Origin of the sequence: Pseudomonas sp. C8002, from assembly GCF_013385765.1 — a bacterium.
Classification (GTDB): domain Bacteria; phylum Pseudomonadota; class Gammaproteobacteria; order Pseudomonadales; family Pseudomonadaceae; genus Aquipseudomonas.
The window spans coordinates 323,892-381,562 of sequence record NZ_JACAPJ010000001.1; the positions used below are offsets into that span (position 1 = coordinate 323,892).

Genomic DNA, 57,671 nt, shown 5'->3' on the forward strand with positions numbered 1-57,671 from the left:
TCGCCGCCACCGTCGAAGCGGCGGTGCATTACCTTGCGGATGAGCTGCCGGTCACCGTCACCACCCTGAACCTGGACTGGCAAGACCCGCTGGCCACCTTCGAAACCCTGTGGGTCGGCGGGCGCGGGATCGCTTATGGCAAATCCCTGGCCGATCGCCTCGACCAACTGGACCCGGGTTTCGCTGCGCTGATCAAGCGCTCCGCCGATTACGATCTGGCGGCCTACCTCAAGGCCGTGCAGCAACGTGCACTGTTCGCCAATCAGGTACACGCGCTGTTTAATGACTACGACGTACTGCTGATGCCGACGATGCCGATCCTGCCGTTCGCCGCCGACCGGGTTGCCCCCGAGGGCTGGCCGGGCGAGGAGGGCGCGGTGCCCTGGGCCCGCTGGACCCCGTTTACCTATCCGTTCAATATCACCGGCAACCCCGCTGCCAGCCTGCCCTGCGGCTTCAGCCCGAGCGGTTTGCCGATTGGCCTGCAGGTGATCGGCCCACGTTTTGCCGACGCCCAGGTGCTGCAATTCTGCGCGGCCGTCGAAGCCATCGCCCCCTGGGATCAGCACCTCCCCCCGATGCTGATGCCTTGATTGATTGCACCCGGAGTGGGCTCAAAAGAAGCCCGCCCGTGATAAACGCTTTGTGTTGTCCTGCCCTTTCACACCCTGATGAGTGAGAGGTACCCGTGACCCTGTCCATGGCCGTATTACGTTCTATGCTCCCCGCTGGACCGGCTCGCGCCGCGTTTCGCCGTGGGGCGCGCAATACCGGCCGCCTGAACCTGCCCTGGAATACCTCTTTTATGCTCAACCAGCCACGTCTCGACGAAATCATGCTCCTGCTCACTCAACACCAGCGCGTCAAGGCGTCGGACCTGGCGCAGGCGCTGTTCGTCTCCGAAGAAACCATCCGCCGCGACTTCAAGTACCTGGAAGAAGCCGGCAAGCTGCGGCGCATCCACGGCGGCGCGATCCTGCCGCGGCTCAACGAAGAACAGCCGCTGCAAGTGCGCAGCCGCATCAAGCCCCAGGCCAAGACGCGTATCGCGGTGTGTGCAGCGAAGCTGGTGAGCGAAGGCATGGTGCTGTTCCTCGACACCGGCACCTCGACCCTGGCCCTGGCCCAGCAACTGACCGCGTTCAGCCAGTTGCGCATCATCACCAACTCCCTGGACATCGCCCGCCTGATCACCGAGCAAAGCGCCAACCAGGTGCTGGTGGTGCCCGGCGATGTGCGCCGCAACGACAACGCGCTGATTGGCGCCCACACCCTGGAATTCGTCCGACAGTTCCACTACGACATTGCCTTCATGGGCATCGGCGCTGTCGACCTTGAGCTGGGGTTCATGGACTACCAGGAGCCCGAGGCGCTGCTGCGCCGGGAACTGACCAAACACAGCCTGCGCAGCGTGATCCTGGCCGATGACGCCAAGTTCGGCCACCGCACCTTTATCAATACGCTGCCGTTCAGCGCCATCACGACCCTGGTCACCAATCGTGCGCCGTCCAACGACTTTGCGACCCGCCTGGAGCAAGCCCATGTCGATATCCTTTACCCCTGAGTTGCTGGTGCCCAGTGAACAGGACCTTGAAACCTTCGAGGCGCTGTTCCGCGACACCTCGGCCATCGGCGCGACCAAGGCCGGTGGGCTGCATCGCCTCGCCGCCTCGGCCGAAGACGGCGCCGTGCGCGACCTGTTCGCGGCCTGGCTGACTGAACGCGGTTTTGACGTGCGTGTGGATGCAGTGGGTAACATGTTCGGTTTGATCACCTTTAATCCAGAAGCGCCCTACGTGCTGTGTGGTTCGCATCTGGACAGCCAGCCGAGTGCCGGGCGTTTCGATGGGGTCTATGGCGTGCTGGCCGGCGCAGTCGCGGTGGCCAGCCTGGCTCGCCAACTGCGCGAGCGCGGCGAAGTACCGGCGTGCAACCTGGCGGTGGTGAACTGGACCAACGAGGAGGGCGCGCGTTTTCAGCCCAGCCTGATCGGCAGCAGCGTGTTCACCGGTGACCTGGCCCTGCAGGACGCCTGGGCCTGCCGCGATGGCGATGGCATCAGCCTCAAGCATGCGCTGCAGCAGATTGGTTATCTGGGGGAGGGCCGCGTCGAGCTGGACGTCGCCGGTTATGTGGAAATCCACGTCGAACAAGGTGATGGCCTTGAGCGCGACGGGCTGGCCATCGGTGTGGTGCGCGACACCTGGGCCGCCCTCAAGCAACGGATTCGGTTCATCGGTGAACAGAACCACACCGGTCCTACACCCATGGCTGCACGCAAGGATGCCTTGCTGGCCGCCGCCCACGCGATCACTGCGGTGCGGGCCGAGGCCGACCTGCACGGCGTGCAACTGCACAGCTCGGTGGGGCGCCTGGAGATCTATCCCAATTCCCCCAACGTGGTGCCTTCCAGCGTGACGTTGCATGTCGAGTACCGCTCGCCCGACACCGAATTGCTGGCCGCAGCCGGTGCGCGCCTGGACGCCAGCCTCAAGGCCACCGCCAGCGCCACGTCGACTGACTACAGCATCGAAAGCCGCGCCCTGCGTGAGCCGAGCCACCTGCATCACGGTTTTGCCGAGCTGGCCTACGGCGTCGGCCAGCAACTGGGCTTGCCCATCGGCAACAGCGTCACCGTGTCAGGCCACGACGCCATCAGCCTGAGCCGGCATTACCCGGTGTGCCTGCTGTTTATCCCGAGCAGCAATGGCGTGTCCCACAACGAAGCGGAATTCACCAGCGAACAGGACATGCGCAACGGCCTGCACATGCTGACCGCGTTGCTGCACCGCGCCTGTTCCACCCCCAACGCCTACCGCTGAGGTCTGCCATGTCGAGTCGTTTGCAAGCTAAGTCACGGCTGCTGGGCGCCCTGGAGGCCGCCGGCTTGTCCGCCCATGTGGTGGTCGAAGAGGGCACCGCCGGGATTGCCTCGCCGGTACGCCTGGCCACCGAGTGGGCCGGTTTTACCGTCAGCGCACCGTGGGGCCAGTGTTACGCCAAAGTCTTGCATGACGACATGCGCGCGCTGATCGACATTGAACGCACTGCCCGCGCCACCCAACTGGCAGCTGATTGCGACGTGACGCCGGGTGTGCGCCTGGTGGATGCCACGGCCGGCGTGTTGCTGCTGGATGCGTTACCCACCAGCGAGTGGCGTTGGGCCCGCCTCGACGAATTGATGCAGCCCCGGCGCCTGCAAGCGCTCTGGGCCCTGAAGAAACAATTGCACCAAGGCACCTCGCCGGGCTTCGCCCGCTCGCCGCTGCAAGACATCCAGCACCTGCGCGAATTATGCGTGCGCTACAGCGTGGCCTTGCCCATCGACCACGCCTGGATCAGCACCTGCATTGACCTGGCCTGGACCTCGCTGCAACTGAACGCCAGCGACTCGGTGCCGCTGCACGGCGACGGCGTGGCGAGCAACGTGATGATCGGCCCGGACGGCGCCTTGCAACTGATCGACTTCGATTACGCCGGCAGTGGTGATCCCTGGTACGACGTGGCCATCAGCCTTAACGAGTTGTACGTCTTCGAAAACGACTGGCGCGAAGGCATCCATGCCTGGGCCGGCGAGTGCCGTGAAAGCGACTATGCGCGCTGCCGCTTGTACGCCTTGATCAACGATTGGTACTGGACGCTCTGGGGCCTGTGGGTCGGCGCTACCTCGGTGCGGCCGCTGGAGTTTTCCAAGGTCGGGCAGTGGACGCTGTTGCGCTGCCGCCAAAGTCTGCAAGACCCGCGGTTTGAAGGTTGGCTACGTCAGGTACAGGAGGGGCAGGCATGAAAGCGTTAGGTGAGGCGTGTACGCCACAAGAGTGTCAGCTGGAAGCGGCGGTGCGCGGGGTTGCCAGTTGGGGCGGCACCGGCATTCGTTATGAACCGGTCAGCGGCGGGATTTCCAACACCAACTGGCGGGTGGAAGTGGCCGGGATCGACACTGCGTATTTCTTCAAGGTGCCGGGCGTGGGCACCGAGATGTTCATTGACCGCCGCACGGCCCACGACGCCAGCCTCAAGGCGGCGCAAACCGGCTATGGCGCGCCGGTGTTCGCATTCCTTGAAGAGTTCGGCGTGGAAGTCTTCGAGTTCATGGAGGGCTGGCGCGCCTCCTCCAACCACGACTTCCTCGACCGCGACGTGCGCCACAACGCGCTGCACGCCCTCAAGGCGTTCAACGACCAGCCGCCACTGGTGCAGACCAAGACCGTGTTCGACATGATTGCCGAGCACCAGCGGCAGGTGGAGCAACTCAACGGCTGCAAGCCCGCCGACGACGCCTGGCTGCGCCGCCAATGCGACCGCGCCCGGGGCGTGCTGCAAGCTTCCGGCATCGACCTGGCTCCCTGCATGAATGACACCCTGGCGGGTAATTTCATGCTCAACGACCGTCGGCAAATTCGTCTGGTGGACTTCGAATACGCCTCCAACAACGACCGGCATTACGAACTGGCGCTGTGGTTCGGCGAAATGTTTTTCACTGATGAAATGGAACTGGCCCTGATCGAGGATTACTTCGGCCAGGTCACCCCGCAGAACCTCGCGCGCATCAAGTTGCACAAGGCCCTGGCGGACATCAAATGGTCGACCTGGGCGATGGTGCAGCACGCGGTGTCGCAGCTGGATTTCGACTTCTACAAATACGGCACCTGGAAGCACATGCGTGCCCGCAGCATCATCAACGATTCGCAATGGGAAACCTGGCTAAGACAGGCTTGAGCCTGCGCCAGACAACAATAATGCATTGAATGAAGTCACTTGGGCGCTGATTGGTGCCTGCGTTTTCACTGCTTGATTTTTGTTTGATCACACAAAAAAACGATCCACAAATTCAAGGAGCACCCGACTCATGAAATCTGATAGCGCACCACCCGGACGCCTGAAAAGCCAACTCTTCGGCGTGTACTTTTTCCTGTTGCTGATGCTCGCCTTATTCCCGCCGTTCTATTTGAGCGTGAGCGGCAGTACCGCGTTGGTACTGGGCATACCGTTGCCGATCTTCTACTGGATCGCCATTGCAGTCCTCGCAGGCCTGGGCCTGTGGGCGTTGTACGTCGCCGAATTGAAGGCCGGCGAAATACCCGAAGAGGGAGATGCGCAATGATCAGCACCGCCAGCGATGCCAACCTCTTTATCACCTTCGGCGTCATCGGCCTGTTCCTGGCCGGGATGATCGCCGTGCTGTACGCCACCAACCGCGAGAGCACGAGTTTTTCCGATTACGCCGTAGGCGGGCGCTCCTATGGGCCGTGGTACATCGCCATGTGTTACACCAACTCGTGGTGGCCGGGCTCGACCTTTACCGCGTTTTTCGCCCTGACCATCGGCGGCGCCCTGGGCTTCTACGGCATGGTCTACGCCACCCTTGGCGTGACGGCAATGTACCTGATGGCCCGCCGCGCGTGGACCTGGGGCCAGCGTTTCAACCTGCGCACCCAGCCGGACTTGCTCGGCATGCGCTTCAACAGCCCGGTGGTCAAGCGCGTGGCCTCGATCATCGGCATCATCTCGGTATTCCCGTGGGTGGTGATGGGCATCCAGGCGTTGGCGATGTTGTTCCAGTTCGCCAGCTTCGGCCGCTGGGGCGTCACCACCTGCCTGGTCGCCGGCGTGGTGGTGGTTCTGGTGCGCCAGTACTGGACCGTGAGCATGGGCATGCGCGGGCTGATCATGACCGACATGTTCCAGGGCCTGATCGCCTATGTCGTGTGTGCGGCGCTGTGTGTGTTCCTGCTGTTCGGTGACCAGGCGTCGTTCTCCAACCTGTCGCACCTGCCGGCGAAAATGTTGCTGATTCCCGGCGCCAGCGGCACCGGTTACGGCCCGCTGTACATGTTCAGCCTGATCTTCACCGGCGTGATCGGCTCGATGTGCTGGCCCATGAGCTTCCAGCGCATCTACACCGCCAGCGGCGTCAAGGCGGTGAAGAAAGGCACGCTGTACACGATCCTGTTGGTGGGTGGTTTCTACGGGATTCTGATGCTGTTTGCCGCGGCCATCAGCCAGGACCCGAACGTCATCGCGCACCCGCAACAAGGTTGGTTCCTCTCGCTGTTCGACATCGGCGGGCCGTGGATGCTGGCGCTGGCGATCGTCATCGTGCTGGCGGCGAGCATCGGCCACGTCGACGGCTGCGTGCAGGTCTGCGGCACCCAGTTCGCCAACGACCTGGCTACCTGGAACACCCCGCGTACCGATCGGCAACTGACGCTGTTGGCTAAGTCCGGGATGGTGGTGTTTATCGTTGCCGCCTCGGTGCTGGCATACCTGACCTTTGATTACGCGCGACTGCAATTGCTGGCGCAGATTTCCTACCAGGGGATTATCCAGTTGGCGGTGCCGCTGTTCTTCGGCATTTTCAGCCGCCGCGGCAACAAGGAAGGCGCGATTGCCGGGATGCTGGCGGGGATCGTGATGGCGATTGTGCTGACGACGATGTATCCGGACGACATTCCCGGGCTGGGGTCGTTGACCAGCGGGATTGTGGGGCTGGTGGTCAATGCGGGGATTTTTGTGGCGTGTGCATGGGCGATCAAACCGAGTGCGCAGGAGAGTGCTCGGGTGGAGCAGTTGTTTGAAATGGCGGCGCCAGGGCGCAAAGTGCCAATGGGGGCAACGCCGGGCCTGAACTGAACCCACTTCTCTAACCCAATGTAGTTCCAATGTGGGAGCGGGCTTGCTCGCGAATGCAGACTGTCAGTTAAAGCATCAGCGACTGATATACCGCATTCGCGAGCAAGCCCGCTCCCACATTTTTGATTGTGTTTCTACACAGAATTCCCGTTTTGTCGCAGGCGTTTGTAGAGGGTATTGCGGCTGACGCCAAGTTCTCTGGCCAGGTGAGAGATATTCCCGCCCACCGCCTTCAGTCGCTCATTCAGGTCCAGACTGTCATCCACTGCATCACACACCGGCACCACCCCATTCAAATCCACAAAAAAATCATCCGGCAAATGTTCCGCCCGAATCGGCTGCTCTTCCGCCATGGCCAGCGCCACCTGCAACACGCTGCTCACCTGGCGCAGGTTCCCCGGCCACGGATGCTGTTCAAACAAGGCCAGCACCTCGTTAGTCAACCCGGCCCACTGCGTCGGCTCGCGATGCTGTTGCCACAGCTGCTTGAACAACGCCTGTTTATCCGTGCGCTCCCGTAGCGGCGGCAGCTCCAGGGTCAGGCCACCGATGCGGTAATACAGGTCTTCGCGAAAACGCCCGAGCTGTACCTGTTCGCGCAGCGAGCGGTTGGTGGCGGAGATGATCCGCAAATCCACCGGGTACAACTCGCTGCTGCCTACAGGCTGCACACAGCGTTCCTGCAATACCCGCAACAGCCGGGCCTGGGTCGGCAGGGGCATGTCGCCGATCTCGTCGAGGAACAGCGTGCCTTTGTCTGCCTTGCGGATCAGCCCGATGCTGCCTTTCTGGTTGGCGCCGGTGAATGCGCCTTTTTCATAGCCGAACAGTTCCGACTCCACCAGTTCGGCGGGGATCGCTGCGCAGTTGACCGCGATAAACGCTTGTTGGCTGCGAGAGCTGGCCTGGTGCAGGGCTTTGACGAACACTTCCTTGCCGACACCTGTTTCACCGTGGATCAGCAACGGAATATCCTTTTCCAGCAGGCGCTCGGCCTGACGCACGGCCTTTTCCACGCGGGCATCGCCGAAGTGCAGGGTCTTGAGACTGATGGCCGTGGGGCCGGGTTCGCGGGGCTTTTTCGTTTCCACGAACACGCGAGCCTGCACTGGCGCCTGTTTCGGCCGTTTCAGCAGGCACTGGAAACGGTTGCGCCCGGCGGCTTGCAGCGAGAAGGGCAGGCCTTCGGGCTGGTTGAGCAGTTCCAGCAGCGAGACCTTGAACAGGCTGTCGATCAATACCCGCGACAGGCTGATGCCCAGCAGGTTGTCCGCCCGGCGGTTGGCTGACAGTACCTGGCCGCTTTCATCAAAAATCAGCAGCCCGGCCCACTGGCTGTCGAGGTTGTTCAGCCCGGTGTTGAACGTCAGCTGGAAATGCTCACCGCGAAACAGGTTGAGGATCAGCCGGTTCTCGACGGTCTGGCTCATCATCTTGACCATGCCGAGGGTGTGGGAAGGCGGCAGGTAGCTGTCGCTGGACACATCCAGCACCGCGATGATTTCCCGCTGCGCATCGAAGATCGGCGCTGCCGAGCCGGTCATGAAACGGTTGGCCTTGAGGAAGTGTTCGTCATGTTCGATATGCACTGCCTGGGCACAGGCCAGGGCGGTGCCGATGGCGTTGGTGCCGCTGGAGCGCTCCATCCAGCTGGCGCCGGCGCTGAAACCACGGGCCAGCTTGGGGTCGATAAAGCGTTGGGTGCCCCACGAAGTCAGCACCTGGCCCTGGTTGTCGGCAAGCATGATCAGGCAGTTGGAATTGCTGAGGATGTTTTCGTAGTAGGGCAGCACTTCCTGGTGGGTGGTCTGCACAAGGGAATGCTGGCTTTCCAGCAACTGGCTGACGCCGTCTGCGGGCAGTTGGTCGAAGCTCGGTGTGCTCTGGTGATCCAGGCCATAGGCCCGGCAGCGGCGCCAGGAGTCCTGGATGATGGCATCGTGCGCCAGCGGTGTGCTCATGGCGGTGACCCTTGCTTTATTGTTGTTCTGGGGTGCGGAAGGCCCGTTCAGTGTTGTTCAGAACTGTTCATTGTCAACCCGCCGATTGTTCAGTTGTTCAGCCTGACCTGTTCATTTCTGTTCAGAGGCGAATCGCTGTTTTGCCTAACTCGTTGACCGGCCTGAGGTTTGGGTTGTTGGCACGGAACTCGCTCTGTGCTCCTGCCAGAACCATTCCAATAATAAAAAGGTCGTGTCATGTCATTGACCCTGGAGCACGTCACTCGCGTTGTCGAAGGCCAAACCTGGATCGACGACGCCAACCTGCGTTTCGAAGCCGGTTCCTTCAATGTATTGCTGGGCCGCACGCTCTCCGGCAAGACCAGCCTGATGCGCCTGATGGCCGGCCTGGACAAGCCTGACAGCGGGCGCATCCTGATGAATGGCGTGGACGTCACCCAGAAGCCGGTGCGCCTGCGCAATGTGTCGATGGTCTATCAGCAGTTCATCAACTACCCGACCATGACCGTGTTCGAGAACATCGCCTCGCCGCTGCGCCAGGCCGGAGTCTCTGCCGAGCAGATCCAGAGCAAAGTCCTCGAAACCGCGAAAATGCTGCGTATCGAGAAATTCCTCCAGCGTCACCCCCTGGAACTCTCCGGCGGCCAGCAGCAACGCACCGCCATGGCCCGGGCGCTGGTCAAGGATGCCGAGCTGATTCTGTTCGATGAACCCCTGGTGAACCTGGACTACAAACTGCGCGAAGAACTGCGCCAGGAAATGCGCGAGCTGTTCAAGGCGCGCCACACCATCGCCATCTACGCCACCACCGAACCCAACGAAGCCCTGGCCCTGGGCGGCACCACCACGATTCTGCATGAGGGCCGGGTGATCCAGAGCGGCAAGGCCGCCGAGGTCTATCACCAGCCACAGACCGTGCTGGCGGCCGAGCTGTTTTCCGAGCCGCCGATCAACCTGATGCCCGGGCGCATCAGTGGCAATGAAGTGAGCTTCGCCAACTTCGTGCACTTCCCGCTGAACGTCGACCTGCGGCCCATCGGTGAGGGCGAGTTTCGCTTTGGCGTGCGTCCCAGCCATATCAGCCTGGTGCCGAGCAACGACGATGACCTGGAATTGGCCGTGACCGTGGAGGTCGCCGAGATCAGTGGCTCGGAAACCTTCCTGCATGTGCGCAGCGAACACTTCCTGCTGGTGCTGCATTTGCCCGGCGTGCATGAGTACGACGTCGACGCGCCGATCCGCATCTATATCCCCACCCACAAACTGTTTGTGTTCGATGGCCAGGGACGGCTGGTCCAGGCCCCCGGCCGACGTGTCGCGAGGGTTGCCTGATGGCCGAGATCCATTTGCAGAACCTGGCCCACAGCTACAGCTCAAAGCCAAACGGCCCCGAGGACTACGCGATTCGCGAGATGAACCACGTCTGGGAGCAGGGCGGCGCCTACGCGTTGCTGGGGCCGTCGGGCTGCGGCAAGTCGACCTTGCTCAACATCATCTCCGGCCTGCTCAGCCCATCCGAAGGCCAGGTGCTGTTCGACGCCAAGGTGGTCAACGAACTGACCCCGGAAAAACGCAACATCGCCCAGGTGTTCCAGTTTCCGGTGGTGTACGACACCATGACCGTGTTCGATAACCTGGCTTTTCCCCTGCGAAACCAGGGCATGGCCGAGGCGAAAATTCACAGCAAGGTGCAGGAAATTGCCGAGGTGCTCGACCTGCAAAACCTGCTGGACAAAAAGGCCCGCAACCTCACTGCCGATGAAAAGCAGAAAGTCTCCATGGGCCGCGGCCTGGTGCGGGATGACGTGTCGGCGATCCTGTTCGACGAACCGCTGACGGTGATCGACCCGCACCTGAAATGGAAGCTGCGGCGCAAGCTCAAGCAGATCCACGAGCAGTTCAACATCACCATGGTCTACGTGACCCACGACCAACTGGAAGCCTCGACCTTCGCCGACAAGATCGCGGTGATGTATGGCGGGCAGATCGTGCAGTTCGGCACGCCCCGGGAGTTGTTCGAGCGGCCCAGCCACACCTTTGTCGGCTATTTCATCGGCAGCCCTGGGATGAATCTGATTGAGGTGCAGGCAGAGGCGGGCGGTGTGCGCTTTGCCGGGACACATCTGGCGTTGCCCGAGGCGTTGCAGCAGCGCATTGGCGAAACGCCTTACAAAAGGCTGCAGGTCGGCATCCGCCCGGAATTTATCCATGTGTGGGATGAGCACAATCCCGACGCGCTACAGGCGCAAGTCACCCATGTGGAAGACCTCGGCACCTACAAGATCATGACCCTCAACCTCGATGGTGCACCGTTGAAAGTGCGCCTGGCCGAAGACAAACCGGTGCCCGAGGGCCAGGCGTCCATCAGCTTTCCGGGGCAGTGGCTGATGGTGTATGCCGATGACTACTTGCTGGAGGTGCAGCCATGAACAAGGTGCAGAACAACAAGGCCTGGTGGCTGGTATTGCCGGTGTTCCTGCTGGTGGCCTTCAGCGCGGTGATCCCGATGATGACCGTGGTCAACTACTCGGTGCAGGACATCTTCGACCAATCCAGCCGCTACTTCGTCGGCGCCGACTGGTACAAACAGGTGCTGCTGGACCCGCGCCTGCATGACTCGCTGCTGCGTCAGTTCATCTACTCGGCGTGTGTGCTGTTGATCGAGATTCCGCTGGGCATCGCGATTGCCCTGACGATGCCCACCAAGGGCCGATGGTCGTCGCTGGTGTTGATCGTGATGGCGATTCCGCTGCTGATTCCGTGGAACGTGGTCGGCACCATCTGGCAGATCTTTGGCCGTGCCGACATTGGCCTGATGGGTTCCACGCTCAATGCGATGGGCATCAGCTACAACTACGCCGCCAACACCATGGACGCCTGGGTCACGGTGCTGGTGATGGACGTGTGGCACTGGACGTCCCTGGTGGCGCTGCTGTGTTTCTCGGGGCTGCGGGCGATCCCGGATGTGTACTACCAGGCGGCGCGGATTGATCGGGCGTCCAGCTGGGCGGTGTTCCGACATATCCAGCTGCCAAAACTGAAGAGCGTGCTGTTGATCGCGGTGATGCTGCGCTTCATGGACAGTTTCATGATCTACACCGAACCGTTTGTGCTGACGGGCGGCGGGCCAGGGAACGCCACCACCTTCCTCAGCCAGACGCTTACCCAAATGGCCGTAGGCCAATTCGACCTGGGCCCGGCGGCGGCGTTTTCGCTGGTGTACTTCCTGATCATCCTGTTGGTGTCCTGGCTGTTCTACACCGCCATGACCCACTCCGACGCCAACCGCTGAGGCCGCCAACATGAGCAAGCGCAAGCTGATCCCGCTGCTGGTCTACATCCTGTTCCTGCTGGTGCCGATCTACTGGCTGCTGAACATGTCCTTCAAGAGCAACACCGAAATCCTCGGCGGCCTGACCCTGTTTCCGCAGGACTTCACCTTCGCCAACTACAAGGTGATCTTCACCGACCCGAGCTGGTACACCGGCTACCTCAACTCGCTGTACTACGTCAGCCTCAACACCGTGATTTCCCTGAGCGTGGCGCTGCCGGCGGCCTACGCGTTCTCGCGCTACCGCTTCCTCGGCGACAAGCACTTGTTCTTCTGGTTGCTGACCAACCGCATGGCGCCGCCGGCGGTGTTTTTGCTGCCGTTCTTCCAGCTGTATTCGTCCATTGGCTTGTTCGATACGCATATCGCGGTGGCCTTGGCCCATTGCCTGTTCAACGTGCCGCTGGCGGTGTGGATTCTCGAAGGTTTCATGTCGGGCGTGCCCAAGGAAATCGACGAAACGGCCTACATCGACGGGTACAGCTTCCCCAAGTTTTTCGTGAAGATCTTCATCCCGCTGATTGGCTCGGGGATCGGCGTCACGGCGTTTTTCTGCTTCATGTTTTCCTGGGTCGAGCTCCTGCTGGCACGCACGCTGACGTCGGTGAACGCCAAACCCATCGCCGCAGTGATGACCCGTACGGTTTCAGCCTCCGGCATCGACTGGGGCGTGCTGGCGGCGGCGGGGGTGTTGACCATTTTGCCGGGCATGCTGGTGATCTGGTTCGTTCGCAACCATGTGGCCAAGGGCTTTGCCCTGGGCCGGGTCTGAGGAGTCGATGATGGAATGGATGGCCTGGACCACCCCGACCGCACTGTTCTTTGCCGCGATCGGCCTGCTGCTGGTGGGCATGACGACCTGGGAATTGCGCTCGCCGAGTATCCCCCGGCGCGGCTTTTTACCGATCAGCACCACCCGTGGTGATCGTTTGTTTATCGGTCTTCTCGGCAGCGCCTACCTGCATTTGTTGGTGATCGGCGTAACCGGCTGGAGCATCTGGGTGGCGTCCGCGCTGTCTCTGGTGTGGCTGTTGTCTGTGATGCGTTGGGGCTAGCTGCCCCTTTTGAACCCCAAAACCAGGAGGTCTCTATGTTCGATAAAAACAATAAGCTGCGACATAGCATTTCATTGGCGGCCGTGCTGGCGCTCAGCGGGCTCAGTGCTGCGGCCTGGGCGGATGCTTATGAAGACGCTGCGAAAAAATGGATCGGCAGTGAGTTCAAACCGTCGACCCTCACCGAAGCCCAGCAGCTTGAAGAGCTGAAGTGGTTTATCAAGGCCGCGGAGCCGTTTCGCGGGATGAAGATCAACGTGGTGTCGGAAACCCTCACCACCCACGAGTATGAATCCAAGGTGCTGGCCAAGGCCTTCAGCGAAATCACCGGGATCAAGCTGACTCACGACTTGCTGCAGGAAGGCGACGTGGTGGAAAAGCTGCAAACCCAGATGCAGTCCGACAAGAATATCTATGACGGCTGGGTCAACGATTCCGACTTGATCGGTACGCACTTTCGCTATGGCAAGACAGAATCCATCACCGACCTGATGGCCAACGAAGGCAAGAACTTCACTTCACCCACCCTGGACATCAAGGACTTCATCGGCATTTCGTTCACCACTGCGCCCGACGGCAAGATCTACCAATTGCCCGACCAGCAGTTCGCCAACCTGTACTGGTTCCGCGCCGACTGGTTCGAACGGGCAGACCTGAAAGCCAAGTTCAAGGAGAAGTACGGCTATGAACTCGGCGTGCCGGTGAACTGGTCGGCCTACGAAGACATCGCCAAATTCTTCAGCGAAGACGTCAAGGAAATCGACGGCAAGCGCGTCTACGGGCACATGGACTACGGCAAGAAAGACCCGTCCCTGGGCTGGCGCTTCACCGATGCCTGGTTCTCCATGGCCGGTGGCGGCGACAAGGGCCTGCCCAACGGTTTGCCGGTGGACGAATGGGGCATTCGCGTGGAGGACTGCCACCCGGTGGGCTCCAGCGTCACCCGTGGTGGCGACACCAACGGCCCGGCGGCGGTGTATGCCACGCAGAAATACGTGGACTGGATGAAAGCCTATGCACCACCGGAAGCGGCGGGCATGACCTTCTCCGAATCCGGTCCGGTGCCGTCCCAGGGCAACATCGCCCAGCAGATCTTCTGGTACACCGCGTTTACCGCCGACATGACCAAGCCGGGCCTGCCGGTGGTCAACGCCGACGGCACGCCGAAATGGCGCATGGCGCCATCGCCCGTCGGGCCTTACTGGGAAAAGGGCATGAAGAAGGGCTATCAGGACGTAGGTTCCTGGACCTTCCTCAAGTCGACGCCCGAGAAGCAGAAGCTGGCGGCCTGGCTGTACGCGCAGTTCGTGACCTCGAAAACCGTGTCGCTGAAGAAAACCATCGTTGGCCTGACACCGATTCGTGAGTCTGACATCAACTCCCAGGCCATGACCGACCTGGCGCCGAAACTCGGTGGGTTGGTGGAGTTCTACCGCAGCCCGGCCCGGGTGGAGTGGACCCCGACCGGCACCAACGTGCCGGACTATCCACGGTTGGCGCAATTGTGGTGGAGCCATATTTCGGAGGCGGCCAGCGGAGAGAAGACGCCGCAGCAGGCGCTGGACGGGTTGGCCAAGGATCAGGACGCGATCATGACGCGCCTGGAACGCTCCAAGGTGCAGCCGATTTGCGGGCCGAAAATGAACGAGGAGCGGGACGCGCAATACTGGTTTGACCAGCCGGGTGCGCCGAAACCGAAGCTGGCGAATGAGAAGCCACAGGGTGAGACGGTCAGTTATAACGAGTTGCTGAAGTCGTGGGAGGCGGCGCGCAAGTAACCCAAACGCCGCAGATCAAAAATGTGGGAGCGGGCTTGCTCGCGAAGGCGGTAGATCAGTCAGCAGATATGTGACTGACAGACCGCTTTCGCGAGCAAGCCCGCTCCCACATTGGGTTTGCGGTGTTTCTGCAAGGGGGGCTATTTGGGATACAGCGGCGGCAAGCTGGTGCTATCCCCTGCAGGGTCCTGCTCGCGCTCCGCCATCGGAATCGCCTTCACCGCCCGCCACAATTCCTCTCCCTGCCAATACTGCCCACTCTCGCTGTACAGCGCGCCGTTCAACCCATCCAGCGCATCCGACAACGGCACAAACCGCGCCGCCATATCCGCCAGGGTCTCCGGCTGTTGTCGCGCCCAGGCATCCAGCGCCTGACGCGTAGCCTGCGGGTCATTCGCCTGGCTCGCCCGCTTGAGGTCGTCCAGCAAGGTACGCGGGCTCGGGCCGGTTTGCGCGGCACGCAAAATCGCCGGCTGCCAGCGTGCACGCCACCACAAACCGAAGCCCAGCAGGGTGGTGCAGGCCAGGATCAGGCTGGTCAGTTGCCAGATCCACAGGCTGTCGTTGTCCGGCGCGGTGATCACGGTCGGGCTGGCCGGCGTGTCCACGATCAGGCTCGGGTTGGTCGCCACTTGCAGGGTGCGCGCCGGCAGGCTGGTGCGTTCCAGATGGTCTTCGTGGGTGTTCCACCACACCACTTCCACCGCCGGCAGTTCAAGCGCGCCAACGCGGTTGGGCACCAGCGCTTCGCGGTCTTCACGGCTGCCGATCAGGCCACGGTCGTTGTTCTGGTTGCTCAGCACCGGCTGGTCCGGGTAGCGGCGCAGGCCGGGGATGTCGCTCAGTGCCAGCGGTGGCAGTTGCGCGCCGGCCAGGCCTTCGGCTTTCAAGGTCAGGCTGCGCGTCAGGGAGTCGCCCACCTGTACGTGATCGGGCTCGGGGTTCCAGCTTTCCGTGAGGGTCAGGCTGCGGGCCGGCAGCCAGGGAGCGTCGGCCGGGTACATTGCCGGCTTGGCCTTGACCGTCAACGACAGCTCCGGCGAACTGACGTGAATCAGCTTACCGGGCTTGGAACCCTGGGGGTTGTTGTCCTGGGCGGGCCGTGGCTCTACCAGGGTGGCGCTGAACGTCTGCGTCGGAATGGTCAGTGTGCCGCTGTGCTGCGGGTAGATGGCATAGCGGGTTTCGATCACACCGTGGCGGATGCCGTTGATGACTTTCTCGTAGGTGCGCGACTCGCCCAACTGCTCGATGCGCGTATCGGCGACCTGCAACGGCGTGAGGCTGCTGTCGTCATACAGCGATACCGAGTGGTAGACGCGCACGGTCAGCAACGCCTGGGCCTGGACGTAGACGCTGTCCTGGTCGAGGTTGGTTTCGATGAACACCGGGGCCAGTTGAGCCTCGGTGTTCTGGCTGACGGTTTCCACCACCTGCAGGGTGATCGGCTGGGTCTTGAGTTCGCCGATCTGCAACGGCGGAATCACCACGGTGCCGTTCTCCTTGGGCAGCAAGGTGATGATCCAGCGGGTTGTGGCATGGTTATCGCCACCCAGGGTGGTGAGCTGGTTGATCTGGCGCGTGCCGCTCACTTCAAACAGCGGGTCCAGCGGCGCCAGGTCCGGTTTGCCGAACAGCGTGACGTCGTTGGATTCCACCGTCAGTTCCACCGTCTCCCCGGAATTGATGCGGCTGCGGTCGACACTGGCCACCAGGCCGGCGGCCTGGGCCTGGCTGGCCCACAACGCGAGGGTGAGAAGAAAGGCGGTGCAGCGGTTCATCGAGTCTTGTCCTGATGTTGTTGCTGTTCGTACCAGAATTTGCGTCGCAGCAGCTCGCCGGGGTTGTCCGGGATCTGCCGCAGCCATTGTTCCAGGGCCTGGCGCTGCTCGCCTTCAAGCGTGCCGTCGACCGGGCGCAGGGGCGGGGTGGTGGTTTGTTCATCACCCAACTCGCTGCCGGGTACCTCGTTGCTGCCGGCGTGGGGCGTGGCCCCGGTTTGCGTGTCGGTCGCGCCGGGCTGGCCCTGGCCTTGGGACGTCTGCTCGCCACCGGTGGCGGTCTGGCTGCTGGCGCCCGGTTGCGCAGTCTGGCCGGGTTGGGTGGTTTCGTCATCCTCGTTTTTTGCAGGCTTGGCCGGCTCGGTTTTTTCCGGTTCCTGTTGCATCAGGCTTTCCACCAGCGCCTTGTTCTTCAGCGCCGGCTGCAAGTCTGGCTGGGCTTCGAGGGCTTGTTCGTAGGCATCGATCGCCGCTTCCAGCTCGCCGCTTTTGGCCAGGGCATTGCCTCGATTGTAGTGGGAGTAGGCGTCGCTGCCTTCGGCAAACCGCTTGGCGGCTTCGGCATAGTTGCCCGCTTCATACAGTGCGACGCCTTGCCATTGCGGGTCTTCGAAATGTTCGGCTGCTTCGGCTGGGCGTTTTTTCTTCAGCAGCAGTTGGCCCTGTTGGTCGGGGCGCAGCCACAGGTCCTGGAAGTCGAAGGCATAGCTGGGCTGCGGCGCGCCCAACAGCAGCAACGGCAGGAAGAACAGCCAGCCACGGCGCCCGGCGCAGGCGGCCAGCAGCAATAGCGGTAAGAGCAGCCAGTAACCCTGGTCGGCCCAGGTGTCGAGGTGCAGCAGTTGGCCGTCATTGCGCAGGCTTTGCGGGCCGTCCAGCATCCCGAGGTGGCGCAGGTCCTTGTCGTCCAGGCGTGCCTGGCGGTAGAGGCCGCCCATTTCGCTGGCGAAGGCCTTGAGGGTCGGGCTGTCCAGGCGCGGCACGAGGATCGCGCCCTGGGCGTCCTTGAGGAACTCGCCGCTTTCCTGGGTCACCGGCGTGCCTTCGCGGCTGCCAATGCCGAGGATCGACAAGCTCGGCGCCTGGTTGCCTTGCAACTGCAGGCGGATGCCCTGGCGCTCCTGCTTGGACAGGGACGATCCGATCAGCAGCAGTCGGCCCTGGCCGAGGCCGCCATGCTTGAGCAGGCTCAGGGCTTTTTCCACCGCCAGGTCTGCGCGGTGGCCGGGCTCGGGCATGATCGAGGGGCGCAGGGCTTCGAGCAGGTTATGGCTGGTGGCCAGGTCGTCGGACAGCGGCACCAGCGTGTGCGCGCTGCCGGCGTAGACCACGATGGCAGTCTGCGCATCGCTGCGGGCCTGAAGCAGGTCGAACAGCTTGCGCCGTGCCTGTTCGAGGCGGCTGGGCGGGCTGTCGGTGGCGAGCATTTCCGGGGTCAGTTCCAGCAGCACCACCAGCGGGTCGGCGGGCTTCTGGCTGGACTGTTCGACGCGTTCCCAGCTCGGCCCCAGCAACGCCAGCACGGCCAGCAGCCAGGCGATGCCGAGCACCACCCATGGCGACTTGCTTTCGCGGCCACTGCCGCCGCTGAGCAGCGCGGCATGGAACGCCGGCGGCAGAATCATCTGCCAGCGCCCGGCGCGTTTCTGGCGGTGCCACAACTGCCACAGCAACCAGCCGAGCAGCGGCAGCAGCAACAGCCACCAGGGACGGAACCAGTGCGGCCACAGGGCGATCATCGACGCCTCCGCAAACGCAAGCGTTTGAGGCGTTCACGCCATTCAGGATTGGGTTGCAGGAAACGGCCCTTGCTTGAGAGTTTGCTGAACAGGCGTTGCAGGGCGTTATCCGGCCAGCGTTCCTGGATCACCAGCAGCATGCTGAGGATCAGCGCCAACGCCAGCGGCGCGCTGTACAGCGCCTGGGCGGGGCGGGCCTGGGTGGGTTGCTGGGCCACGGGTTCGAGCTGGTCGAGGGTTTCCTTGATCTTCAGCAGTTCGTTGCCGTCGCGGGCGCGGAAGTAGCGGCCGCCGGTGGCCTCGGCGATGGCCTTGAGGGCCGGTTCGTCGAGGTCGAGGCTCGGGTTGACGCCGAGGATGCCCAGGGAGCCGGTTTGCTCGGGGTCTGCGCCGATGCCGATCGGGTAGATTTTCACCCCTTCTTCGGCGGCCAGGCGGGCGGCGGTCAGCGGGTCGATTTCGCCGGCATTGTTGGCGCCGTCGGTGACCAGGATCAGCACCCGGCTTTGCGCCGGACGCTGGCGCAGGCGCTTGAGGGCCAGGCCGATGGCGTCGCCAATCGCGGTGTTTTTACCGGCGATGCCAATCCGTGCCTCATCCAGCCAGGTGCGCACGGTGCGCCGGTCAAAGGTCAGCGGCGCTTGCAGATAGGCCTGGCTGCCGAACAGGATCAATCCCACGCGATCACCTTCGCGGCCCTCCAGGAAATCTCCCAGCAGGTGCTTGACCAGGCTCAGGCGGCTGACGTCTTCGTCTTGCCATTGCATGTCGGGGAAGTCCATCGAGCCGGAAACGTCCACCGCCACCAGCAAGTCGCGGCCGCTGGCTGCAATCGGCAAGGGTTCGCCCAACCATTCCGGGCGGGCGGCGGCGGTCAACAGCAGCAGCCACAGGAACACAAACGGTGCTTGCTGGCGCCATCCCGGCAGGTTGACCCGCGCGCGGCGGCGGGCCAGGCCTTCGAGGTCGCTGAGGAAGCTGACTTTCAGCGCCGGTTCGCCGCTGTCGGCCACCGGCAGGATGAGGCGCAGCAACCAGGGCAATGGCAACAGGGCAAAGATCCACGGCCAGGCGAACTCAAACATGTTTGCGAATCCAGGTGTCGACGGCCTGGGTCAGCCCGGCGATGGCCTTGTCGTCGAGTTTGCATTCGGGCTTGTAGGCGCCTTCCACCAGCACCATCCAGCGGGTCAGGCCGGCGGCGGGGCAACGGTTGTCGAGGAACGCCAGCCACTTGCGGCCGTTGAGGGTGTGGCTCTGGCTGTAGGGGTAGTCGTTGCGGCACAGGCGCTTGAGCAGGCCGTTGAGTTGTTGCAGCCAGGCACCGGCCGGTGCGCCGTCGTAGGGTTTGGGCATCAGCGCCAGTTCGGCGAGGGCGGCGATGCGCAGCGGGTCCAGGGGTTGTTCGGCACGGGCCAATGGGCGCTTGGCTGGCAGGAAACGGCGCAGCCACCACAGGCCCCAGCCCGCCAACGGGATGATCAGCAGCAACAGCCACCAACCCGGCGCCGGCGGCCAGAAGCCGATCACTGGCGGGGCAATCAGGGGTTGCAGTTGGTCGAGGCTGCTCATTGCTTTTTAACCGGGCGTTGCGGGTTCAGGTATTCGCGCAGTTGCTCGACCATTTCACCCTGGGTACTCAAGGGCATCAACAGCACCCGCAGCTTTTGCGCGAGCAGTTCCCAGCGTGCGCTGCGGGCTTCGGCCTGGGCCTTGTAGGCCTGGCGCAGATCAAAATTCAGGGTGTCCAGCTCCAGCTGTGCGCCGCGCTCGGCGAAGCGCAGCAGGCCGGCGGCGGGCAGGGCGTGGTCCAGCGGGTCGGAAACCGGCAACAGCAGCAGGTCGCAATGCCGTGACAGCAGGCTCAACTGTTGCTCGGCGCCTTCGGTCAGGGCGCGCTCGTCACAGATCACAATCACCAGGCTGCCCGGGCGCAATACTTCCCGGGCTCGGCGCAAGGCCATGCCGAGGGCGTCGGCTTCGGGGCGGCGTTCGGTGTTGAGGCTCTGGTTGACCCGTACCAACCGGTTGAGCAATTGCAGCAGGCTTTGCTTGCTGCGCCGGGGTTTGATTTCGTAGTGCTCGCTGTCACCGAACACCAGCCCGCCGACCCGGTCGTTATGGCCCAGCGCCGCCCAGCCGATCAGGCTCGCCGCCTGAGCCGCCAGCACCGACTTGAACATCTGCCCCGAGCCGAAAAACAGCCGGCAGCTTTGCTCCACCATGATGAAGATCGGCCGTTCGCGCTCTTCATGAAACAGCTTGGTGTGTGGCTCCTGGGTGCGTGCAGTGACGCGCCAGTCGATGGTGCGCACATCGTCGCCGGCCTGATACACCCGCACCTGGTCGAAGTCGACCCCGCGCCCGCGCAGTTTCGAGTGGTGCAGGCCGATCAGCGGGCTGCGCTGGCTCGGCGTGGAAAACAGCTGCACTTCCCGCACGCGATGACGCATCTCGATCAATTCGCTCAGGGTGACACGGGTTCCATCGCCAGCGTTCATAGGCGTCAAGCGACGGCAACGACGTCGAGAATGCGTTGCACCACGCGGTCCTGGTCGATACCGGCCGCTTCAGCTTCGAACGACAGGATGATGCGATGACGCAGCACGTCGAACAGCACCGCCTGGATGTCTTCCGGGCTGACGAAATCGCGGCCGGCCAGCCAGGCGTGGGCCCGGGCGCAGCGGTCCAGGGCAATCGAGCCACGAGGGCTGGCGCCATAGGCAATCCATTCGGCCATTTCCGGATCGAACTTGGCCGGGGTGCGAGTGGCCATGACCAGTTGCACCAGGTATTCCTCCACCGCATCGGCCATGTACAGGCCGAGGATTTCCTTGCGCGCGGCGAAGATCGCCTGCTGGCTGACGCGCCGCTCGGGCTTGGTTTCACCGTTGAGGGCTTCGCCACGGGCCTGCTGCAGGATGCGGCGCTCGACGGCGGCATCGGGGAAGCCGATTTTCACGTGCATCAGGAAACGGTCGAGCTGGGCTTCGGGCAGCGGGTAGGTGCCTTCCTGCTCGATCGGGTTTTGCGTGGCCATCACCAGGAACAATGGCGACAACTCGTAAGTGCTGCGCCCCACGCTGACCTGGCGCTCGGCCATGGCTTCGAGCAATGCCGACTGCACCTTGGCCGGGGCACGGTTGATTTCGTCCGCCAGCACCAGGTTGTGGAAGATCGGGCCTTGCTGGAACACGAAACTGCCGGTTTCCGGGCGATAGATCTCGGTGCCGGTGATGTCGGCGGGCAGCAGGTCGGGGGTGAACTGGATGCGATGGAACTGTGCCTCGATCCCTTCGGCAAGCTCCTTGATGGCCTTGGTCTTGGCCAGCCCGGGAGCGCCTTCAACCAGCATATGGCCATCGGCGAGCAGGGCAATGAGCAAGCGCTCGATGAGTTTTTCCTGGCCGAGAATCTGCGTTGAAAGAAAGGTTCGCAGCGCAAGCAGCGCTTCACGATGTTCCATCGATGACGGTTCCTGGAGAGGTGAGACTGGGCATTGCGAAAAATGCCAGGCCTGGGGGCGTTACTTTAATGCATCGGAGGGGGTGGAGACTAACGGCGCGGGGGGTATTTTTCGGGAAATGTGGGAAATGTCTGAGGTTTCTTCCGATAGGCGCCTGCCTTTGTGGCGAGGGAGCTTGCTCCCGCTGGGTTGCGCAGCAGCCCCAGCAAGGCTGCCGAGTTTTTCCAGGCAGAACGCAGTTGGCTGGATTGGGGCCGCTTCGCAGCCCAGCGGGAGCAAGCTCCCTCGCCACATTGTGCGGATTTGGCAACTAGGCCCGGATATAGGTCCCGGTGCCCTTGAGAATGTTCTGCAGGGTTTCCTCCACTTCGGCCAGATCCGACTCGGCGGTGCCGTGGGTGATTGCCAATTGATCGTGGCCGCCCAATGCATCGGCATCCGCCGCGCCAATCTCCACCAACAGTGTCGTGGCACTCAGGGTGATCTTCAGCCCGTCCAGGGTCGACGGCTCGTAATCCCAGGTGACTTCCACCTCGTCCTCGTCCGGATAACGGGTCACCATGAACATCTCGCCCTTGTCGCCGTGGCAGCAGAGCATGGCCATGTTGTCTTCTTCGTCATCGCACGGGTTGACGATCAGGTGGGCGGTGGTGAGTTGCAATGGCATGGTTAATCCTGTCTGGGGGAGGGCGAAGCAGGGCAATTGTGCCATTGCGGCGAATTTTGTGCTGCATCGTGTGTCAGACCTTGTGGCATGACCTGGCGGGCAATATCAGTCATTTCCGGTACTCGGCGCCCCGGGATTTCTCCGAAAACACCCGGTTGCCCAAGTCGCAACCCGCCGGCAGCGTGCCGATGACCGAATATGTCGCAGCGTCGCAAGCAGCTTGCTTCCTACACTCGTTAAGCTGCGCAACGGATGTGCCTCGCCAGGAGTCTGACCTGCCCGTCGTACCGTCACCTGGCAAGGTGCGCATCTTATGGAAGTTGAATGTGACCTCATTGTCTTGTCCAGCTTCACCCACCTGTCACTCTGAATTCGTTACTGTAGACCGCGAACAGAGCTGACGGTCTCCCCGCAAGGGGATAACACGCGACGCTTCCATCAATAACAAGCCCAAGCGGAGTACCACAGATGGCGTTCTTCACCGCAGCCAGCAAAGCCGACTTCCAGCACCAACTGCAAGCGGCACTGGCGCAGCACATCAGTGAACAGGCACTGCCACAAGTGGCGCTGTTCGCTGAACAATTCTTCGGCATCATTTCCCTGGATGAACTGACCCAGCGTCGCTTGTCCGACCTGGCCGGTTGCACCCTGTCTGCCTGGCGCCTGCTTGAGCGCTTTGATCACAACCAACCGCAAGTGCGGGTCTACAACCCCGATTACGAACGTCATGGCTGGCAATCGACCCACACCGCGGTCGAAGTGCTGCACCACGACCTGCCATTCCTGGTGGACTCGGTGCGTACCGAGCTGAACCGCCGTGGCTACAGCATCCACACCCTGCAAACCACCGTACTCAGCGTGCGTCGTGGCAAGAAGGGCGAACTGCTGGAAATCCTGCCCAAAGGCACCCAGGGCGAAGACGTTCAGCAAGAATCGCTGATGTACCTGGAAATCGACCGTTGCGCCAACGCCGCCGAGCTGAGTGTCCTGAGCAAGGAACTTGAGCAGGTACTGGGCGAAGTGCGCGTTGCAGTCGCCGATTTCGAACCGATGAAAGCCAAGGTCCAGGAGCTGCTGGCCGGTATCGACGCCAGCCCGTACGTGATCGACGGCGAAGAAAAAGCCGAGATCAAGAGCTTCCTGGAATGGCTGGTGGGCAACCACTTCACCTTCCTCGGCTACGAAGAGTTCGTGGTACGTGACGAGGCGGACGGCGGTCATATCGAATATGACGCCAACTCGTTCCTCGGTCTGACCAAACTGCTGCGCCCGGGCCTGACTACCGACGAGCTGCGCATCGAAGACTACGCGGTGAACTACCTGCGTGAGCCGGCCGTGCTGTCGTTCGCCAAGGCTGCACACCCAAGCCGCGTGCACCGCCCGGCCTACCCGGACTACGTGTCGATCCGCCAGATCGACGCCGACGGCAAGGTCATCAAGGAATGCCGCTTCATGGGCCTCTACACTTCTTCGGTGTACGGCGAAAGCGTGCGGGTGATTCCTTACATCCGTCGCAAGGTGACGGAAATCGAGCGTCGCTCGGGCTTCCAGGCCAAGGCGCACTTGGGCAAGGAACTGGCCCAGGTGGTCGAGGTTCTGCCCCGCGATGATCTGTTCCAGACCCCGGTGGACGAGCTGTTCAGCACCGTGATGTCGATCGTGCAGATCCAGGAACGCAACAAGATCCGCGTGTTCCTGCGCAAAGACCCGTACGGCCGCTTCTGCTACTGCCTGGCCTACGTGCCGCGCGACATCTATTCCACCGAAGTGCGCCAGAAGATCCAGCAAGTGCTGATGGATCGCCTGAAAGCCTCGGACTGCGAGTTCTGGACGTTCTTCTCCGAGTCCGTACTGGCTCGCGTGCAGTTGATCCTGCGGGTGGACCCGAAGAACCGCCTGGACATCGACCCGCTGCAACTGGAAAAAGAAGTGGTGCAGGCCTGCCGCAGCTGGCAGGACGACTACTCCAGCCTGGTGGTGGAAAGCTTCGGCGAAGCCCATGGCACCAACGTGCTGGCTGATTTCCCGAAAGGTTTCCCGGCCGGCTACCGCGAGCGTTTCGCCGCGCATTCGGCCGTGGTCGACATGCAGCACTTGCTCAGCCTGACCGAAGCCAACCCGCTGGTGATGAGCTTCTATCAGCCGCTGGGCCAGGTTTCCGGCCAGCGCGAGCTGCATTGCAAGCTGTATCACGCCGATACGCCGCTGGCGCTGTCCGATGTGCTGCCGATCCTGGAAAACCTTGGCCTGCGTGTCCTGGGTGAATTCCCGTACCGCCTGCGTCATGCCAATGGCCGCGAGTTCTGGATTCACGATTTCGCGTTCATCGCCGCCGAAGGTGTGAACCTCGATATCCAGCAATTGAACGACACCCTGCAGGACGCGTTCGTGCATATCGTGCACGGCGATGCCGAAAACGATGCGTTCAACCGTCTGGTGCTGACGGCCGGCCTGCCATGGCGCGACGTGGCGCTGCTGCGTGCCTACGCCCGTTACCTGAAGCAGATTCGCCTGGGCTTCGACCTGGGTTACATCGCCAGCACCCTGAACAACCACACCGACATCGCCCGCGAGTTGACCCGGTTGTTCAAGACCCGTTTCTACCTGGCGCGCAAGCTCACCGCCGAAGACCTCGAAGACAAGCAGCAACGCCTGGAACAAGCGATCCTCACGGCCCTGGACGACGTTCAGGTGCTCAACGAAGACCGCATCCTGCGTCGCTACCTGGACCTGATCAAGGCCACCTTGCGGACCAACTTCTACCAGGCTGACGCCAACGGCCAGAACAAGTCGTACTTCAGCTTCAAGTTCAACCCGCACGCGATTCCTGAGCTGCCCAAGCCGGTGCCGAAGTTTGAAATCTTCGTCTACTCGCCACGGGTTGAAGGCGTGCACCTGCGCTTTGGCAACGTCGCTCGCGGCGGCCTGCGCTGGTCCGACCGTGAAGAAGACTTCCGCACTGAAGTGCTGGGCCTGGTAAAAGCCCAGCAAGTGAAGAACTCGGTGATCGTGCCGGTGGGCGCCAAGGGCGGTTTCCTGCCGCGTCGTCTGCCATTGGGCGGCAGCCGGGACGAGATCGCGGCCGAGGGCATCGCCTGCTACCGCATCTTCATTTCCGGCCTGTTGGACATTACCGACAACCTGAAAGACGGCGCCCTGGTGCCACCGTTGAACGTGGTGCGCCACGACAACGATGACCCGTACCTGGTAGTAGCAGCGGACAAGGGCACTGCGACCTTCTCCGACATCGCCAACGGCATCGCCATCGACTACGGTTTCTGGCTGGGTGACGCGTTCGCTTCCGGCGGTTCTGCCGGTTACGACCACAAGAAAATGGGCATCACCGCCAAGGGCGCGTGGGTGGGGGTGCAGCGTCACTTCCGTGAGCGCGGCATCAACGTCCAGCAAGACAGCATCACCGTGGTGGGCGTGGGCGACATGGCCGGCGACGTGTTCGGCAACGGCCTGTTGATGTCCGACAAGCTGCAACTGGTCGCCGCCTTCAACCACCTGCACATCTTCATCGATCCAAACCCGAACCCGGCCAACAGCTTCGCTGAACGTCAGCGCCTGTTCGACCTGCCGCGCTCGGCCTGGACCGACTACGACACCAGCATCATGTCCGAAGGCGGCGGTATCTTCTCGCGCAGCGCGAAGAGCATTGCCATCTCGCCACAGATGAAAGAACGCTTCGACATCCAGGCCGACAAGCTGACCCCGACCGAACTGCTGAATGCCTTGCTCAAGGCACCGGTGGACCTGTTGTGGAACGGCGGTATCGGCACCTACGTCAAGGCCAGCACCGAGAGCCACGCCGATGTGGGCGACAAGGCCAACGACGCCCTGCGCGTCAATGGCAACGAGCTGCGCTGCAAGGTGGTGGGCGAGGGCGGTAACCTCGGCATGACTCAGCTGGGTCGTGTGGAATTCGGCCTCAATGGCGGCGGTTCCAACACAGACTTCATCGACAACGCCGGTGGTGTGGACTGCTCCGACCACGAAGTGAACATCAAGATCCTGCTCAACGAAGTCGTGCAGGCCGGTGACATGACCGACAAGCAGCGCAACCAGTTGCTGGCGAGCATGACCGACGAAGTCGGCAGCCTGGTGTTGGGCAACAACTACAAGCAAACCCAGGCCCTGTCCCTGGCTGCCCGCAAAGCCTTCGAGCGCGTGGCCGAGTACAAGCGCCTGATGAGCGACCTGGAAGGCCGTGGCAAGCTGGACCGCGCCATCGAGTACCTGCCGACCGAGGAGCAGCTCAACGAGCGCGCCGCTGCGGGCAAGGGCCTGACCCGTCCGGAGCTGTCGGTACTGATCTCCTACAGCAAGATCGACCTCAAGGAAGCGTTGCTCAAATCCCTGGTGCCGGATGACGACTACCTGACCCGTGACATGGAGACCGCTTTCCCGCCGAGCCTGGTGGCGAAGTTCTCCGAAGCCATGCGTCGCCACCGTCTGAAGCGCGAGATCGTCAGCACCCAGATCGCCAACGACCTGGTCAACCACATGGGCATCACCTTCGTTCAGCGCCTCAAAGAGTCCACCGGCATGAGCCCGGCGAACGTGGCGGGCGCCTACGTGATCGTGCGTGACATCTTCCACCTCCCGCACTGGTTCCGTCAGATCGAAGCCCTGGACCACCAGGTCTCGGCCGATGTGCAACTGGAGCTGATGGACGAGCTGATGCGCCTGGGCCGCCGTGCCACGCGCTGGTTCCTGCGCAGCCGTCGCAACGAACAGGATGCCGGGCGTGATGTTGCGCACTTCGGTCCACACCTTGCCGCGCTGGGCCTCAAGCTCGACGAACTGCTGGAAGGCCCGACCCGCGAAGGTTGGCAGAACCGTTACCAGGCTTACGTCGAAGCCGGTGTGCCGGAGTTGTTGGCGCGCATGGTTGCAGGCACTACCCACCTGTACACCCTGCTGCCAATCATCGAAGCCGCCGACGTGACAGGCCAGAGTGCGGCAGACGTCGCGAAGGCTTACTTCGCCGTCGGCAGCGCCCTGGACTTGCCGTGGTACCTGCAGCAGATCAGCAGCCTGCCCGTGGGCAACAACTGGCAGGCCCAGGCCCGCGAAGCCTTCCGCGATGACGTGGATTGGCAGCAACGGGCGATCACCATTTCCGTACTGCAAATGGCCGATGCGCCAGAAGACATGGAAGCCCGCGTGGCCCTGTGGCTTGAGCAGCACCAGGACATGGCTGATCGCTGGCGCACCATGATGGTGGAGATTCGTGCTGCAGTCGGCACGGACTACGCCATGTACGCGGTAGCCAACCGTGAGTTGCTGGACCTGGCGATGAGCGGCCAGTCGGTGCTGTAACGCGTCTGACTGAGCGTTAAAACAAAAAGCCCGGTATCGAAAGATATCGGGCTTTTTTGCATTTGATTATCGGCGTGTTATCTCAACTTGTGGCGAGGGAGCTTGCTCCCGTTGGGCTGCGCAGCAGTCCCGTTTTTGGGGCCGCTGCGCGTCCCAGCGGGAGCAAGCTCCCTCGCCACAGGTTAAAACAGTGTGATCAATTGCTGCGTAGTAGCTTGGCTTCCAGATGATCCAGATGCCGGGTCATCAAGTTGACGGCTTTGCCGGCATCGCCATGCTCCACCGCATCCACAATCGCCCTATGTTCCTGCCATGCGCAATACGTGCAAGCCTTGGCCTCAAACTGCGCAATCGCCAATGAGGTCAGCGGCACCAGGCTGTTGAGAAACTGTGCCAACGGTGCATTCCCGGCGATGGCTGCCAGTTGCAGGTGAAACTCCCCGGAGAGCCGAATCGCCGGCCCGCGCTCGTCACGCTCGATGCAGTCGCGCTCCCGTGCGATCAACTCCCGCAGTTGGCGGATCTGCGCCGGTTTCGCCTGGGCACACGCCAACTGCACCACGGTGATTTCCGTCAGGCGCCTTGCCTCGAGAATCTGCTGGGTCTGTTGTGCATCCGGTGCCGCCACCTGGGCGCGGTGGTTGGGCCGCAGGATGATCACTTGCTGGTGCGACAGCCGCGCCAGCACACGGCGAATCACGCTGCGGCTGACGCCAAAACTTTGCCCGAGGCTCTCCTCGGTAAAACGGCTGGCGGGGGCGATGCGTTGCTCAAGAATGGCGTCGAACAGTGCCGGGTAGATGTCGTCCACCGAGAGTTTCGGCTTGCCCACCAGGCGCAACGGCGTAAAGGGGAAAGGGGTGTGCAGGGCGTGAGCGGTCATGCGCGGTCTCCTGGAAGTCAGCTACCCAGATGGTCATCCGGGATGTTCAAGCGAATGCCCATGCGCAAGCCTTCCTGCAGGATATGCCGGCGCATTTCGGCGCTGGCAAGGGCGCTGTTCTTGTTGCGGATCGCCCGCACCACGGCGTCGTTTTCCTGCAAGCGTTCCGCCAGGTGTTCGGGGGAGTTGCGCAGTACCTGGGCGCTTTGCTTGAGGGCGTTGCTGGTTTGTTGCACCACGTTCTGGAAGATCGGGTTGGAGGTCAGGGCGAACAGTTCTTCGTGGAACGCGATGTAGGCGTTCATCCCGGCTTCGCTGTCGCCGGCGTCGAGGGCTTCGCGCATGTCCATCAGGGTCAGGCGCAGTTGCCCGACTTCCTTGCTGCTGATGGATTGCGCCACTAAACCTACGATAAAGGGCTCGAGGGTGTAGCGCAGTTGTAGGATGTCTTCGAGGCTGGCGTCGGCCACGCCGCTGTCCTGGGCCTGGGATTCGCTGAGGGTGGTTTCCAGCACCACCACGCCCTTGCCGGGCATGGAGCGCACCAGGCCGAGGGTTTCCAGCACGATCACCGCTTCGCGCAGGCTCGGGCGGCTGATGCCCATTTGCTCGGCCAGTTCACGCTGGCCGGGCAGCATCTCGCCGCGCCGCCACTGACCCCTCGCCAGGGCGGCGCGCAGTTTTTCTACCACTGAATTGACGACGGTTGACGAGGTGATCACGTGTGGCTCCCTTTAAATTGAACTGTCTGCTTGGTGTGGCGAGGGAGCTTGCTCCCGCTGGACTGCGCAGCAGGCCCATTTTTTGGGGCCGCTTCGCGCCCCAGCGGGAGCAAGCTCCCTCGCCACAGGGGTGAGCCCGTCTCATCAGAACTCTTGGTGGGCGGGCAGCACCGGTTTCTTGGCCTGGAAGGCATACCCTTGTTGACCGTCCAGCACCTTGTTGGCGCGTTGGATATCGATGTCTTTTTCCCAGCGGGCGATGGCCACGGTGGCGACGCAGTTGCCGATCAGGTTGGTCAGCGCACGGCCAATGCCCATGAACCAGTCCACCGCCAGCACCAGCACCAGGCCCACCACCGGAATCGCCGGGATTGCGGTGAGTGTCGCCGCCAGAATCACCAGTGCCGAACCCGGAATCCCGTGGGCGCCCTTGGAGGTGATCAGCGACACCAGCAGGATGGTCAGCAGGTCGGTCATCGACAGCGGTGTGCCGGTGGCATTGGCGATAAACACGATGGCCAGGGTCAGGTAGATGGAGAAACCATCGAGGTTGAATGAATACCCCGTCGGAATCACCAGGCCCACGGTGGAGCTGCCAATGCCAAGGTGTTCCAGTTTACGCATGATCTGTGGCAACACGGCATCGGAGGACGCGGTGCCCATCACGATCAACAGTTCTTCCCGCAGGTACTTGAGCAGCGGCATCATCCGCAGGCCCGACAGGCGCATCACCAGCCCCAGAATCACCGCGACGAACAGGAAGCACGTAAGGTAGAACAGGCCCACCAGGCTGCCCAGGTGTTGCAGGGAATCCAGGCCATACGTGCTGGTGGTGAAGGCGATGGCGCCGAACACGCCGATGGGCGCCAGGCGCACGATCATGCCCATGATGCGGAAGATCACGTGGCTCAGCTCGTTGATCAACCGCGAGATCCCGGAAGCGGCTTCGCCCACCAGATTCAGTGCGCTGCCGAACAACACCGAGAACAACAGCACTTGCAGCACGTTGTTGTCCGCGAAGGCGCCGATCACCGAGTTGGGGATCAGGTCCATCAGGAACTGGCTGGTGCCCTTGATGTGTTGGCCGCGGTCTGCCAGTTCATTCAGGCCGGCAGACGACAGTTGCTCCAGGTGGATATTGGCGCCGGTGCCGATCCCGGTGCTGAAGGCCATGATCAGGCCGATCACCAGGGCCACGGTGGTCAGTGCTTCAAAGTAGATCACCGACTTGAGGCCGATGCGCCCGACTTTCTTCAAGTCGCCGGCACCGGAAATACCGCTGACCACCACGCAGAAGACGATCAGGCCAATCAGCATTTTGATCAGCTTGATGAAGCCGTCACCCAGGGGTTTGAGTTGCGAGGAGAATTCAGGGAGGGCGAGGCCGCAGATTATGCCGATCACCAGGCCAATCACGACTTGCAGGAAAATCGAACGCGAGCACCATCTGAGCATGGGAAGGATCTCTATTCGGTGCCCTGGTGGGTCCAGGGCTTAATTGTTGTGGTCTGACCGGTATGTCCAGTGCGGGGCCAGTCTACGCTCGGTTTTTTTCAAGTCGCAAGTAAATATTACGCGGATGGCAGGTCCCGGTCTGACCAGTTGGTCCGCAAGGTTCGTACTTGAGCGGTTGGCGGCCCGGAATTTTTTTCGCTTATCATCCCGGGCTTGGTTCACAGGGTGAGTTATGGATATTCCAGGATTGATCACGGACGCGGCGGGCGTCACCAGCTGTACGTGGCGCACGGCGGCGCCGGAGTACCCGGATTACCACGACCACGAATGGGGCGTGCCGGTGGCCGATGACATTGCGCTGTACGAGAAGATTTGCCTGGAAGGTTTTCAGGCCGGCATGGCGTGGATCACCATCCTGCGCAAGCGCGAGGCGTTTCGCCGGGCGTTCGAGGGCTTTGATTTTCGCCGAGTGGCGCAGTACACCGAGCAGGACATCGAGCGATTGGTGGCCGACCCGGGTATCGTGCGCAATCGCGCCAAGATCGTGTCCACCATCAACAACGCCCGGCGCGCCTGTGAGCTGGTGGATGAGACCGGTTCGCTGGCGGCGTGGTTGTGGTCGTTTGAACCGGCCGCCGATGAGCGCCCGGCGGTGGTGGACATGGCGTACTGGACGGCCAACCCCACGTCAGCCGCGTCAACGCGCTTGTCCAAGGCCCTGAAAAAACGTGGCTGGAGCTATGTGGGCCCGACCACGATGTATGCGTTCATGCAGGCGATGGGCATGGTCAACGACCACCTTGAAGGCTGTACCTGCCGGTCTCGAATCGAACACCTGCGCCACCACTTCAAACGACCCTGAGCCACTGACTGTGCGCGGTTAAAACTGTGGGAGCGGTGGCGCGGGTTAGTGGGGCAGCGGCGTGAGCACGTCGGCCTTGTCATCCATCACCATCACTACCAGCAGTTTCGCCGGTTGGGTCTGGCTGGCATTGCTGGATTCAAAGTGCCGCGAGCCGGCAGGTTCATAGAACGACTGGCCGACCTTGTAGGTGATCGCCTTTTCATCGTTGACCCGCGAGGTGATTGCACCTTCCAGCACATAGGCCACGGCCGTGCCGGTGTGGCTATGGGGCACGGTGGCCTGGCCCGGGGCGTAGTCCACGGTGAGCATCACGGTTTTCTTGCCGGGGACGTTGGCCAGGGCGTGTTCCTGCAACACGTTGATCTTTTCCTGGTTGTACACCGGGTCGTGGGCAAAGGCGCTTAACGAGGCCAGCAGCAGGGTGGTGCCGAGCAGTACTTTCATGGTGAGGCTCCGAGTGAGTCGAGACCCGTTCACCCTAGGCCCCGATCCGGATTTGACCAATAGCCAATCCGGCGGAAATTCCCTCAGCCAATCTGTCGCAGGATATCCCGCACCACGTCCAGCGCCGGGTCAATGTCCAGGGTTTCGATCGCGCCAAACCCGATCTTCAGTCCCTCGCGTACCGGTGTGTCGTGGAAAAACACGCTCAGCGGATAGAGCCCCACGTCAGCCTCCCGTGCCAATTGGGTGAGCTGCGGAATATTCACCGGCACCTTGCACAGTGCGGCCAGATGGAACCCGGCCACGGTGGGCACCACGTCGAACCACGGCGAGAGGTCCCCCGCCAGGCGCTGCAGAATCCGTTCCCGGCGCCCGGTATATACCCCATGGCAGCGCCGAATGTGCTTGAGCAGGTAGCCTTCGCTGATGAACTTGGCCAGGGCCCATTGCGGCAGGGTGGAGCTGTGCTGGTCGGTGAGTTGCTTGGCCTTGAGCACCGCGCCGAAAATTGCCGGCGGCAACACCGTGTAGCCCAGGCGCAACTCCGGCAGCAGGGTTTTCGAGAAGGTCCCGACGTAGGCGACCACGCCGCGGGTGTCCATGCTTTGCAGGGAGTCGGTGGGGCGGCCCTCGTAGCGGAATTCGCTGTCGTAGTCATCCTCGATCACGATGGCGCCCAACGCCAGCGCACGTGCCAGCAACGCCTCACGGCGCGGCACGCTCATGGGCATGCCCAGGGGGAACTGATGGGACGGTGTCACGTAGATCAGCCGCGTGCCGTCGGGAATCAAGTCGACCCGCAGGCCGTGTTCGTCCACCGGCACGCCCACCACGGTCGCCCCCATGGCGTCGAACATCAGTCGCACCGGGGTGTAGCCGGGGTCTTCCATGGCGACGACGGTGCCCGGTTCCAGCACCACGCGGGCGATCAGGTCGAGCGCCTGCTGGGCGCCGTTGGTGACTACGATGTCGTCTTCGCTGCACCTGACCCCACGGGAAAATGCGATATGCCCGGCGATTGCACTGCGCAGGGCCGGCAAGCCTTCCGGCCGGCTGTAGAAGCCGCTGTCCTGTGAGATACGGCGCAAGGCATCGAGGGTGCAGCGCCGCCATTCATCCTGGGGGAACTGGCTGCGGGCGGTGGCACCGCCGATAAAGTCCCGGCTCGGGCGGGTTTCACGGTTGGGGTGACCCATGGGCGCGGGAAGGGCTTGCCACTTGGCCAGGTTGGCGGCGCAGGCAAGGTCGGCGGCACTTTGCAGGTGTTCGCGGCGCGTGGCCCAGGCGTTGACGAACGTGCCACGGCCGATCCTGCCGACCAACAACCCTTCGTAGGTCAGCGCCGCGTAGGTGTCTGAGACTGTCTTGCGCGACACGCCCAGTTGCAGGGCCAGCAAGCGGCTGGGAGGCAATTGCGACCCGGCCACCAGTTGTCCCGACTCAATGGCCGTGCGCAATTGCTGGTAAAGCTGTTCGGCCAGGTCCTTGCGGCCCTTGATAACGACGTGCAGTTCCATGTTTCATCCAGAGGCAAGCAATCACCCGCAAGATTACCGCAAGTCACCCGCCAGCCGAATCAGGACAGGAAACCACCGTCTACATTCAGCGATACACCGGTGGTGTAGCTCGACGCGTCGCTGGCCAGGTACAGCACCGCGCCGGCCATCTCGCTCGGGTCGGCCACGCGCTTGAGGGGGATCTGCGCCAGGGCCATTTTCAGGATCGAGTCGTTCTTCACCAGCGCGGAGGCGAACTTGGTGTCGGTCAGGCCCGGCAGCAGCGCGTTGCAGCGAATGCCGAACGGCGCGCATTCCTTGGCGAAGACTTTGGTCATGTTGATCACGGCCGCCTTGGTCACCGAGTAGATGCCCTGGAATACGCCCGGCGAAATCCCGTTGATCGAGGCCACGTTGATGATGCTGCCGCCACCGTTCTCGCGCATCAGCTTGCCGGCTTCCACCGACATGAAGAAGTAGCCGCGAATGTTCACGTCGACGGTCTTCTGGAATGCGCCCAGGTCGGTGTCCAGCACGTTGCAGAACTGCGGGTTGGTGGCGGCGTTGTTGACCAGGATGTCCAGGCGGCCGAACTGTTCGCGGATCGCGGCAAACACGTTGGTGATCTGTTCCATTTCGCCGATATGGCAGGCAATTGCCGTGGCCTTGCCGCCGTCGGCGATGATCGCGTCGGCCACGTGCTGGCAGCCGTCGATCTTGCGGCTCGACACGATCACGTGGGCGCCTTGCTGGGCCAGCAACTTGGCGATGGCCTCACCGATACCGCGGCTGGCGCCGGAAACGAAAGCGATCTTGCCGTCGAGGTCGAACAGTTGGGTCTTGGACATGGTTTTTCCTTGAAGAGGGTCAGAGGGAAGACTGTTTGATGACATTCAGGCTCATCTGCTCAAGCAGCTTGTTCATGTGAATGAACTGCGCAAAGCGTTTGTCCTGGGTCTGGCCATGGAAGAAGCGGTAGTAGATCTGCTGCACGATGCCGGCCAGGCGGAACAGGCCGTAGGTGTAGTAGAAGTCGAAATTGTCGATCTGGATCCCGGAGCGTTCGGCGTAGTAGTCGACGAACTGGCGGCGGGTAAGCATGCCGGGGGCGTTGCTCGGCTGGCGGCGCATCAGTTGCACCGGGGCCGGGTCGGCCGCTTCGATCCAGTAGGCGAGGGTGTTGCCCAGGTCCATCAGCGGGTCGCCGAGGGTGGTCAGTTCCCAGTCCAGCACGCCGATGATCTGCATCGGGTTATGCGGGTCGAGGATCACGTTGTCGAAGCGGTAGTCGTTGTGGACGATGCTCGAGGTGGGGTGGTCGGCCGGCATCTTGTCGTTGAGCCAGGCACGTACCGCTTCCCAGCTAGGGGCGTCGGGGGTCAGGGCTTTTTCGTAGCGGTCGCTCCAGCCGCGAATCTGCCGCTCCACGTAACCTTCGGGCTTGCCCAGGTCGGCCAGGCCGCAGGCGCTGTAGTCGACCTGGTGCAGCTCGACGAACTTGTCGATAAAGCTTTTGCACAAGGCTTCGGTTTTCGCCGCGTCCAGGCCCAGTTCCGGCGGCAGGTCCGAGCGCAGGATGATCCCCTTGACCCGCTCCATCACGTAGAACTCGGCGCCGATCACTGACTCGTCGGTGCAGTGCACGTAGGCCTTGGGGCAATACGGGAAACCGTCCTTGAGCTGGTTGAGAATCCGGTATTCGCGGCCCATGTCGTGGGCGGACTTGGCCTTGTGGCCAAAGGGCGGGCGGCGCAGCACGAATTCCTGGCCGGGGTATTCCAGCAGGTACGTCAGGTTGGAGGCACCCCCGGGGAACTGGCTGATTTTGACGCTGCCGCTCAAGCCCGGGATATGGGCCTTGAGGTAGGGATCGATGAGGCTGGCATCAAGTTCTTCGCCGGGGCGAATCTGGGTCGATTGGTCATTAAGCGCCATGCTTATCCCTTCTGCTTATTCTTAAGGCCTTGGACTATTGGCTAATCTAATGCGCGCGGCCGCCAAGCCACAAGGTTGGGGCGGCTTAATAGGTTAGCGTGTTGGCCGATGATCAGCGGGCTTGATGTGCTCAGATCACCAGAACTGCGCGCCCGCCGGGGTTGCAGGACAGGTTGGCACCGATTTCGACTTTCGCCAGGTCGATGCCCAGGCCGGCGAGCAGGTTATTGACCAGCGGGTCGAGGAGCGGGCTGAGCAGTCCGGAGATGATGCCGCTGAGCAGATTCAGTACGCCGGTGACCAGGCCGACCACCAGGTTCAGCACCAGCCCAATCAGTCCGCCCTGTGTCGGTGGATGGTTGATCAACTGGATGCCATTGAGGGTGTTGCTCAAGCTGCCCACCACGTTGTTGGAACTGAAACTGAAGTAATCCGGGGGGCTTTTCACCTCGGGCGGCGACAGGTAAGTGTGGTTCCGGACTGTCTTGGCCACGCTGCTGTCGATCTTCAGGCTGATGCCACCCACGCCATACGGTTGCCGGGGATCGCAGACACCGTTGCTACAGGTCTTCACCCCAAGGTCGAGTAATGGGAATTCGTCAACGTTCAGTGGTGCTGTGGAGGAAAACAGGTTTTTTGGGTCGATCTGGCCCACCATCAGCCTAACCGCCGAGGTGGTACCGAGCACCGACAAGGCTTTGTCCGCAGGCCCGTTGCAGCGATATCCGGTGACCGTGCTGCTGCCGCTGGCGGCTTCCAGTGCTACATCGATTTGCTGGCCGATTTTGGGATCAAAGGAGCTGCCTAACAAGAGGCCCACCAGCGCCGTTACCCCGCCCAGTAAATCGTTCACCGCGCCGATTGCCGGCAGTTTCACCGAGATCAACGTCCTGACTTGCGCGGTCCTGACGTAGATCGGTTGGGTGGCGATCAGCTTGGGGTTACCTATGGCGGAAACCTGCGCCGGTTCAATGACCTTGGTCTTGACCGTGATATTCAGCAGTCCCAGCACATCCACCGGCAACTCCACCGCGACCGCGTTGTACTTGTTCGACAGTTGCACAAACCCCTGGATCAGGTTGAACAGTTGCAGGTTAACGTCCAGGGCGCTCTTGTCGGTGCCGTTCTGGATGGTCAGCAGGTCGCCCAGGTGCAGGATCTTGGTGCCGGGCGCAATCAGCTTGATCGCTTCCAGGTTATTGATCACCACCTTGACCGCATCGCCCCCCAGCTTGAGTACATCTATCGCGGCCTGGATCAGATCGCCGACGCTGGCGTCGGTCTTGAGCAACTCGTCGTAGTTGCCGGCGCTGACCTTCAATTGAATCGCCAGCGCGTCCAGGTAACTGAGCAGGTTGATATCGGTATTGATCAGGCCCTTCCAGCCCACCGCGTCGAGTTGCAATTTGCCCCCCAGCAGTCCGCCGATCAACGCATTGAGTGCGGCGGACTTGGTGCTGTCCACGGTCAGCAAGGTGCTGCGGATGGTCAGTACGGCCACCGGTGGCGCGGGCACGGCGGCCACGGCCACTGCCTGCAACCGGATGGTCGGCTCGAAAGGGCCGGTGGAGAGCAGCATGAACAGGCGGTTGGCGATACTGGTGACGACGCGGTGGGTGGCGATGACCTGGATCGCATCGGACCTTGAGGGATTGGGGCTGAAGGCGCGCATGAAGTCAGCCCCGGTGACCAGGGTGCCACAGGTGGTCGCCAGGGTACGGTCTGCGTTGAGCGGGAAATCATTGCGGGCTGCGCTTTGGATCGCGAATTGCGCGGCGTTGGTATTCGGCGTCACGCAGGCGCCGCCGCGGGTGACCACTTCCAGCGCCGCGGTGTCGGCAACCCGTTGCAGCTTGCGCTTTTCCAGGTACAGCCGGCCGCTGTCGACCACCAGCAACAGGAACAACAGTGCGATCCCCAGGGTCATCGCACCCATCAGTCCTATTGCGCCGCGTTGGCGGGCCGAGCCGGGTCCTTGGCAAACCATCCTGCGTTCCTTCGCCGGTCCAGTACCGGCATCCTGAGTATCCCCTCAGGCAGTGTAGTCAGGTTTTGCAAGGATTTATGGCTATTGGCCATTATTTTCGCGGAGGCAGTGCTACGGGCGTCAGCACAGGGCGGCCGGCAAAGTATTCCAGCAGGTTGTCCGCCACGCGCTGCACGGTGTCATGGGCGGCTTCCGGCGACAGGCCGGCGACGTGGGGCGTGAGCACGGTATTGCTGAGGCGCTTGAGCGCGTCGGGCACGTTGGGTTCATCATCGAACACGTCCAGTGCCGCGCCGCCGATGCGCCGTTGCTCCAAGGCGGTAATCAGGTCGGCGGTGACCACCACGCTGCCACGGCCGATGTTCACCAGGAAACCGTTGGGCCCCAGTGCGTCGAGGGCCTGGCGGTCGATCAAATGTCGCGTGCTGGCGCCGCCCGGGGTGGCCAGGATCAGGAAGTCCGAGGCCCGCGCCAGTTCCACGGCGGTGGCGCAGTAGGTGTAGTCCACATCTTCGCGGGGCTGGCGGTTGTGATAACTCACCTCCATGCCAAAACCCAGGGCGGCCCGCTTGGCGATTTCCAGGCCCACGGCGCCCAGGCCGAGAATACCCAACTGTTTGCCGGCCAGGGAAGGGCGCATTATCTTGGGCCATTCGCTGCGCCGTACTGCTGCGTCCGCCCGGGGAATGTCCCGCACCAGGCACAGCAACAACGCCATGGCGTGGTCGGCCACCGACGGCGCATTCACCCCGGCGCCATTGGTGACCACGATTCCACGGTTGCTGGCGGCTTGCAGGTCCACGTGTTCATACCCGGCGCCGATCACGCAGATGATCTCCAGCAGCGGCAGCGCGGCGATTTCCTCGGCGTACAGGCCCAGCGGGCCACGGGTAAGCACCGCCTGGACCTGCCCGCCGTGGGTCTTGATGGCCTTGGCGCGTTCGGCCGGGGTGGGCGCAAGAATCACGTGAAAGCCATTGCCTTCGATGATCGGCAGGTAGTCGTTGATGGTTTCAACCAGGACCAGAACGGTGACGGGCATCGGAAGGTTCTTCCTGAAGGATTAGAGGCTTGGATTATGCGGGATTTGTAGTCCCGATCGTTTCTTTACCGCAGAAAAATTTCATTTCTCACCAGCCTAATCTGATTTTCCAGACCGCTCGTCCCAGGCCTTTTTACTGCAGCAGACTTCGACGACTTTCCTTAGCAGAGACGTCATGGATGCATGTTCCTGCCACCCCCGAAATCGTCGAGTGGACCCCTTATGGCTACAAGCACAGCCCATCAAAAAACCTAGCTTGGGAAGATATTGTCAGCAGCACCCGATACGGCCCGGCCAAATACAAGCCCGGTATAAATATTGAAAAGCTTGAGCGAGAAGCCTATAAAAATGGAGTGCCAAGCACTCATGCAAAACCCTGGAAACTCAGGGAGTATCCGCAAGTCATAGGTGCCAGTGATGGCAAGCCCAGTTACTGGGTTCGAATTGAGTTAAGCGCGGGCGTCATACATGGTCATCCGATTTCCGAGCAGGAATTCAGGAGGTTAACAAGTTGATCTCACTAGGCTTTATTGACGGAAACGTCACCCATGATGATCTCTCCATCTTGCAGGATGGGGCGATGGAGAGTCAGGTTCACCTGTTGAAAGAGGACATGCTTCAGGTTGAATACGCCGGTGGGCTTATATTGGATGTCGGCTGGTACCCCTCCTTCGATACCCATGGTGGGTTCCGTATCAATGTAATAAGAAATTACGACTGGGACCGCCCAGTGATTGCGTTAACGGCGCACGCAGCCGGTGATCTGGTGGAGCAACTGGCTGTTGCGCAGAGCGCGATCAATGGCGAACTGCGCAACGTATTGAGAACCTCGGCTTAGGTAAAGCTCCAGGCTTTAGAAGCAGATATCGTCAGCTTTCACACGCTGCACAAATGCCCCGGCCAAGGTTGCGTTATGGTGCTCGATAATCGATGCGGCCGATAACGCCGGAGTGTCCATGCAAGTATGGGCATCCTCCGGCAGCAGCACCGAGAACCCCAGCTCCACGGCCACTCGGCACGTCGTGTCGATGCAGTACTGGGTTTTCATCCCGACGATCACCAGTTCATTCACCTGTGCCGCCGCCAGTTGCTGCGACAGCTCGGTGCCGAGAAAACAGCTGGGCCGGGTTTTATTGAAAACCGTGTCGCGAGCTTCATCAACCTCCAGTGCTGGCCATAGTTGCCAAAACGGGCTGCCCACCTCGATGGGCGAACCCGCAGGGCCGGTGTGACGTACAGCGAAAACCGGCACGCCAGCGTGTCGGGCGCGCTGAATCAGCTGGTTGATGTTGTCGAGTACGCGCTGGCGTTCGTAGGGTTTTTCCGGACCATCGTACAGACCGGTCTGCATGTCGATGATCAGCAGGGCGGGGCGCTTGTTGTCAGGCATGGTACTGCTCCTTGTGTTTGCCAGATGGCGGAGCAATAAAAAGGCCCCGTCCATTGCTGGCGGGGCCTTGGGTAAATCCGGGTGGCTTAGTTTGTGCGCCACTCACCGCTACCACACGACCCGCCGGAAGCGGTCGTGGTGGTGGTGCGGGTGAGGGCCAGCTGAATAAGGTTCATGGGCCGATCATGCTGGCGCTGGCGTTTGGCTGTCAACGCGTCAGCCGAGGTTTTTTTCCGGGATCAGGAGATTCCTGGCGGCAGCGAGGAATTCATCAGACAGGCCGTTGCCTTTGGTCGCACGTGCCAGGGTGAGGGCGCCGACCATCATCGCGTACTGGGCAATGGCGGCCTGCCGGTCACCTTCGGGGGTTCCGGTGGCCTGGGTAGCGGCCAGGATGCCCATGGACGCTTCAAAGCCCCGGATAAAGCTGCGTTGCAACGCGCTGTCGGCGGCTTCATGGCACATCTCCCCGGCAAAAGCCGCAACCGGGCAACTGTCCCCGGGGTTGTCACGATTGGCGGCCGACAGATACGGATCAATCAACGCCAGGCGCGCAGCCTCGGGATCAGGGCTTTGCTCGACCCTGGCCTGCCAGCGCTCGCTCGATTGCTCGAATGCCCGGTTGCAGGCTTCCGTGGCCAGCGCCTCGCGGGACTCGAAGTGCCCGTAGAAACCGCCATGGGTCAGCCCGGCGGCGGCCATCACGTCCGACACGCTGATGCCATGGATGCCCCGTTCACGAAACAGCCGCGTGGCGGCCTCGACGATGATTTCGCGGTTGAGTTCGGCTTGTTTGCGGGACACGCGTGGCATCGAGGGCTCTCTGGATCAGGTGGTGGCAGTGATGGGTGGCATCATAAAACGTTTAGCTGGCGTACTGCGCGATCCCGTTGCCGAACGACCAGTTTTCCTTCTTGACCTCCACCAGGCTGATAAACACATCTTCCAGGCGCACCGCCAGTTCACGGTTCAAGCTCTCGGCGATGGTCTTGTACAACAGCTTTTTCTGCTCGGTACTGCGGCCTTCGTTCAGAGTGATCTGGATGATCACCAGGTTGTCGGTGCGCTGGATGCCCAGGTACTCCGGGTCATAGATGAAGTGGTGTTCATCGTGCTCGGTGAGGATCTGGAAGTTGTCGTGTTCAGGCACGCCGATGGCCGTGTGCATGGCGTTGTAGATCAATACGCCGACGCGCTTGGCGTAGGTGACGTCGGGGTTTTTCCGAAGGTCGATGCGCACGATTGGCATGGCAGGTAGTCCAGTGAGAGGCGTGCCTTAAAAATACATGACGTGATGAATTTATAAAATAGATTTCTTATGAAATGTAAAATTGACCCTGCCGGAAACGTCTTCAATCCTCTGCACTGCACAACCATTCCTCAGCTAAGTCTTTGCTTCTTCAAGCGAATCCCGGACAATCGCGCCCCTGTTTCGGTCGTGGCGCTGCCTGTCAGGTTTTTCTGACTCGTCTCGACTGAGTGAATGCGGAGATCCGAACGGATGAATGATCAGGCCAATAGCGTCGACGAACGCTACGCAACGACACCTGCAACCCTCACAAGCTGGAGCCGCCAGGACACCACCTGGATGCTCGGCCTGTTCGGTACGGCCATCGGCGCCGGCACCTTGTTCCTGCCGATCAACGCGGGCCTTGGCGGCTTCTGGCCGTTGGTGATCCTCGCGCTGCTGGCATTCCCGATGACGTTTTTCGCGCACCGTGGCCTGACGCGCTTTGTGCTCTCGGGCCGTGAAGGCTCGGACATCACCGACGTGGTCGAAGAACATTTCGGCCTCAAGGCCGGCGCCGCGATCACCTTGCTGTACTTCTTCGCGATCTTCCCGATCCTGCTGATCTACAGCGTGGCGCTGACCAACACCGTCGGCAGCTTCATGGAGCATCAACTGCACATCGCGCCGCCGCCGCGGGCGATCCTGTCGCTGGTGCTGATCCTCGGCCTGCTGGCCGTGGTGCGGTGTGGCGAGCAGGTGATCGTCAAGGCCATGAGCCTGATGGTGTATCCGTTTATCGTCGCCTTGCTGTTCCTCGCCGTGTACCTGGTGCCGCACTGGAACGGCGGCATCCTCAGCACCGCCAGCACCGTGCCGGCCCCGTCGGCGCTGCTGCATACCCTGTGGCTGGCGATTCCGGTGATGGTGTTCTCGTTCAACCATTCGCCGATCATCTCGGCCTTTGCGGTGGACCAGAAGCGCCAGTACGGCGAACACGCCGAGGAACGCAGCTCGCAGATCCTGTCCCGGGCACACATCCTGATGGTGGTGATGGTGCTGTTCTTCGTGTTCAGTTGCGTACTGACCCTGTCGCCGGCGCAACTGGCCGAAGCCAAGGCGCAGAACCTGTCGATCCTGTCCTACCTGGCGAACCACTTCAGCAACCCGACCATCGAGTTCGCCGCGCCGCTGATCGCGTTTGTGGCGATTGCCAAGTCGTTCCTGGGCCATTACATCGGCGCCAGTGAAGGCCTCAAGGGCCTGGTGCTCAAAAGTGGCCGTCGCCCGGCTGCCAAGACCCTGGACCGCATGACGGCTGCCTTCATGCTGGTGGTGTGCTGGATCGTCGCGACCCTCAACCCTAGCATCCTCGGCATGATCGAGACCCTGGGCGGGCCGATCATTGCGTCGATCCTGTTCCTGATGCCGATGTACGCGATCCGCAAGGTACCGGCGATGGCCAAGTACCGTGGCCAGGCGTCCAACGTGTTCCTCACGGCGGTGGGCCTGGTGGCGATTACCGCGCTGATTTATTCGCTGGTGTCCTGACAGCACCCGGTTTCAGTGCAATGATCACGGCCAATTCGCAGACAGCGGATTGGCCGTTTTTTTTGCCAGGGAATTAGGGATTGAACACCAAGCCTGAGAGCGACACCACGCCGAACCGTGCACAAGACTTGCTGGCCGGCCTGTCCATCGCCGGCCTGTTGCTGCCCGAGGCCGTGGCCTATTCCAGCATCGCCGCGTTGCCGCCCCAGGCGGGCGTGATCGCCTTGTTTGCCGGATTGTTGTGCTACGGCCTGTTTGGCACCAGCCGCTTCGCGATTGTCTCTGCCACATCGTCCTCGGCAGCGGTGCTGGCGGCGGCCACGGCAACGCTGGCGGGGGATGACCCGGCACTCAGGCTGAGCCTGGCAATGGGCCTGGTACTGGTGACGGGGGCGTTTTTCCTGTTGGCCGGGATGCTCAAGCTGGGCGGGCTGACCTCGTTTATCGCCAAGCCGGTGTTGCGTGGCTTTGCCTTTGGCCTGGCGCTGACGATCATCCTCAAGCAGTTGGCCAGCGTGGTGGGCGTGCACCTGACCGATAACAACCTGATTTGCTTCCTGCCCCAGCTCCTGGAGCAACTGCCGCGCTGGAACTGGGCCGCCGCTGCCGTTGCGGGCGTCGCGTTGCTGCTGCTCTGGCTATGCGCGCGAGTTCGGCGCCTGCCGGGCGGGTTGCTGGTGGTGATCCTCGGGATTGCCGCCGGCCAGTGGCTGGATCTGCAGGCCCATGGCGTGGCGTTGATCGGCGTCATCGACCTGCGTCTGGAAGTGGCGCATTTGCCGGTATTGCCGTTCGCCGACTGGCTGCGCCTGGGAGAGTTGGCGTTTGCCATGGTGATGATTCTTTACGCCGAGTCCTACGGCTCCATCAGCTCCTTCGCCCTCAAGCATGGTGATCGCGTGTCATCCAACCGTGACCTGCTGGCGCTGGGGGCCGCCAACCTGCTGTCCGGGCTGTTCCAGGGCATGCCCACCGGCGCCGGGTATTCGGCGACATCGGCCAATGAGGCGGCGGGTGCCAACTCGCGGCTGGCGGGCGCCGTGGCGGCACTGGTGGTGCTGGCGATCGTGCTGACGGTGCTGCCGCTGGTGGCATTGACGCCGGAGCCGGTGCTTGCCGCCATCGTCATTTACGCCTTGGGCCGTGGCTTGAGCCTGCAGCCCCTGGGCCGCTATTTCTCCTGGCGGCGCGACCGGTTGCTGGTGATTTGCGCGGTGGCGGCGGTGTTGGTGCTGGGGGTGCTGGATGGGTTATTGGTGGCGGTCGGGATCAGCGTGGTGTTGATGTTGCGCCAGATGTCGTCGGCGGACGTGCGCGAGTTGGGGCGCATTGACGGCGGACATGATTTTGTCGACTTGCTGCATCACCCGAGCGCCGAACGGATCCCCGGTGTGCTGATCGTGCGGCCCAGTGAAGCGCTGTTCTTCGCGAATGCCGAGCGCGTGTTGGGGGCGGTGTTGAGCCTGATGCGGCACGCTACGTTACCGGTGCACACGGTAGTGCTCAGCCTGGAAGAATCCCCCGACCTGGACGGCACGAGCATCGAGGCGTTGCAGGCGTTTTTCGTACAGGTGCAAGGGGAGGGCAGGTGTCTGGTGTTGGCCCGTGTCAGGCATGAGGCGCAGGAAGTGTTGCAGACGCTGCCTGAGGCGTGTGCTCCCCAGGTATTGATCAGCGGCTTGAGTGTCGATGGTGCAGTGCAACTCGCGTTGCAACCCACCGCCTGAATGCAAAAAGCCCCGACTGGTCGGGGCTTTTTATTGACGCGAGCTTACCTGCGGCGGAACAACGGCAACGGTTCATCCGTCGCGGCCTGGTACGTCACCGAGAAATCCTTGAGGCTTTCCAGCGCTTCATACGGGTCTTTGTCCGCGCGCAAGGCGAAGGCATCGAACCCGCAGCGGCGCAGGTAGAACAACTGGTCGCGCAGCACATCGCCAATCGCCCGCAGCTCGCCCTTGTAACCATAACGGTCACGCAGCAGGCGGGCGTTGGAGTAGTTGCGACCGTCGGTGAAGGCCGGGAAGTTCAGGGCGATGACCTGGAAGTGCTCCACGTCATCACCGATCTCTTCGGCTTCTTCATCGGCGTCCAGCCACACACCCAGGCCGCCGTCGCGGGCCTTGAGGGCGTGAGCGTGCTCGCGCCACAGGGCCAGTGGCACGATCAGGTCGTCGCAGTTGGAGATGCCATCGAAGCTCGCATCCTTGGGCAGCAGGTGCCAGGTTTCGTCGAGGACTTCGTTGTTCTTAATGATTCGCTGCATAGACGCGCTCCTTGAACAGGTCAATGCCGATGCGCTGGTAAGTGTCGATGAAACGCTCATCTTCGGTGCGCTGTTCGACGTACACGTCGATCAGCTTGCCGATCACGTCAGGCATGGCTTCCTGGGCGAAGGACGGGCCGAGGATCTTGCCCAGGCTCGCATCGCGGCTGGCGCTGCCACCCAGGGACACTTGGTAGAATTCTTCGCCTTTCTTGTCCACGCCCAGGATGCCGATGTGGCCGACGTGGTGGTGACCACAGGCGTTCATGCAACCGGAGATGTTCAGGTCCAGCTCGCCGATGTCGAACAGGTAGTCCAGGTCGTCGAAACGGCGCTGGATCGATTCGGCAATCGGGATCGACTTGGCGTTGGCCAGGGAGCAGAAGTCGCCGCCCGGGCAGCAGATGATGTCGGTCAGCAGGCCGATGTTCGGCGTGGCAAAACCCTGCTCGCGCAGCTCGCCCCACAGGGTGAACAGTTGAGACTGTTCAACGTCGGCGAGGATGATGTTCTGCTCGTGGGAGGTGCGCAGTTGGCCGAAGCTGTAGCGCTCGGCCAGGTCGGCGACGCCGTCCAGTTGCTTGTCGGTGATGTCACCCGGTGCAACACCGGTAGGTTTCAGCGACAGGGTCACGGCCACATAGCCCGGCTTTTTGTGGGCCAGGGTGTTGCGGGTGCGCCAGCGGGCGAAACCCGGGTGCTGCGCATCGAGCTCGGCCAACGCGGCGTCCTGATTGCTCAGGGCCTTGTAGTCCGGGTCGACGAAGTGTTTGGCAACGCGGTGCACTTCGGCGTCGGTCAGGGTGGTCTGGCCGCCGCGCAGGTGTTCCATCTCGGCGTCGACTTTCTGGGCGAACACCTCGGGGGTCAGCGCTTTTACCAGGATCTTGATCCGGGCCTTGTACTTGTTGTCACGACGGCCGTAGCGGTTGTAGACCCGCAGGATCGCGTCGAGGTAGCTCAACAGGTCCTGCCACGGCAGGAATTCGTTGATGAAGGCACCCACTACCGGCGTACGACCGAGGCCACCGCCGACGAGCACACGGAAGCCCAACTCGCCCGCCGCGTTATGCACCGGCTCCAGGCCGATATCGTGCACTTCGATGGCGGCGCGGTCCGAGGTCGAGCCATTGATGGCGATCTTGAACTTGCGCGGCAGGTAGGCGAATTCCGGGTGGAAGGTGGTCCATTGACGGACAATTTCACACCATGGGCGGGGGTCGATCAGCTCGTCAGCGGCAACGCCGGCGAACTGGTCGGTGGTCACGTTGCGCAGGCAGTTACCGCTGGTCTGAATGGCGTGCATCTGCACGGTGGCCAATTCAGCCAGGATGTCCGGCACGTCTTCCAGGGCCGGCCAGTTGAACTGAACGTTCTGGCGAGTACTGATGTGGGCGTAGCCCTTGTCGAAGTCGCGGGCAATCTTGGCCATCATGCGCGTCTGACGGGAAGTCAGTTGGCCATAAGGCACGGCAACCCGCAGCATCGGCGCAAAGCGCTGAACATAAAGGCCATTTTGCAGGCGCAGAGGGCGGAACTCTTCTTCGCTCAGTTCACCTGCCAGATAGCGTCGGGTCTGATCACGGAACTGCTTGACGCGGTCCTCGATGATGCGCTGATCGTATTCGTCGTATACGTACATATAGGTCCTGTTCTCGGCAAATCTGCGCGCACGGCCGCGCACTCCCAACGGAGCCGGCGCACGATACCAGTTTGCGTTTATGCGCAAAAGTGATGTTTGAGTATATGCAAATAACCAAATGGCCTAATGAGAACGGTTATCGCGATACCCACATTTGTCATGCGGGCAATCATGAACTTTACTGTGCTCGTGTCTTTGTGCAATCACCTATAAAACCGACAAGAGGCGATGCTATGAGCAATCCGACCAAAGCCCGCAAAAGTGACAGCAGTGTCGATGCGTGGGCCATTCTGTTCTTGATTATCCTGGTGGTTTCCACTGCCGTGTTCTGGGTCAGCCATCAATAAAAGGGCGTTATCGAGCCTTGTTGTCGACAATCGGCAATTAGCCGAGATTGACCGGCCTGATGCCATTATCATGGGCCGTCATTCCGAAGGGCTCAGGCAACGATGTTGAAGGTTCTCTGCAAGTGCTTGCTGGTGCTGAGCATGCCGTTCTGGGCCATCGCCCAGGCGACGTCGGTGGTGTTTCTCAACCCTGGCAATTCGACCGAGACCTTCTGGGTCAGCTACGCGCAATTCATGCAGGCCGCCGCCAGGGACCTCGGCCTGGATTTGCGTGTGCGCTATTCCGAGCGCAACCCCGAGACCACGCTGGTGCAGGCCCGTGAAGCCCTGCAAGGCGCCGAGCGCCCGGACTACCTGGTGCTGGTCAACGAGCAGTACATCGCCCCACAGATCTTGCGCCTGGCCCAGGGCAGCGGGGTCAAGCTGCTGATCGTCAACAACGCGCTGACCGCGGACCAGACTCAACTGCTGGACGCCGGCAAATACCCTGACTGGATCGGCAGCATGGTCGCCGACGACGAACAGGCGGGCTACTTGATGCTCACCCAGTTGTTGCGCCTGCATGGGCCTGTCGCCCCCGGCCAGACCCTCGACCTGATCGCGTTCTCCGGGGCCAAGACCACTCCCGCCGCGCAACTGCGCGAGCAAGGCTTGCAGCGCGCCCTGGCGGATCATCCGCAGGTGCGCCTGCGCCAGTTGGTGTATGGCGAGTGGAGTCGCCAGCGCGCTTTCGACCAGGCCACGCAGTTATTCAAACGCTACCCGCAGACCGCGCTGGTGTGGGCGGCCAACGATGAAATGGCGCTGGGGGCAATGGATGCACTCAAAGGCAGCGGGCGCACGCCGGGCACGGACGTGTTGTTCAGCGCGGTCAACAGTTCGCCCGAAGCGTTGCAGGCGCGCCTTGAGGGGCGCCTGAGTGTGCTGGTGGCCGGGCATTTCACCCTTGGCGGCTGGGCGATGGTGGTGCTGCATGACGATGCCCGCGGCCTGGGTATGGCGCAGTACGGTGGGCGTGAGCGCAAGCTTGGGCTCTTTCGATTGATTGATCCGCCACAAGCCTCGCGCCTTTTAGAGATGCAGGGGCGCGAGGACTACGGCGTCGACTTTCGAGCACTGTCAGCCCAGGGCAAGCCAGCCACCTATCGCTACCCGTTCAGCCTGCAACTGCTGATGCATTGACCGGCTTCAAACACCGGCCAGGTGCAGCACCAGCTTGACGATGCCAAACAGGGTCAAGGCAAACACGGCGGTAAACACAATACCCAGGATGACAAAGTGGCTGGGCTTGCCATGGGTAAAGTCGCGGGCGCGATTCTTCCCGCTCTGCACCCCGAAGGCGGCTGCCATCACGCTGTGAAGCATCTGCCAGAAAGTCGGTGGCTTGTTGTTGGAATCGTCCATAAAGGCCTCGCGGTAGGGATCAAACCCATGGATGAGGATAGCCAAGTTCCCGCAAAACACCGGCTGTAGCTATCTACCGCCCTGGCGGTTGGCCCGTTCGCTGTACTGGGACTCCTTAACAGAGTCATCAGGAACGAGCGCATGCCAACCTTACCCGCCCCGACAGAGCAGGGGCTACACACCGCATTGATCAAGAACAGCTTGCCCGGCTGGATTGCCCGCAGCGCGGCTGCGGACATCCGACGCTTGAAGCCGGGCCTGCTGCCCGGGCGCGTCCCCGAGGATGCACCACCTGCCTGGCTCAGTAACGCGCCCCAGGGGTTGCGCCAGGCATTCGCCGACAGCCAGTTGGCCAGTCGCCGCGCCCACGAGCGGCTGGCCAAGACTCTCGACGGCCTCAAGGGCATCACCGAGTTCGCCCAGCCGCTGCTGGAAGACGCCTGGCGCAAACGGTTCGGTGAGGTACCGGACGTCCACAAGCACCAGTTGCACTACCTGCGTTACCGTCAGGTGCCGCAACAGCATTCGCTGTTGCAGGCAGCATTGCTCAACTTTGAAGGCAATGAAGACTTTGCCGATATCGCCCTTGAGCAAACCAGCGCGCTGGCCCCCGAAGGGGCGTTGTTCACCGAGTACTACGGCGAAATTCTGAACGACCATTCACGCCGGGCCCGCTATCGCTACCGCGAAAAGCTCGCCGTCACCCCGGACCAGTTTGCCGCGCTCTGCCGCACGCTGGACCTGGGCCGGCAATACCAGGCGCATTTGCAGCAGGTGTTCGAGGACGCGGGCACCAAGGCCGTAGTGCGCGAGCAGATGATCGACGCGCACAAGAAACTGCTGGCCGTCAGGCTGCACACGGCGCGGATGAAGAACGAAGTCAGCGACAGTGCCTATGCCATGCTCAACGCCTTGCTGGCCGGTACCGAACGGCCGCAGTTGGATGGCAAGCCCGTTGCCTGCAGCCAATTGGCGATTCTCGGCTGCAAGGTGGGTGAAGTCGTACTGATCGGGCCGGGCGTCGGCGCGATGGCAGATGCCCGGCAGCCGTTGGGCTGGGGCACTGTGCTGGTGCCCGGCGCCTCGCTAGGGGAGTTGCTGGTGCCGGCCGCGGCCGACCAGCGGCTGGTGGCGTGGATCCCCGGTGCGCCGTTGTGCCCGCTCAAGGAATACCCGTCGATAAAGGCGTTCGAGGCGGAACTGGCGATCAACCTGCGCTCCCCGGAGTATCAGCGGCTGTTCGCCAGCCTGGTGCCGCAAGACGAAGCCCCGGCTTTCCTGCAACGACTGAAGACCAAGCTCTTTACCTTCGAGTGGAATTCCAGAGGCTACATGGAGCAGATCTACGACCCGAACATCAACCTGGCGCGCCGCGAAAGCCTGATCAGTGGCGAGCTGTTCGGAGCACTCTATGACAACCACCTGCAACGCCTGAAAGATAACGCCAGAACGCTCGCCGTACCCACCGCCGAGGCGGATCGCAAGGCTGCCCAGGAACGCCACGAACATTGGCTGAGTATTGGCTTGAATGTGCTGAACATGGCGGCCTTTGTCGTGCCCGGCCTGGGGGAGGTGATGCTGGCGGTTACGGCTGTGCAGCTGGGCCTGGAGGTCTACCATGGCATCGAGGCGTGGAAGGAAGGCGACATGGATGCCGCCTGGGGGCATCTGGAGTCGGTGGCGCTGAACGTGGCCTTCATGGCCGCCCTCGGCGGTTCGACGGCCCTGGCCGGTCGCGCGCCGAAAATCCAGGTGTCCCGCTGGGTGGATGGCCTGGTACCGGTCAAACTGCCCAGTGGTGAGGCTCGGCTGTGGAAACCGGACCTGGCGCCGTACCGCAGCGAGGTGGTGCTGGCCCCGGCTGTCAAGCCCAATGCCCGGGGCCAGTACGAGACAGGCGGCAAGATTTATGTGCGTATCGGCGAAAACCTGCATGAAAAGGTCTTCGACAGCCGAATCCGCAAGTGGCGGATCAAACACCCGGAAAATCCCGAGGCTTACCAACCGATCCTTGAACACAACAACGCCGGTGCCTGGCGGCATGTGCATGAGCAGCCCTTCAAATGGGACCGCCTGACCCTGTTGCGACGACTGGGGCCTGCCACTGAAGAATTCTCTGATACGACACTGGGCATTATTGGGGATATCAGTGGGGTCCAGGATGACGTGTTGCGCAAGGCGTATATCGAAGGCAGGCCGCTGCCCGCCGTGCTGGCCGATACCCTGGAGCAGTTCCGCAGCCAGCCAGTGGCGGATACGGCGCCGCTGGCTGGCGAAGAGGCGGTGCTGCAACGGCGCTTCCCTGGATTGTCGAGGCGAGCCATCCAGGAAATTCTTGATACCGCCAGCGAACAGGAGCGCTTGCAACTGCGCAGTCAGCGTGGAGCCTCGGCGCGCCTGGACAATGCCGCTCGCCGCGCAGTCCAACAAGGCCGCCTGAGCCGTGCCCTGGCGGGGCTGCATCGCCAGGCCGACGCCGGTGTCGACACGGACCGCCTGGCCCTGCATTGCCTGCAACACTTGCCGGGCTGGCCCACCAATCTGCGCCTGGAAGTGCGCTTTCAGGCTGTCGAAGGACCGTTACTGAACAGCATTGGCCCGCAAGATGCGCCGCTGCGCAGATACCTGGTCAAGCAGGGCGAAGCCTTCCAGGCCTACGACGAGCGCGGTGTCGCGCTGAACAGCCGGACCACCGGGCGGCGTAATTTCTTCCAGTCCGTCGTGCATGCGATCCCCGCTGCGGCCCGACCTGGCCTGGACATGCCCGTGGCGACCCTGGACCGGGAACTGCAACAGGCGGTGGCCAGTTATGCCACCCGCCGCCGTAGCCAAATGTCCAATGTGCTCGGCCTGCGCGCACCGCGTTCGCGACCCGTGTTGACAGGGGCGGGGGGCGTCCTGGGTTACCCGTTGAGCGGTCGGGGCAAAGGCTTTGACGTGGATGCATCGCTGACGGCGAGGGTGCAGGCGCTCTATCCGAACCTCAACGCCGGGCAGGCCAGCGAGTTTGTCCTGAGCCGATTGCAGGCCGGTGAAAGCGCCCAACAGATCTTCACCCTGTTGGGAAACCGCCAGCGTGAGTTCGACCTGTTGCAGGCAGAGCTTGATCAGTGGACCGCCGCTGCGTTCCCACAGCCGGGTAGGGTCAGTGATCAGCAACGGATGGCGGCCGACATCATCAGTTGCTGGCGCCAGGGCATTTACCGCGAGCGGCCGCCGCTGAGCACCCTGTCGCTAGGCAGCGTGACGGACCTTCCGCGGCTGAGCGCAGACTTTTCCCATGTGCAGTCGCTGAGTGTGCGAGCCGAGGCCTTATCGGGTGAGCAGGGTACAAGGCTGGCTGAGCAATTCTCCGGCGTGCAACGCCTTGATGTATTCCTTGAGGCAACGCCAGGCATCGAGCTGGTCGACGGACTGAACCGCTTTACCGGGCTCACCCAGTTGACGTTAGGCGGCCGGGATATGGCCTATCCGGCTACGTTCATGCAACGCCTGGGGGGGATGGAGCGTTTGCAGCACCTGAGCATCGATGGCGTTTCGCAACGCCTGGACGTCAGCGCCCTCACGCACCTGCGCTCGCTGCGCATGGAGGGCTCGGTGCAGGAGTGGCCACAGGGGGTGGCGTCACTTGAGCACCTTGAGAGGCTCGACCTGTGGCGAACAAACATCCGTTCGGTGCCCCCGTCGATGCTCATCGGGCATGAACGCCTGTGGCGCGGCTTGAACCTGCGGTGGGCCGCGTTTGACCGCCGGGAATTCATGGCGGTGTATGAACACGTGCGGGGCAATCCGGCTCACCTGCTCAATGAGCAAGCCCTGGTGCGGGGTTACTGTGAGGGCGTGATGGATCGTTTGAAAGACGTGCGCTGGGGGTTTGGCATAGACGTTGTCTCTCAGTTCCGGCAGCAGGGTCTGACCACTGAACAGATACTGGCCCGCACTCACCAGGTACTCGACGAACAGCTCGCCCTGAGCCGGGACCTGGAGGAGTGGGCGACCAGGGAGTTGCGGGTTGACCGCCGGCAGGTGGATGTCTTTTACCGCCAGCGCGCCGCCGAGCGGCTCCTGGACAGTTGGCGTGAAGGCCTGGGGCCGCGGTTTGCGCCGTCGGGCATGTCGGCGCGCTCCAACCTGCCGACCGCCACACTGAACCTGTCGGGGGGCGTGCTGGGCGACTTGCCCGGGTTGCCGGCGGCCGCGTTCGCCCATGTCAAACAGGTCAACCTGAGCGGCACCCGGGTTTCCATTGAGGCGTTGAATGACTTTCTCGGCGCATTCAACGCCATTGAAGACTTGAACCTCAGTGCCAGCAACCTGGCACAGCTGCCTTCGGCCCTGGACAACTTCACCGCCCTGCGCCAGTTGGATCTTTCCCACAACCAACTGAGCATCATCCCGTCCATCCAGCAACGCTTGAGCCGCCTGACGACTCTTGAAACCCTGGACTTGCAATACAACCGTGTCGCGAGCCTGGATCTGCGTGGCCTCAACGCCTTGCGCCACTTGAACCTCAGCCGCACTGGAATCACCGAATGGCCCGAGGGTGTCCTGGACTTGCCAGTCCTGGAAAGCCTGGACCTGAGCCACAGCGCTATCACCCGGGTGCCCGCCCAGGCGCTCACCGGCCACGACACGCTGATGCTCAAGAGCAACCTGCGGGGTTGCCGACTGACTGCCCGGGCCTGCGCCGACATCCTGGCCTTTGCGCAACGCACCCTGCGGGAAAATCCATTGGGCCTTGATGTGGAATTACTGCCGTTGGTGGGGCCGGAAATCTACCTGCACAAGCCGCTGGGCATTCCCCAGGAACAGCTGCGCATCGGCCGGACCGGCGGCGATCCGGAGTATTTCCCGGTCAGGGTCACCGACGACCCCGGCCAGTTGCTGTTGCCCCTGCACGTCGAGAACGTCGACGCGCAAGCACGCCTCACTCCGGCGGCGCGCCTGCAACAACTGGATCCTGCCTTGAGCAGTGCCCAGGCGGTGGCGCGCATTGATGAATGGCTGGCCGCCGGCCTGGGCGCCACCGGCGTCGACACACGCCTGGTGCAGTTGCGCGCCGAGCATCAACGCTTGAGCCGGGTGTTGAACAGTTGGATCGACATCGAGGGTTATCGCGAGGGGGGCGGCTGGGTCAGTGCCCTCGACCGTCGTCGTGCCGCCGGCCGGCTCCTTGAAAGCTGGCGCCACAACCTGCGTGCCCGGCCCGAGGTGCCGCCGGTGGACGGGCGCGAGGTACTGGACCTGTCCGGGTTGTATCTGGGCGACCTGCCGACGTTGCCGGCTTCAATGAGCCACGTCAGCGTGCTCGACCTCACCGAGGTGAAGCTGACGGAGCAGGGGTCCAATGGGTTCCTGGGCAGTTTCCCTCACCTGCGCCGGCTTGTGCTCAACAAGAATGGCCTGGCGCACCTGCCCGAGGTGATCAACCAATACACGGCGCTGACTCATCTCGAAGCCACCTACAATGATTTGCGCGACGCTGTGGAGCTACAGGCACTGCTCGGCCCATTAAGTGCGCTGGAATGGCTCGACCTTGGCGAAAACACCCTGGCCAGCCTGGATGTCAGCGGCCTGCGCGGGCTGACAAACCTGGACCTGCACAACAACGTCCTGGAGGAATGGCCGGCCGGGGCATTGGAACTGCCGCGACTGCGCACCCTCGACCTCAGCAATAACCAGATCGAGACCATCCCGGACGATGCCCTGTTACCTCGCCACAACCTCCTGATGAGCAACACCAACCTGACGGACAACGGGCTGGAAGAACGCGTGTTCGAGCGCCTGAGCGACTTCCTCGAGGAAACGGGGTTCGGCCTGGGTTATACCCGGGAGCAAATTGATCGCGAGCTCGATGGCTTCCTCCTCAGTACCAGTCACGAGGAAGCGGATCTGAGCGGTGAGCTGCATCCGGAGCTGCTGACGCCCGCAGCACAGAAAGCCCAGTGGTTTGCTGGCGTGGCGGCCGACTCCAGCAAACACGCAGTCTGGGAGTCGCTCAAGAGCGCTGACGACAGTGAGGATTTCTTCTACATCATTTCCCAGCTGAAAAACGCCCAGGACTTCATCACCGACCGCCCTGAGTTGACGCGCCGGGTATGGGAGGTGCTGGAGGCCGCCGAGCAACGTCCGGCGTTGCGCGAGCAACTGTTCGGCAAGGCTCGCGGCATGCGGATCAACGCGACCTGCGGTGACGGCTGGATCCTGCTGTTCAGCGACCTTGAAGTCAGTGTCTATGAGTTCAAGGCCCTGGAAACCGTGGAGCCCGGAAAAGAAGGCGCGGCGCTGTTCAAGCTGGCCAGAAGCATGATCCGCCTGGAACAGACTGAAGCCACCGCCAGCCGCGTGGTCAGCCTAAAGCCCAGTGTTGACCCGGCGGAAATTCGCCTGGCCTACCGCATCGGCCTGGCCCAACGCCTGGAGTTGCCGCGCCAGCCGTCCGGCATGCTGTACCGCAACCTTTCCCAAGTGAAACAGGCCGATATCGACCAGGCCTACGCCAGCATCATCGCCCGGGAGGCGACCGAGGCGTTCACGGCCGATCTGGTCACGCGCCAGTACTGGGTCGACTACGTGCAGAAGCAATACGCGGCTGACTTTACGACGCTGGCCCAGACCCAGGCCCGCGAGGCTGAAGCCCTGGAGGATCGCTATCCGGCGTTTGGTGCGCAGTACGAGGCGCAAGCCGTGGTATTGGCCAAGCAAAGGACTGAGCAACGCCAGGCCCTGCTGATTCGCCTGTCCGAGCGGGAGAGAGCAGCACTGAGGCTATAACAGCCTGTGCCCCGGCGGCAGGTCCGGAAACGGGCCTGCCGCGCCTCAGTGGTCGTTACCCAGGTTCGGCGCCAAGGTGCACAAAAACATTTATCTACCTGCGAAGGCGCTCGCCTGTTCGCTGTACTGGGCCTCCCAAAAGCGTTCTCAGGAAGCCGCACATGTCTACTCCACCTAACGCCCTCGCGGACGAAAGCTTGCACACCGCCCTGATCAAGGCACGTCTGCCCACGTGGGTTGCCCATATGGCCCCCGTCGATGTGCGCCGGCTCAAACATGGACTGTTGCCCGGCAGGGAGCGGCCTGCCACCAAGGTCCCGCTCTCGCCCGCATTGAACAAGGCACTCGATGACAGTCGCAAGGCCAGCCGTCAGTCCCGCGAAGCCTTGGCCAAGGGCCTTGGCGCGCTGCAAGGCATTGTCGAATTCGCCCAGCCCAAGCTGGAAGCGGCGTTGCGCGAGGCGATGGGCGAGGCCCCGGACGTCCACAAAAACCAGCTGCATTACCTGCGGTATCGCCAGGCCCCGCAGCAGCATTCGTTGTTGCAGGCAGCGCTGCTGAACTTCGAGGGCGATGAAGACTTCACCGATATCGCCCTCGAACAGACCAGCGCCCTGGCGCCGGAAGGTGCGCTGCTGACCGAGTACTACGGCGAGGCGCGGGCGGATGGCTCGCGTGCGGCGCGTTATCGCTACAGCGAAACCCTGTCGATGACTCCACAAACCTTTTCCACCCTGTGCCGCACCCTGGACCTGGGACAGCAATACCAGGCCCATCTGGCGCAGGTGTTCGATGCCGCTGCCACTCGGGCCGTGGTGCGGGAGCAGATGATTCGCGCGCAAAAAGACCTGCTGACGGTACGCCTGTATGCCGCATGGGCGCAGGGCGACATCGGTCCGGCGGTGTTTCTCATGTTGCGTGAGTTGCTGGCAGGTACTTCGCGGCCGCTGCTGGAGGGTGAGGCCGTCCGTTTCGGTCAACTGTCGATCCTGGGCTGCGAGCTGGGGGAGGTGCTGCTGATCGGGCCGGGTGTCGCACCGACCCGGTCCGTGATCCCGCCCTTGTTTCCTGGGGCAGGTGTGAGCGGGCTGCTTCCCGTGGCGCCTGATACGCGGGTGGTGGCCTGGATTCCGGGCGCGCCGCAGTGCCCGCTCAAGGAATACCCGTCTATGCAGGCGTTCGACAAGGAACTGGCGGTGAACCTGCGCTCACCTGCCTATCAGCAGTTGTTTGCCAGCCTGGTACCTCAGCAACAGGCGCCGCAGTTCCTTGAGCGCCTCAAGGAAAAACTCTACACATTCACCTGGAACCCGCGAGGCTACAAGGAGCAGGTCTACGACGAGCAAATCAACTTGAACCGGCGAGAACGGATGATCGAGGGGGAGCTGTTCGGCGCGCTCTACGAGCGGCATGTACAGCGCCTCAAGGACAATGCCAGAACCCTGGCGGTGCCCACTGCGGAGGCTGACCGAAAAGCCGCACAGGCACGCCATGCTCACTGGTTGAGCATGGGTTTGAACACATTGAATGTGGCCGCATTCATGGTGCCCGGCCTGGGGGAGCTGTTGTTGGCGGTCACGGCGATTCAGTTGGGCCTGGAGGTCTATCACGGCATCGAATCCTGGCAGGAGGGCGATATGGATGCGGCATGGGAGCACCTGGAGTCGGTGGCGCTGAATCTCGGGTTCATGGCCACCCTGGGCGGGGCGGCAGCCCTCGCTGGCCGGGCGCCCGCTATCCAGGTGTCGAAATGGGTCGATGGGCTGGTGCCGGTGAAGTTGCCGAACGGCGAAAGGCGCCTGTGGAAACCCGACCTTGCGGCCTACCGCAGTCATACCGTTCTGGATGCATCACTCAAGCCCAATGCCCAGGGTCAGTACGCGCAGGGCGGCAAGATGTACGTGCGTCTGGGTGAGGGCCTTTATGAAAAGGCTTTTGATGCGCGGACTCGAAAATGGCGGATCCAGCATCCGAACAATCCGGCTGCGTACCAGCCGATCCTCGAGCACAACCAGGCGGGTGCCTGGCGCCATACCCATGAACGCCCACTGGAATGGGACCGCCTGACCTTGCTGAGGCGCCTGGGTCATGAAACCCAGGGAATCAGCGATGCAACGTTGAGCGCCCTTGGCGACATCAGCGGCATCAGTGATGACCTGTTGCGCAAGGTCCACATAGATGGTTTGCCGATGCCTGCCGTGCTGGCCGATACGTTGCAGTTGTTTCGCGGCGCGCCGCCACAGGCTGTACTCCTGTCCCCCGAGGGCGCAGTGTTGCAGCGCCGCTTTGCTTCTTTGTCCCGAGGCGCGATCAACGAAATTATCAGTACGGCCAGCGATAAGGAACGCCTGCAGATACTGGGCCGAACCGGTGTTGCGCCGCGCCTGGATAACCTGGCGCGGCGTGCGGTACAGCAACGTCGCCTGAGCAGTGCGTTGGCCGGCTTGTACCTGCCGGCGCTCGCCAGCCTGGACAGTGACCGGCTGGCGTTGCATTGCTTG

The 57,671-nt window shown here is 62.3% G+C and carries 45 protein-coding genes (2 of these 45 cut by a window edge); 22 read left to right on the top strand and 23 right to left on the bottom strand.

Translation table 11 applies throughout. From position 1 onward, the window contains the following. The 7 genes from HX814_RS01540 to HX814_RS01570 all read left to right on the top strand — a co-directional run. Nucleotides 1-593, top strand: the 3' end of a protein-coding gene (locus HX814_RS01540; protein ID WP_177008277.1) for an amidase. The gene continues 811 nt to the left of window position 1, outside the view; the window shows 593 of its 1,404 coding nt (coding positions 812-1,404); its start codon lies off the left edge, out of view; it ends in the stop codon at nucleotides 591-593. A 212-nt stretch (nucleotides 594-805) separates the two neighbouring features. Continuing rightward, nucleotides 806-1,564, top strand: a complete 759-nt coding sequence (locus HX814_RS01545) for a DeoR/GlpR family DNA-binding transcription regulator (protein ID WP_008433061.1) — start codon at nucleotides 806-808, stop codon at nucleotides 1,562-1,564. Then, nucleotides 1,542-2,822, top strand: coding sequence for a M20 family metallo-hydrolase (locus HX814_RS01550; RefSeq protein ID WP_177008214.1), 1,281 nt, complete (start codon nucleotides 1,542-1,544; stop codon nucleotides 2,820-2,822). Before HX814_RS01545 ends, HX814_RS01550 begins: the two co-directional genes overlap by 23 nt. Before the next feature lie 8 nt (nucleotides 2,823-2,830). Further along, nucleotides 2,831-3,787, top strand: coding sequence for an aminoglycoside phosphotransferase family protein (locus HX814_RS01555; RefSeq protein WP_177008213.1), 957 nt, complete (start codon nucleotides 2,831-2,833; stop codon nucleotides 3,785-3,787). Then, nucleotides 3,784-4,719, top strand: coding sequence for a choline kinase family protein (locus tag HX814_RS01560; protein ID WP_003218516.1), 936 nt, complete (start codon nucleotides 3,784-3,786; stop codon nucleotides 4,717-4,719). Before HX814_RS01555 ends, HX814_RS01560 begins: the two co-directional genes overlap by 4 nt. A 130-nt stretch (nucleotides 4,720-4,849) precedes the next feature. Next, nucleotides 4,850-5,104: a hypothetical protein gene (locus tag HX814_RS01565; protein ID WP_003218518.1), complete on the top strand. Its 255-nt coding sequence runs from the start codon at nucleotides 4,850-4,852 to the stop codon at nucleotides 5,102-5,104. Continuing rightward, on the top strand, nucleotides 5,101-6,633 hold the full coding sequence (locus tag HX814_RS01570) for a sodium:solute symporter (protein WP_177008212.1): 1,533 nt from the start codon (nucleotides 5,101-5,103) through the stop codon (nucleotides 6,631-6,633). Before HX814_RS01565 ends, HX814_RS01570 begins: the two co-directional genes overlap by 4 nt. A gap of 134 nt (nucleotides 6,634-6,767) precedes the next feature. Here the strand turns inward: HX814_RS01570 and HX814_RS01575 are convergent, their stop codons facing one another. Then, nucleotides 6,768-8,594, bottom strand: coding sequence for a sigma-54-dependent Fis family transcriptional regulator (locus tag HX814_RS01575; RefSeq protein WP_177008211.1), 1,827 nt, complete (start codon nucleotides 8,592-8,594; stop codon nucleotides 6,768-6,770). A 237-nt stretch (nucleotides 8,595-8,831) separates the two neighbouring features. Between HX814_RS01575 and HX814_RS01580 the strand changes: the two genes are divergently transcribed. The 6 genes from HX814_RS01580 to HX814_RS01605 are packed head-to-tail and all read left to right on the top strand — an operon-like array spanning nucleotide 8,832 to nucleotide 14,758. Then, entirely contained in the window at nucleotides 8,832-9,926 is a 1,095-nt protein-coding gene (locus HX814_RS01580) for an ABC transporter ATP-binding protein (protein WP_003218524.1), read from the top strand. After that, complete coding sequence (locus tag HX814_RS01585; RefSeq protein ID WP_102369282.1) at nucleotides 9,926-11,023, top strand: ABC transporter ATP-binding protein; 1,098 nt, start codon at nucleotides 9,926-9,928, stop codon at nucleotides 11,021-11,023. The genes HX814_RS01580 and HX814_RS01585 overlap by 1 nt, the downstream gene beginning before the upstream one ends. Beyond that, entirely contained in the window at nucleotides 11,020-11,886 is an 867-nt protein-coding gene (locus HX814_RS01590; RefSeq protein ID WP_003218527.1) for a carbohydrate ABC transporter permease, read from the top strand. Before HX814_RS01585 ends, HX814_RS01590 begins: the two co-directional genes overlap by 4 nt. A 10-nt stretch (nucleotides 11,887-11,896) precedes the next feature. Then, on the top strand, nucleotides 11,897-12,697 hold the full coding sequence (locus HX814_RS01595; RefSeq protein WP_003218530.1) for a carbohydrate ABC transporter permease: 801 nt from the start codon (nucleotides 11,897-11,899) through the stop codon (nucleotides 12,695-12,697). Between the two features lie 10 nt (nucleotides 12,698-12,707). Next, the gene (locus HX814_RS01600; RefSeq protein ID WP_003218532.1) at nucleotides 12,708-12,980 is read left to right on the top strand and encodes a DUF2160 domain-containing protein; all 273 of its coding nucleotides are present in this window, start codon (nucleotides 12,708-12,710) and stop codon (nucleotides 12,978-12,980) included. Between the two features lie 35 nt (nucleotides 12,981-13,015). Continuing rightward, nucleotides 13,016-14,758 carry an ABC transporter substrate-binding protein gene (locus tag HX814_RS01605; RefSeq protein WP_003218534.1) on the top strand — a complete coding sequence of 581 codons (1,743 nt, stop codon included), beginning with the start codon at nucleotides 13,016-13,018 and terminating at the stop codon, nucleotides 14,756-14,758. A gap of 140 nt (nucleotides 14,759-14,898) precedes the next feature. On the opposite strand, the gene HX814_RS01610 is transcribed toward HX814_RS01605, so the two are convergent. The 7 genes from HX814_RS01610 to HX814_RS01640 all read right to left on the bottom strand — a co-directional run bounded on the left by HX814_RS01610 (nucleotide 14,899) and on the right by HX814_RS01640 (nucleotide 22,411). Then, nucleotides 14,899-16,539 (bottom strand): BatD family protein, encoded by a 1,641-nt coding sequence (locus HX814_RS01610; protein ID WP_177008210.1) that lies wholly within the window; start codon nucleotides 16,537-16,539, stop codon nucleotides 14,899-14,901. After that, entirely contained in the window at nucleotides 16,536-18,278 is a 1,743-nt protein-coding gene (locus tag HX814_RS01615; RefSeq protein WP_177008209.1) for a tetratricopeptide repeat protein, read from the bottom strand. The genes HX814_RS01610 and HX814_RS01615 overlap by 4 nt, the downstream gene beginning before the upstream one ends. Then, entirely contained in the window at nucleotides 18,275-19,363 is a 1,089-nt protein-coding gene (locus tag HX814_RS01620; protein WP_008433043.1) for a VWA domain-containing protein, read from the bottom strand. The genes HX814_RS01615 and HX814_RS01620 overlap by 4 nt, the downstream gene beginning before the upstream one ends. Continuing rightward, entirely contained in the window at nucleotides 19,356-19,850 is a 495-nt protein-coding gene (locus HX814_RS01625; protein WP_003218539.1) for a DUF4381 domain-containing protein, read from the bottom strand. Before HX814_RS01625 ends, HX814_RS01620 begins: the two co-directional genes overlap by 8 nt. Continuing rightward, nucleotides 19,847-20,779, bottom strand: a complete 933-nt coding sequence (locus HX814_RS01630) for a DUF58 domain-containing protein (RefSeq protein WP_003218540.1) — start codon at nucleotides 20,777-20,779, stop codon at nucleotides 19,847-19,849. The genes HX814_RS01625 and HX814_RS01630 overlap by 4 nt, the downstream gene beginning before the upstream one ends. A gap of 5 nt (nucleotides 20,780-20,784) precedes the next feature. Then, the gene (locus tag HX814_RS01635; protein WP_003218556.1) at nucleotides 20,785-21,744 is read right to left on the bottom strand and encodes a MoxR family ATPase; all 960 of its coding nucleotides are present in this window, start codon (nucleotides 21,742-21,744) and stop codon (nucleotides 20,785-20,787) included. Between the two features lie 310 nt (nucleotides 21,745-22,054). Continuing rightward, nucleotides 22,055-22,411, bottom strand: coding sequence for a hypothetical protein (locus HX814_RS01640; protein ID WP_003212949.1), 357 nt, complete (start codon nucleotides 22,409-22,411; stop codon nucleotides 22,055-22,057). 468 nt (nucleotides 22,412-22,879) lie between these two features. On the opposite strand from HX814_RS01640, the gene HX814_RS01645 reads away from it, so the two are divergent. After that, nucleotides 22,880-27,739: an NAD-glutamate dehydrogenase gene (locus HX814_RS01645; RefSeq protein WP_102604668.1), complete on the top strand. Its 4,860-nt coding sequence runs from the start codon at nucleotides 22,880-22,882 to the stop codon at nucleotides 27,737-27,739. Nucleotides 27,740-27,935: 196 nt separating this feature from the next. On the opposite strand, the gene HX814_RS01650 is transcribed toward HX814_RS01645, so the two are convergent. The 3 genes from HX814_RS01650 to HX814_RS01660 all read right to left on the bottom strand — a co-directional run bounded on the left by HX814_RS01650 (nucleotide 27,936) and on the right by HX814_RS01660 (nucleotide 30,799). Continuing rightward, a complete protein-coding gene (locus HX814_RS01650) occupies nucleotides 27,936-28,622 on the bottom strand; it encodes a GntR family transcriptional regulator (RefSeq protein ID WP_102369279.1) in 687 nt (228 codons plus the stop codon). 17 nt (nucleotides 28,623-28,639) lie between these two features. After that, nucleotides 28,640-29,344: a FadR/GntR family transcriptional regulator gene (locus HX814_RS01655; RefSeq protein ID WP_003212959.1), complete on the bottom strand. Its 705-nt coding sequence runs from the start codon at nucleotides 29,342-29,344 to the stop codon at nucleotides 28,640-28,642. A 144-nt stretch (nucleotides 29,345-29,488) separates the two neighbouring features. Then, nucleotides 29,489-30,799, bottom strand: coding sequence for a C4-dicarboxylate transporter DctA (locus HX814_RS01660; protein ID WP_008433031.1), 1,311 nt, complete (start codon nucleotides 30,797-30,799; stop codon nucleotides 29,489-29,491). Between the two features lie 232 nt (nucleotides 30,800-31,031). Here HX814_RS01660 and HX814_RS01665 point away from each other — a divergent pair, with 232 nt between their 5' ends. Next, nucleotides 31,032-31,661: a DNA-3-methyladenine glycosylase I gene (locus tag HX814_RS01665; RefSeq protein WP_023658908.1), complete on the top strand. Its 630-nt coding sequence runs from the start codon at nucleotides 31,032-31,034 to the stop codon at nucleotides 31,659-31,661. Nucleotides 31,662-31,706: 45 nt separating this feature from the next. Here HX814_RS01665 and HX814_RS01670 read toward each other — a convergent pair whose 3' ends face one another. The 6 genes from HX814_RS01670 to HX814_RS01695 form a co-directional block, all read right to left on the bottom strand. Beyond that, nucleotides 31,707-32,108, bottom strand: a complete 402-nt coding sequence (locus HX814_RS01670; RefSeq protein ID WP_003210770.1) for a cupin domain-containing protein — start codon at nucleotides 32,106-32,108, stop codon at nucleotides 31,707-31,709. 83 nt (nucleotides 32,109-32,191) lie between these two features. Further along, entirely contained in the window at nucleotides 32,192-33,625 is a 1,434-nt protein-coding gene (locus HX814_RS01675; RefSeq protein ID WP_087692884.1) for a PLP-dependent aminotransferase family protein, read from the bottom strand. Between the two features lie 59 nt (nucleotides 33,626-33,684). Then, nucleotides 33,685-34,452 carry an SDR family oxidoreductase gene (locus HX814_RS01680; protein WP_003210776.1) on the bottom strand — a complete coding sequence of 256 codons (768 nt, stop codon included), beginning with the start codon at nucleotides 34,450-34,452 and terminating at the stop codon, nucleotides 33,685-33,687. A gap of 19 nt (nucleotides 34,453-34,471) precedes the next feature. Beyond that, the gene (locus HX814_RS01685; protein WP_177008208.1) at nucleotides 34,472-35,539 is read right to left on the bottom strand and encodes a phosphotransferase family protein; all 1,068 of its coding nucleotides are present in this window, start codon (nucleotides 35,537-35,539) and stop codon (nucleotides 34,472-34,474) included. A gap of 130 nt (nucleotides 35,540-35,669) precedes the next feature. Then, nucleotides 35,670-37,526 (bottom strand): pilus assembly protein TadG-related protein, encoded by a 1,857-nt coding sequence (locus HX814_RS01690; RefSeq protein WP_177008207.1) that lies wholly within the window; start codon nucleotides 37,524-37,526, stop codon nucleotides 35,670-35,672. A gap of 91 nt (nucleotides 37,527-37,617) precedes the next feature. Continuing rightward, nucleotides 37,618-38,568 carry a 2-hydroxyacid dehydrogenase gene (locus HX814_RS01695; RefSeq protein ID WP_087692887.1) on the bottom strand — a complete coding sequence of 317 codons (951 nt, stop codon included), beginning with the start codon at nucleotides 38,566-38,568 and terminating at the stop codon, nucleotides 37,618-37,620. 29 nt (nucleotides 38,569-38,597) lie between these two features. Between HX814_RS01695 and HX814_RS01700 the strand changes: the two genes are divergently transcribed. Beyond that, complete coding sequence (locus HX814_RS01700) at nucleotides 38,598-39,083, top strand: hypothetical protein (protein WP_177008206.1); 486 nt, start codon at nucleotides 38,598-38,600, stop codon at nucleotides 39,081-39,083. Then, nucleotides 39,080-39,406 carry a hypothetical protein gene (locus HX814_RS01705; RefSeq protein WP_003210784.1) on the top strand — a complete coding sequence of 109 codons (327 nt, stop codon included), beginning with the start codon at nucleotides 39,080-39,082 and terminating at the stop codon, nucleotides 39,404-39,406. Before HX814_RS01700 ends, HX814_RS01705 begins: the two co-directional genes overlap by 4 nt. A 15-nt stretch (nucleotides 39,407-39,421) precedes the next feature. On the opposite strand, the gene HX814_RS01710 is transcribed toward HX814_RS01705, so the two are convergent. The 3 genes from HX814_RS01710 to HX814_RS01720 all read right to left on the bottom strand — a co-directional run bounded on the left by HX814_RS01710 (nucleotide 39,422) and on the right by HX814_RS01720 (nucleotide 41,207). Further along, nucleotides 39,422-39,958 (bottom strand): cysteine hydrolase family protein, encoded by a 537-nt coding sequence (locus HX814_RS01710; RefSeq protein ID WP_087692888.1) that lies wholly within the window; start codon nucleotides 39,956-39,958, stop codon nucleotides 39,422-39,424. Nucleotides 39,959-40,174: 216 nt separating this feature from the next. After that, entirely contained in the window at nucleotides 40,175-40,771 is a 597-nt protein-coding gene (locus tag HX814_RS01715; RefSeq protein WP_177008205.1) for a TetR/AcrR family transcriptional regulator, read from the bottom strand. Between the two features lie 52 nt (nucleotides 40,772-40,823). Next, entirely contained in the window at nucleotides 40,824-41,207 is a 384-nt protein-coding gene (locus HX814_RS01720) for a tautomerase family protein (RefSeq protein ID WP_003210790.1), read from the bottom strand. Between the two features lie 252 nt (nucleotides 41,208-41,459). Between HX814_RS01720 and HX814_RS01725 the strand changes: the two genes are divergently transcribed. Beyond that, nucleotides 41,460-42,737, top strand: coding sequence for a serine/threonine transporter (locus HX814_RS01725; RefSeq protein ID WP_177008204.1), 1,278 nt, complete (start codon nucleotides 41,460-41,462; stop codon nucleotides 42,735-42,737). A gap of 80 nt (nucleotides 42,738-42,817) precedes the next feature. Further along, complete coding sequence (locus HX814_RS01730) at nucleotides 42,818-44,464, top strand: SulP family inorganic anion transporter (protein WP_177008203.1); 1,647 nt, start codon at nucleotides 42,818-42,820, stop codon at nucleotides 44,462-44,464. Nucleotides 44,465-44,508: 44 nt separating this feature from the next. On the opposite strand, the gene HX814_RS01735 is transcribed toward HX814_RS01730, so the two are convergent. Further along, nucleotides 44,509-45,003 (bottom strand): DUF934 domain-containing protein, encoded by a 495-nt coding sequence (locus HX814_RS01735; protein ID WP_003210798.1) that lies wholly within the window; start codon nucleotides 45,001-45,003, stop codon nucleotides 44,509-44,511. Next, nucleotides 44,987-46,645 (bottom strand): nitrite/sulfite reductase, encoded by a 1,659-nt coding sequence (locus tag HX814_RS01740; RefSeq protein WP_003210800.1) that lies wholly within the window; start codon nucleotides 46,643-46,645, stop codon nucleotides 44,987-44,989. Before HX814_RS01740 ends, HX814_RS01735 begins: the two co-directional genes overlap by 17 nt. Nucleotides 46,646-47,094: 449 nt before the next feature. Between HX814_RS01740 and HX814_RS01745 the strand changes: the two genes are divergently transcribed. After that, nucleotides 47,095-48,174 (top strand): ABC transporter substrate-binding protein, encoded by a 1,080-nt coding sequence (locus HX814_RS01745; protein ID WP_102604658.1) that lies wholly within the window; start codon nucleotides 47,095-47,097, stop codon nucleotides 48,172-48,174. 6 nt (nucleotides 48,175-48,180) lie between these two features. Here the strand turns inward: HX814_RS01745 and HX814_RS01750 are convergent, their stop codons facing one another. Then, the gene (locus HX814_RS01750; protein ID WP_008432997.1) at nucleotides 48,181-48,396 is read right to left on the bottom strand and encodes a DUF2970 domain-containing protein; all 216 of its coding nucleotides are present in this window, start codon (nucleotides 48,394-48,396) and stop codon (nucleotides 48,181-48,183) included. 141 nt (nucleotides 48,397-48,537) lie between these two features. Between HX814_RS01750 and HX814_RS01755 the strand changes: the two genes are divergently transcribed. Both HX814_RS01755 and HX814_RS01760 read left to right on the top strand, forming a co-directional pair. Next, nucleotides 48,538-55,170: an NEL-type E3 ubiquitin ligase domain-containing protein gene (locus HX814_RS01755; RefSeq protein WP_256343937.1), complete on the top strand. Its 6,633-nt coding sequence runs from the start codon at nucleotides 48,538-48,540 to the stop codon at nucleotides 55,168-55,170. Between the two features lie 161 nt (nucleotides 55,171-55,331). Next, nucleotides 55,332-57,671: the 5' end (the start) of an NEL-type E3 ubiquitin ligase domain-containing protein gene (locus HX814_RS01760; RefSeq protein WP_177008202.1), read on the top strand. It continues 4,245 nt past the right edge of the window; 2,340 of the gene's 6,585 nt are visible here — the first part of the coding sequence; the start codon lies at nucleotides 55,332-55,334; its stop codon lies off the right edge, out of view.

Excerpts from the sequence above, each read along its gene's own strand:
- HX814_RS01710 (WP_087692888.1), bottom strand. The coding sequence starts at position 39,958 with ATGCCTGACAACAAGCGCCCCGCCCTGCTGATCATCGACATGCAGACC.
- HX814_RS01595 (WP_003218530.1), top strand. The coding sequence starts at position 11,897 with ATGAGCAAGCGCAAGCTGATCCCGCTGCTGGTCTACATCCTGTTCCTG.
- HX814_RS01570 (WP_177008212.1), top strand. The coding sequence starts at position 5,101 with ATGATCAGCACCGCCAGCGATGCCAACCTCTTTATCACCTTCGGCGTC.
- HX814_RS01545 (WP_008433061.1), top strand. The coding sequence starts at position 806 with ATGCTCAACCAGCCACGTCTCGACGAAATCATGCTCCTGCTCACTCAA.
- HX814_RS01635 (WP_003218556.1), bottom strand. The coding sequence starts at position 21,744 with ATGGAACATCGTGAAGCGCTGCTTGCGCTGCGAACCTTTCTTTCAACG.
- HX814_RS01645 (WP_102604668.1), top strand. The coding sequence starts at position 22,880 with ATGGCGTTCTTCACCGCAGCCAGCAAAGCCGACTTCCAGCACCAACTG.
- HX814_RS01685 (WP_177008208.1), bottom strand. The coding sequence starts at position 35,539 with ATGGCGCTTAATGACCAATCGACCCAGATTCGCCCCGGCGAAGAACTT.
- HX814_RS01675 (WP_087692884.1), bottom strand. The coding sequence starts at position 33,625 with ATGGAACTGCACGTCGTTATCAAGGGCCGCAAGGACCTGGCCGAACAG.
- HX814_RS01590 (WP_003218527.1), top strand. The coding sequence starts at position 11,020 with ATGAACAAGGTGCAGAACAACAAGGCCTGGTGGCTGGTATTGCCGGTG.
- HX814_RS01715 (WP_177008205.1), bottom strand. The coding sequence starts at position 40,771 with ATGCCACGCGTGTCCCGCAAACAAGCCGAACTCAACCGCGAAATCATC.
- HX814_RS01625 (WP_003218539.1), bottom strand. The coding sequence starts at position 19,850 with ATGAGCAGCCTCGACCAACTGCAACCCCTGATTGCCCCGCCAGTGATC.
- HX814_RS01575 (WP_177008211.1), bottom strand. The coding sequence starts at position 8,594 with ATGAGCACACCGCTGGCGCACGATGCCATCATCCAGGACTCCTGGCGC.
- HX814_RS01680 (WP_003210776.1), bottom strand. The coding sequence starts at position 34,452 with ATGTCCAAGACCCAACTGTTCGACCTCGACGGCAAGATCGCTTTCGTT.
- HX814_RS01565 (WP_003218518.1), top strand. The coding sequence starts at position 4,850 with ATGAAATCTGATAGCGCACCACCCGGACGCCTGAAAAGCCAACTCTTC.
- HX814_RS01735 (WP_003210798.1), bottom strand. The coding sequence starts at position 45,003 with ATGCAGCGAATCATTAAGAACAACGAAGTCCTCGACGAAACCTGGCAC.
- HX814_RS01755 (WP_256343937.1), top strand. The coding sequence starts at position 48,538 with ATGCCAACCTTACCCGCCCCGACAGAGCAGGGGCTACACACCGCATTG.
- HX814_RS01665 (WP_023658908.1), top strand. The coding sequence starts at position 31,032 with ATGGATATTCCAGGATTGATCACGGACGCGGCGGGCGTCACCAGCTGT.
- HX814_RS01560 (WP_003218516.1), top strand. The coding sequence starts at position 3,784 with ATGAAAGCGTTAGGTGAGGCGTGTACGCCACAAGAGTGTCAGCTGGAA.
- HX814_RS01580 (WP_003218524.1), top strand. The coding sequence starts at position 8,832 with ATGTCATTGACCCTGGAGCACGTCACTCGCGTTGTCGAAGGCCAAACC.
- HX814_RS01630 (WP_003218540.1), bottom strand. The coding sequence starts at position 20,779 with ATGAACGCTGGCGATGGAACCCGTGTCACCCTGAGCGAATTGATCGAG.
- HX814_RS01620 (WP_008433043.1), bottom strand. The coding sequence starts at position 19,363 with ATGTTTGAGTTCGCCTGGCCGTGGATCTTTGCCCTGTTGCCATTGCCC.
- HX814_RS01615 (WP_177008209.1), bottom strand. The coding sequence starts at position 18,278 with ATGATCGCCCTGTGGCCGCACTGGTTCCGTCCCTGGTGGCTGTTGCTG.
- HX814_RS01650 (WP_102369279.1), bottom strand. The coding sequence starts at position 28,622 with ATGACCGCTCACGCCCTGCACACCCCTTTCCCCTTTACGCCGTTGCGC.
- HX814_RS01695 (WP_087692887.1), bottom strand. The coding sequence starts at position 38,568 with ATGCCCGTCACCGTTCTGGTCCTGGTTGAAACCATCAACGACTACCTG.
- HX814_RS01660 (WP_008433031.1), bottom strand. The coding sequence starts at position 30,799 with ATGCTCAGATGGTGCTCGCGTTCGATTTTCCTGCAAGTCGTGATTGGC.
- HX814_RS01640 (WP_003212949.1), bottom strand. The coding sequence starts at position 22,411 with ATGCCATTGCAACTCACCACCGCCCACCTGATCGTCAACCCGTGCGAT.
- HX814_RS01750 (WP_008432997.1), bottom strand. The coding sequence starts at position 48,396 with ATGGACGATTCCAACAACAAGCCACCGACTTTCTGGCAGATGCTTCAC.
- HX814_RS01605 (WP_003218534.1), top strand. The coding sequence starts at position 13,016 with ATGTTCGATAAAAACAATAAGCTGCGACATAGCATTTCATTGGCGGCC.
- HX814_RS01585 (WP_102369282.1), top strand. The coding sequence starts at position 9,926 with ATGGCCGAGATCCATTTGCAGAACCTGGCCCACAGCTACAGCTCAAAG.
- HX814_RS01670 (WP_003210770.1), bottom strand. The coding sequence starts at position 32,108 with ATGAAAGTACTGCTCGGCACCACCCTGCTGCTGGCCTCGTTAAGCGCC.
- HX814_RS01600 (WP_003218532.1), top strand. The coding sequence starts at position 12,708 with ATGGAATGGATGGCCTGGACCACCCCGACCGCACTGTTCTTTGCCGCG.
- HX814_RS01720 (WP_003210790.1), bottom strand. The coding sequence starts at position 41,207 with ATGCCAATCGTGCGCATCGACCTTCGGAAAAACCCCGACGTCACCTAC.
- HX814_RS01690 (WP_177008207.1), bottom strand. The coding sequence starts at position 37,526 with ATGGTTTGCCAAGGACCCGGCTCGGCCCGCCAACGCGGCGCAATAGGA.
- HX814_RS01740 (WP_003210800.1), bottom strand. The coding sequence starts at position 46,645 with ATGTACGTATACGACGAATACGATCAGCGCATCATCGAGGACCGCGTC.
- HX814_RS01745 (WP_102604658.1), top strand. The coding sequence starts at position 47,095 with ATGTTGAAGGTTCTCTGCAAGTGCTTGCTGGTGCTGAGCATGCCGTTC.
- HX814_RS01555 (WP_177008213.1), top strand. The coding sequence starts at position 2,831 with ATGTCGAGTCGTTTGCAAGCTAAGTCACGGCTGCTGGGCGCCCTGGAG.
- HX814_RS01550 (WP_177008214.1), top strand. The coding sequence starts at position 1,542 with ATGTCGATATCCTTTACCCCTGAGTTGCTGGTGCCCAGTGAACAGGAC.
- HX814_RS01725 (WP_177008204.1), top strand. The coding sequence starts at position 41,460 with ATGAATGATCAGGCCAATAGCGTCGACGAACGCTACGCAACGACACCT.
- HX814_RS01610 (WP_177008210.1), bottom strand. The coding sequence starts at position 16,539 with ATGAACCGCTGCACCGCCTTTCTTCTCACCCTCGCGTTGTGGGCCAGC.